Origin of the sequence: Sphingomonas sp. Leaf9 (assembly GCF_001421355.1) — a bacterium.
In the GTDB taxonomy this organism is placed as follows: Bacteria; Pseudomonadota; Alphaproteobacteria; order Sphingomonadales; family Sphingomonadaceae; genus Sphingomonas.
In genome coordinates, this window is record NZ_LMKC01000006.1 from 57672 (window position 1) to 115342 (window position 57671).

Below are 57671 nucleotides of genomic sequence, written 5' to 3' on the forward strand. Positions count from 1 at the left end.
GAAGCACAGCAGATAGGTCCCGACCGGCAGCGCGACGAGGTGCAGCCAGCCAAGCACCAGCGCGACGCCGATCAAGTGCGGCCCCCATTCGCGCGCGACCCCGGCGGGATCGCTGCGCAGCCGCCGCGCCTCACCCGCCAGGAACAGCGCGATGGCGGCGACGGGCCCGACCAGCAACTGCCCGACCAGCGTCGCGCGCCACCGCGCGACGACCGCGACGATCCCGCCACCGTCCGCGACATAGCGCGATTCGGGATCGTGGCCGGGATGGGTCGGGTGCGGCGATCGGTGATGCGCCTCGTGCGTCCGGCGATACGCGCCGTAGGGCAGCCACAACGACAGCGGCACGCCGCCGATCAGGTCGTTGACCCTGCGCCAGCGCGTCGGATGGCCGTGGATCGTCTCATGCTGCAACGACCCGTGCCACGCGACGAACCACCCGCCTAGCAACGCCAGCACCGGCCAGGGCAGCACGGCATGGGCGGCTGTCACCGCCAGCCACCCGCCATGGATCGCCACCGCCAGCACCACGGTCGGCCATTCGATCGATCGGACCTGCTTCGTCATATTCCCATCGTATCAGTATGATTATCGCGATGGCAAGGGCCGGGGCGATGGGCATGATGGACACGACCCGCGTTTCCCTCTTGTGGGCGTATCGATAAACGGCAATGATGATGCCCTTGATGGGGGGATCATCGATGCAGCATGCCCTGCGCCTCGACGGCGTGGTGAAACGGTTCGGCGCCATGACGGCGGTCGACCATCTGAGCTTTGCCGTCGCGCCGGGCGAGGTGTTCGGCTTTCTCGGCGGCAATGGCGCGGGCAAGACGACGTCGCTGCGCATGGTGCTCGACATCATCCGCCCCGATGCCGGGCACATCGAGGTGCTGGGCAAGCCACCGGGCCGCGAATCAAGCGGGCTGCTGGGCTTTCTGCCCGAGGAACGCGGGCTGTACCGGTCGATGACCGCGCTGGAGACGGTCGTCTATTTCGGGCGGCTGAAGGGGATGACCGCCGCCGATGCCCGTGCACGCGGCCGCGCGCTGCTCGACCGGTTCGGGCTTGGCGCAAACCTGAAGACCGGGGTCGACAAATTGTCAAAGGGCATGGCGCAGAAGGTGCAGCTGGCCACCGCCGTCATCAATGCGCCCCGCCTGCTGATCCTCGACGAACCCTTTTCCGGGCTCGATCCGGTCAACCAGGGGCTGCTGGAGGACGAGATCCGCAACGCGGCAAAGGGCGGGGCGGCGGTCGTGTTTTCGACCCATGTGATGCAACATGCCGAACGGCTGTGCGACCGGCTGCTGCTGCTGGCGAAGGGTGCCAAGAAGTTCGAAGGCACGCAGGACGAGGCGCGCGCGACGCTGCCCGCGCGGCTCGACGTGGTGGCGCGCCAGTCGCCCGCGACCCTACAGGGCGTGGCGTCGGTGCGGGACAAGGGCGATGCCGGCGATGGCTGGACGCTGTGGGAAGTGGCGCTGGCACCGGGGCACCACCCCGCCGACCTGCTGCAATTCTGCACGACCACCGGCGTGCCGCTGCGCCGGTTCGAACAGCATCGGCCCGGCCTGCACGATGTCTTCCTCCATATCGTCGGACAGGCGGAGCCACGCGCATGATGAACCATATCCTGCTGGTCGCCGCGCGGGAGTTTCGGCAGATCGCCGCCACGCGCAGCTTCTGGGTCACGCTGCTGATCCTGCCGCTGGCGTTTGCGATCGGGCCGGTCGCGTCGCGCTTCCTCGACAATTCGGACACGCAGCGCGTGATGCTGATCGACCGCAGCGGCGGCACGACGGCGCAGGCGATTGCGGCGCGCATCGACCTCGACGAACAACGCCGCGTGCTGACCCAGTTTTCGCGCTATGTCGAAAGCAACCGGTTGGAGGGCGTCGATCCCGCCGCTCCCTGGGCACGGCACGATCGCTGGTACAGCGACGCCGATGTCGCGGCCTTCACCGCCGCCGGCGGGGTGAACGCCGCGCTGGCAAAGGTCCGGGCAAGGGGGGGCGAGGTGCCCGACTTCGACGCGCCCGATCCGCTCTATGCCATCGTGCCCGCGCCCGCCCCGGTTGCCGCCGCCCCGCCCGAACGGATCGGCACCGCGCTCGAAGGGCTGCTGCGCCCGGCCGAGGGCAGCAAGGCGAAACCGCTCGACTATGCGATCTACATCCCCGCCGATTTCGGCCGCTCGCCCGAGGTAAAGTTGTGGGCCAACGGCGCGCCCGCCAGCGGCTTCGTAACCATGGTGCAGGGGCTGCTCGCGCAGGAACTGAAGGTCCGGTATCTGCAGGCGAACGGTGTCGCCGCGCCGGTCGCCGCCGCCTCCACCCGGATCGCGCCTGCCATCGCCATCGTCGTGCCGCCACGCGGCAGCGGGCGCGAACGCGTGCTGATCCGTTCGATCCTGCCGCTCGCCTGCGCCTATATCCTGCTCATGTCGCTGATCCTGTCGGGCAGCTGGATGTTGCAGGGATCGGTCGAGGAACGCGGCAACAAGCTGATCGAAACCGTACTCGCCTGCGTCAGCCCCAACGAACTGATGTACGGCAAGCTGGTCGGCACGGTCGGCATCGGGCTGTCGATGGTCGCGACGTGGGCGGTATGCGGGCTGGTCGCCGCCTTCGCCACGCAGGGCGCGATCGCCGAGATGATCCGCCCCGCGCTGGAACCGGTATCGTCGTTCGGCGCGATCGCGACGATCCTGTATTTCTTCGTCGCGGGCTATATCCTCGTCGCGATGATCTTCCTGACGATCGGGGCGATGTCGGATTCGATGCGCGATGCGCAGGGGTATCTGACCCCGGTGCTGATGGTCATCATGATCCCGGTCACGATCCTGGTACAGGCGGTGCTGCGCGGCGCGACCGGCCCGGCGGTGGAGGTGCTGACCTGGGTCCCGATCTGGACGCCGTTTGCGGTGCTGGCGCGGCTCGGCACCGGCATGCCGCTGTGGCAGGTATGGGCGGCAGGCGCGCTGACCGCGGCGTTCATCGTGGTCGAGGTGATCCTGCTCGGCCGCATCTTCCGCGCCAGCCTGCTGGCGGGCGGTGGCCGGCCGCAGCTCGGCGCGCTGATCGGGCTGATGCGGCGGCCGGGCTGAGGGTCAGGCGCTGATCGCCGCGCGGTCGCGCCACGGGTCGAAATAGGGGTGCGCCAGCACGCGGCGTGCATTGCGTTCGCCGATCGCGGTGTCGTTGACCAACCGGCTGCCCGCGACGGTGCGGTAACAGGCGACGCACGTCTCCAACCGGACGAAGCGCGCGCCGGCCGCCGCTGCGCGGGTGTAGAAGTCCCAGTCGTTGCAATTGTGGAAGCTGGGATCGAACCCCTGCACCCGTTCGACCATCTGGCGGCGGACCACCGACCAGCTCGGCCCGATCACCCCGCCGCTCATCAGCCCGGCACCGATGCAGCCGCCATCCCATCCACATTCGGGCGCACCCGGGGCAGCGTCCCCCTCGATCCGCGCGAAATGGCCGACGACGATATCGTGGCCGGCGGTGGCACTCGGCGCCAGCAATGCCCGCGCCGCACCTGGCAGCCACACGTCATCGCTGTCGAGGAAGGCGACCCATTCGGCGGTCGCCAGCGCCACGCCGCTGTTGCGCGCCTGCGATGCGCCAACGTTGCGCGGCAGGATCACCGCCTCCACCCGGTCGTGCGCCGCGGCTAGGGCGCGGATCACCGTCGCGCTCGCGTCGCTCGACCCGTCATCGACCACGATCACCCGGCACGGCGCATGGTCCTGCGCCAGCACGCTGTCGATCGCATCGGCGACGACATGCGCGCGGTTGTGACAGGGGATCACGACGTCATACGACGCGAGGCGGGGCGGAACATGCTGCATGTCCGCCCCTTGGCCCCAAGCGCGCCGTCGATCAAGGGTCAGCGCGCACCGATCCCGACGCGTGCCCCGGCATAGAAATACCGCCCGACCGGCGAGATCGGCAGGTTGGTTTCGAACCCGATATCGGGCCGCTGGTCGATCAGGTTGTTGACCCCGCCGTAGAAGGCGAAGCGGTCGTTGACACGCACCTGTGCCTGCACGTCGTGGCTCCACAATTCCTTGTACCGGAAATAGCGCGGATCGACGAGGGTCGGATTGCTGTCGGTGTCGATCCGGGCAAAGCGGCGGACCCCGTTCTGCCAGCGCAGGTTGTAGCTGAGCGTCAGCGCGCCGCTTTCCCAGCTGGGCGAGAAGGCAAGCGTGTAGCGCGGGCGGAACGGTTGATCGACGTTGTTTTCCGCCACCGCGCCCGGTGTCGCGACCTGTTCCAACCGGTCGAGATACCCGCCGACGAGGCGCAGGTCGAACCGGCCGATCCGCGCGGTCGTGAAGCGATAGGCGATGTTCAGTTCGGCGCCGGCGGTGCGATAGGCCGCGACATTCTGCGGCTGCACGACGAAGCCGGCGATGAATCCGCTGCCGCGCGCCCGGCTGATCGCGGCGCAATAGGCGTTGTCGAGGGTGGGCTGATCGACGCACAGCTCGGCGATCTTGTTCGCATCGGGCGTGGCGATCGCGTCGGTCAGGTCGATGTCGTACCAGTCGAACGCGATCGACAGGCCGGGCACGACCTCGGGGCGCAGCACGACCCCGGCGGTCCAGGTCCGCGCGACTTCGGGGCGCAGGCTGCGATTGCCCGATTGCGTGCCGGGAATGAAGATCGTGGCGTTGGGATTGTTGGCGGCGGTGAAGGTCGCCGGATTACCGCCCGCCGCGGTGATGAGCGACTGGCAATTGGCGGCGCGGAATGGGGTGCCGAGGGTGCGGTTGGCTAGGTAACATGGGTCGGAGAAGAAGTTGCTGGTGCCGGTTGCGGCGCGGAACAGTTCCCCGATGTTGGGCGCGCGCACCGAGCGGCCGTACGACCCGCGCACGCTGATCGAGGGGACAGGGGCGTAGATGCCGTTCACCTGCCATGTCCGCGTCGTGCCGATCGTCGAATAATCCGACAGCCGCCCGGCGACGCCGACCGACAGCAGGTGCGCGAACCGCACGTCCTTCAGCAGCGGCGCGTTCAGTTCGCCGAACGCCTCCCACACGTCGAAGCTGCCGCGCGAGGGGGTGGGGATGATATATTCGTCATATTGGTAGAAGGCGTTGTCGAGCAGCGCCTGTGCCGGATCGAACCGGCTCGATTCCCTGCGATATTCGCCACCGGCGGCAAAGGCGACCGGGCCGCCGGGCAGCGTGAAGAGCTGTCCGAAATCGCCGGTCAGCGCGGCGTTGACGACATGCTGTTCGAGCCGCGCATTGCTGACCGGATTGTTAAGATAATAGTCGAACGAGCGGCCATCGACGGTGCGCCCGCCAAAGGTGTTGACCGGCACGCAGCCCGCCGCGCGCGCGGTGGCCGAGCGGCACACGATCTGCCCGCTGGCATCGCGAACGGCGTCGAGCGCTTCAAGAAAACGCGTGTTCAGCCGGTCGTTCAGCTTGGTCGCGCGCACGTCGGTGCGGCCATAGGTGTAGGACACGTCGTAGGACGCATGGTCCGACACCCGTCCGCTGGCGTCGAGCACGCCGCGCCAGGTCCGGCGGCGGTCGGTTTCCCCCCGCCTGGGAATGTCGAAATTGTTGCGGCTGATATCAACCGAGGTCAGGCCGGCGGCGCGCGCGGCGGTCAGGATCGATTGCGGGATGTAGGGATTGTCGAGCGCGATGGTCGCGGGATAATTGCCGCCATAGCCGCTGAAGCTCGTCACCTCGCTCTGGACGAACTTGCCCTCGGCCGACAGCTTGAACGCGTCGGAGAAGTCGAACCGGGCAAGCGCGTTGACGGCGTGGCGTTCGGATCGTGGCAGGATATCGCCGACATAGCCCGCCACCGGCGTATCGTCGCCGCCGACCGAATAGCCGTCGTTCAGCAGGAACCGGCCGGGGGTATAGGCGGCACCGTCGCCGCGAAACACCTGGTCGCCGATCACGACATAGCCCTGGTTCGATCCGTAGGGGTAGCGCAGGTCGCGCACCGGCGCGACCTTGTAACTGCCCGAACGGGTCGGATCGTAATCGTCGGTGTTCACGAAATATTGCCGCTGGGCGAGCGCCAGATAGTCGCGGTCGTCGTTCGTTAGCGGATCGTCGGCGTTATATTCGTATGCGAGCGTCAGGTTGCCGCGCCCATCGGCGAAATTGCGCCCGGCGATGACCGAGGCGAAGCGGTTGCCGGCATCGCCGCGTTCCGAAATCCCCGCCTGCACCCGCGCCGCCACGCCATCGAAATCGCGGCGCAGCACGAAGTTGACGACGCCCGATACCCCGTCCGCGCCATAGATCGCCGATGCCGCGCCGGTCAGCACGTCGACCCGTTCGATCAGGTCGGTCGGGATGGCGTTGATATCGACCGCCGCGGTATCCGGCTGTCCCGCAACATGCCGCCGCCCGTTGACCAGCACCAGCGTGCGATTGGGGCCAAGGCCACGCAGGTCGAGCAGGTTCAGCCCGACCTGTCCCAGCGCGCCATCGGCCTGGCTGCGCCCGGCGGTGCGCGTGCTGTCGAGCGAATTGGTCAGCGCCGGCACGCGTTGCAGGAAGGTGGTGACGTTGGTCGTCCCCGATTGCCGCAGGTCGGCGGCACCGAACGACACCACCGGGTTGGGCGCGGCATAATCGGGCCGGGTGATGCGCGATCCGGTGACGACGATCTCCTCGCCGCTTGCGCCGGCGGTGTCCTGTCCGTCGCTGGCCGCTTCGGTCGGGGCGGCGGGCGGGGTCGTCTGGGCCTGTGCATGGGCAGCGGCAAAGAGCGCCACCCCGGACAGGAGGTGGCGGCGCGTGGTGGTCGGCATGGTCGGAATATTCCCCCTGGGCCGTTCGATCTTCGTCGAACGATCTTCATGCATCCAACGCACCGACAGGCCGATCGATACCGTACGGCAGCGGACCATGTTTTGCGAAGTTTCCCGATGTTTCCGCGACATCGCGACTGGCGTGGACGCCGGCGATCCGGCACGGTCGCGCGGTGACGGGTTCCCGGACATGCAGCGGGCCGACCCGCCGGACCATGTTGTCGCTGTTGCCGGCGCTGGCGGTCGGCGGTTGCGGTGCGGCGGCAGGCGTGCCCCCGCTGCGCGTGTGGGCGATGAGCTATGAGGGCGATTATTCGCCGTTCCTGATGCCCGACTTCACCGCCGCGACCGGTATCCCGGTCGATGTGCAGTCGCTGCCGACGACCGCTTCCCATGAAAAGCTGCTGACCGCGCATGCGGGCAACGCGCTGCCCGACGTGCTGATGCTGTTCAACGGGTGGGTGCGCGAATTCGCGATGATCGGGGCGGTGGCACCGGTGCCGTCGCCCGCGCTTACCGCCGGGCTGATTCCGGGCATGCGCGAGGCGCTGCGCATCGACGGGATCGACTATGCCGTCCCTTGGTCGGTTGCGCCGCAGGTCCAGTATTTCCGCCGCGATATCGTGGCCGCCGCCGGCTATGCCACGCCGCCGCTCGACTGGGCGGGGTGGCTGCAGATGGCGCGCGCGATCAAGCGGCGACGGCCCGACGACTATGTGTTCCTGATGCTGCTCAACTGGCCGACCGCGCTGCTGACGATGATGACGCAGGCCGGCGCCACGATGCTGCGTGACCATGCGACGCGCGGCAATTTCCGGTCCGACCCGGTGCGCCATGCCTTTGCCTTCTACGCGCAGCTGTTTGCCGAGGGGCTGGCCCCGCGCGCGCTGTCGACCGAGGTGCAGGACCCGCTGGCGGCGTTCGCGCAGGGGTATTTCGCGATCTGGCCCAGCAGTCCCACGACGCTGCTCGACCTCAGCCGTCGCGCCGGGGAGATCCCGGCGACCCGCTGGGGCACCGCGCGGCTTGCCGGGCCGAACGGTCCCGGCCCGGTATCGGGCGACAGCGCCAGCCTGTGCGTCGCGGCCGGCACGACCCGGCCGGCCGCCGCCTGGGCGCTGGTCCGGCACATGACGTCGCGGGCGAGCGAGCTTACGTTCCAGCGGATGATCGGCAACCTGCCTGCGCGGATCGATGCATGGGATTCGCCGCAACTGGCGCAACCGGTGCTGGCGGCGTTTCGCGAACAGATGACGCAGCCCGCGCCGATCCCGCCCGCGGTCGAATGGGAACGCATCCAGGTCGAGGTGCAATTGGCCGCCGAGCGCGTGGTGCGCGGCATCCAGACGATCGACGAAGCGCTGGGCGCGCTCGACGCGCGGGTCGACCGGTTGCTGGCGCAGCGCCGCGCACTGGTCGATGCGGGAAAGATCGCATGACCCGCGAAGCCCGCGCCGGTTGGCTGTTCACCCTGCCGGTGCTGACGATCATCGTCGCGGTGTTCGTGCTGCCGGCGTTGCTGGCGATGGCAACCGCCTTCACCGATTATTCGATCTACGCGCTGGCCGATCCGGGCAACCTGCACGTCGTCGGGTTCGCCAATTTCGCGACGCTGTTCGCGACGCCGCTGTTCTGGCGCGCGATCGGCAATACGCTGCTGTTCGCGCTCTTGGGCGTACCGATGGCGATCGGCGCGTCGCTGTTCGCGGCGTTGCTGCTGAACGATGCAACCGTCCGGTGGAAACCATTGTGGCGGATCGTGCTGTTCGCGCCCTATGTCACCAGCATCGTCGCGACCGCCGTCGTGTGGCGGTTCCTGTTCAATACCCGGTTCGGGCTGGTCAACCAGGCGCTGGGCGTCGTCGGCGTGCCCGCCATCGACTGGCTGGGCGATCCGGCCACGTCGATCCCGGCGATCCTGATCTTCGTGACGTGGAAGATATTCGGCTACAACATGATCGTGTTCACCGCCGCGCTGGCCGCCGTGCCGACCGACCTGATGGAAGCGGCGCGCCTCGACGGGGCGGGGCGCTGGACGCGGTTCCGCCATGTCACGCTGCCCGCGATCGGGCCGACATTGGTGCTGGCCGGGGTGATGAGCGTCGCCGGGTTCCTGCAGATCTTTGCCGAACCCTATGTCATGACGCTGGGCGGGCCGGCGCAGAGTACGACGACGATCCTGTATTTCATGTTCGACGAAGGGTTCAAATGGTGGAACCTGGGACAGGCGAGCGCGGTCGCGTTCGTCCTGTTCCTGATGATCCTGGCGGTGACATGGGTCCAGACGCGCTATGCCCGGCGGCGCGAATGGCTGTGAGCAAGAAACGCGCGATCGTCGCCAATGCGCTGGTCGTGGCCCTCGGCGTGCTGACGATCGCGCCGCTGGCGTACATGGTGATCGTGTCGTTCATGCCGCGCGGTGAATCGACCATGTTGCCGATCCCGCTCTGGCCGTCGCGCTGGAGCCTGGAGAATTATCACGAGCTGCTGGTGCGGCGGCAGATCGACGGGGCGTGGTTCGATTACCGCATCCTGCCCGCGCTGAGGAACAGTATCGGCGTCGCTGCGCTGTCGACGCTCTTCGGCCTCCTGCTGACCGTCCCGGCGGGCTATGCGATGGCGAAGCTCAAGTTTCGCGGGCGCGAACGGGTGCTGAAGCTGCTGATCGCCGCGCTGGTCGTGCCGGGGCAGGTGGCGATGCTGCCGCTGTTCCTGATCTTTCGGCAACTGGGGCTGGTCAACAGCTATGCCGGGGTGATCCTGCCGGGGCTGGCGGGTATTTTCGGCGTGCTGTTCGTGCGGCAGGCGATGCTGGCGATCCCCGACGAGCTGATCGATGCCGCGCGGATGGACGGGGCGGGGGAGGGGCGCATCTTTGTCGGCATCGTGCTGCCGCTGCTGACCCCGATCGTCATCACGCTGGCGCTGTTCCTGTTCCTGGGCAGCTGGAACGATTTCCTGTGGCCGCTGATCGTGCTGGCCGACCAGCATCGCTATACGCTGCCGGTCGCGGTCGCCGCGATCGCGCGCGAACATGCCGCCGACGGCGAATTGATGATGGCGGCATCGGTGGTGACGACGATGCCGGTGCTGCTGCTGTTCCTGGCGCTCCAGCGCTTCTACCTGACCGGATTGCTGGGCGGCGGGGTCAAGGGATAGGCACTGCCGTCGGGGGCGAAGAGGTGGGTGTCGGCGGGCGGCACCGTGAAGCGCAGCACCTCGCCCAGATGCACCGCGCGGTCGCCGGGCAGCTGCGCGACGATCGCCCCGGCATCGCCCCGTCGCCCGAGATGCGCGAACGACAGCGGGCCGAGGCGTTCGAACAGCTCGACCGCGCCGACGAACGCGCCGTCCGGATCGGGCAGCAGGTGTTCGGGCCGCACGCCCAGCGTCACCGCGCTGCCGATCGCGCCATCGGGCACCTGCGCGCTGGTCCGCACCACCGCGCCGTCGTCGATCCGGACGCTGGCGCCCGCCGCGTCGACATCGACGATGGTGGCGGGCAGCAGGTTCATGCCGGGCGATCCGATCGCGGCGGCGACGCTCAGGCTGGCCGGGCGGCGATAGACGTCGAGCGGCGCGCCGACCTGTTCGATCCGCCCGGCGTGCATCACGACGATGCGGTTGGCGAGGGTCATCGCCTCCAGCTGGTCGTGGGTGACATAGATCATCGTCATGCCGAGCTGCTGGTGCAGCCGTGCGAATTCGTGCCGCATCCGTGCGCGCAGCGCCGTGTCGAGGTTGGAGAGCGGTTCGTCGAGCAGCAGCACCTGCGGCCGGCGCACGATGGCGCGGGCGATCGATACCCGCTGGCGCTGTCCCCCCGACAGCGCGCGGGGCTTGCGCGCCAGCAGCGCGGTCAGGTCCAGCATCGCCGCCGCTTCGCGCACCCGCTCCGCGATCTCGGGCTTGGGCAGGCGGGCGACCTTCAAGGGGAAGGCGATGTTGTCGGCGACGGAGAGGTGCGGATAGAGCGCATAGGACTGGAACACCATCGCCACGCCGCGCGTCGCGGGCGGGGCATGGGTCACGTCGCGGCCGCCGATCGCGACGGTGCCGGCGCTGGGGCTCTCCAGCCCGGCGATCATCCGCAGCAACGTCGACTTCCCGCAGCCCGACGGCCCGACCAGCACCACGAATTCGCCCGCCGCGATGCTAAGCGTTGCGGGCTGTACCACGGTGGTATCGCCGAACCGCTTGGTCAGATCCGTCAGTTCGACATCGGCCATCACGCCCCTCCGTCCGTCGCCACGACCGGACAGCGCGTCGCCAGCCTATCCTGTTGCAACCGGTAGCGGATTTGCGCGCGGGGTCCAGCATCGGTACGATCGGGCATCCCTGCATCCGCCTGGAGTTCGTGCCCGATGAAGCGCCTGATCCTCACCACCCTGCTGCTGTCGACCGCCGCCGTTGCCGCGCCTGCGCCAAAGGCGCCGACCTTCGACACGCGGCGCATCTCGCGCGATATCGAAACGCTGGCGAGCGATGCGTATGAGGGGCGCGGGCCGGCGACGCCGGGTGAAGCGAAGAGCATCGCCTATATCGCGCAGCAGATGAAGGCCGCCGGGCTGCAACCCGCCGGGGACAAGGGCAGCTGGTATCAGGACGTGCCGCTGCTGAAGTCCGATATCGTCGGCACGCCGCAGCTGTCGATCACGGCGGCCGGCACGAAACGCCCGCTGACCCAGGGCAGCGAGATCGCGGTGCGCGCGGCGATGACCGGGCAGACATCGGTCGGAATCGCCAACGCGCCGCTGGTGTTCGTCGGATACGGCGTAAAGGCGCCCGAGCGGAACTGGGATGACTTCAAGGGCGTCGACCTCAAGGGCAAGATCATGGTCGTGCTCATCAACGACCCCGATTTCGACGGGGGCGAGGGCGATTTCGGCGGCAAGGCGATGACCTATTACGGTCGCTGGACGTATAAATATGAGGAAGCGGCGCGGCAGGGCGCGGCGGGCGTTCTGATCGTCCACGAAAGCGCGCCGGCCTCCTATGGCTGGGCCACGGTCAAGAATTCGAACACCAACACGATGTTCGATATCGTGCGCAAGGACCCCGCCGCGTCGCATGTGCCGATGGAGGGCTGGATCCAGCGCGACCTGGCGGCCGATCTGTTCAAGCAGGCGGGACTGGATTTCGAGGCGGCGAAGGCCGCCGCGCGCAAGGCCGATTTCCGCGCCATCCCGCTCAAGGCGACGCTGGACGCGGCCTATACGGTCAAGCCCGCGGTCATCACCTCGCACAATGTCGCGGGCATCTTGCCGGGCACGAAGCATCCGGACGAAACCGTGATCTATTCGGCGCACTGGGATCACCTGGGCGTCGGACAGCCCGATGCGAAGGGCGACCGCATCTATAACGGCGCGCTCGACAATGCGTCGGGCGTGGCGGCGTTGCTCGAACTGGCACGGGCGTATGGCAGCGCGCCGAAGCCCGACCGCTCGGTCCTGTTCTTGGCGGTGACGGCGGAGGAAAAGGGGCTGCTGGGGTCCGAATATTACGCCGCCAATCCGCTGCGCCCGCTGGCGACGACGGCGGGGGTCGTCAACATGGACGGCCCGTTCGGCAGCGAAAAGACCCGCGATTTCAGCATGTACGGCATCGCCAAACTCGACCTGCTGACGATGCTGACCGAAACGGCGGGCGCCGAGGGGCGGCGCTACACCCCCGATGCGCGGCCCGAGGCCGGGCTGTTCTACCGCTCCGACCATTTCTCGTTCGCCAAGCGCGGCGTGCCGGCCCTGTCCTACAGCCCCGGCCGCGACCTGGTGGTCGGCGGCGCGGCGCGCGGCAAGGCGCTGGAAGACGCCTATACCCGCGACCGCTATCACCAGCCCGCCGACCAATATGATCCGAAGTGGAATACGGGCAGCGTGCAGAGCGACATGACGATCCTCTACACGCTCGGCCGTCGCCTGGCCGATGGCCGGGTCTGGCCGAACTGGTCGACCGACAGCGAGTTTCGCGCGACGCGTGACCGGACGGTAAGCGCGCGGGGGGAATAGGGGGGACGCTACCGCACCGGTGCCTGCCACGGCACCGGTGCGGTGGCCGGTTTCCAGCAGCCCTCCAGACTTTTTGCAAAGGCATCGGCCCACGCGCCGGCCGTGCCGGGCTTCAGCCAGCCTTCATAGCTGTGGCTGAGCAGGTAATCGCCTATCTCCAATCGGATACTGTCGGCGTGCAATATGATTTCCGGCAAGCGCCGGTCGAAATCGATTCCCGCGGCGAAGCGTAACGTGCCCATCGTCGCGAGATGCGCCATCGCCTTCGGGCATCGCCGCACGTCCGCCTCGACCCATTCCAGTCCCGCACCGTCCAGTCCCCGGCGCAGTTCGTCGTCGCTGGCAACGCGGCGCTGTTCCAGCGTCCCGATCAGGCGATAACCGCGCAGGCGCGGGCGGTCGGGTTGGCCGGGAAAAGGCGCGCGGAGCATCCGGGCGATCAGCCGCTGGCCGCAGTCGAGGTCGGCGTCGACCGACCCCGGATCGGTTCGGCAGCCACGCCGCACCGCAATAGCATAGATCGGGACCCGGCGATCGTCGCCGACATAGCGGATGGCGATCGCCGGTTTCGGCGTATCGGCAAAGAACCGTGCCGGATCGAACGCCAGCACCCGCGTCCGTTCCGCGACGTCGTAGCGCGGCGCGTCCTGTGCCGGGGCGGGCGCAGCGATGGCGAGGGCGGCAAGCGGTGCGAGGCGGAGCATGACGCATCCTGCCACGGCGCGGGTTGGTACGACAGGCTGTATTGCGACCAAGGAACCTCGCCCCCGCCCGCCGGTTCGACACGCCAGTATACTGAACGTGCGCGCGGCGCTGGTTCCGTGACGCTTTCTCGCTATAGGCTGCCCCGATGAACGAACTGTGGAACCATATCGTCGCCGATTTCGCCAATATCGGCAGCCCGTCGGCGCTGGCCGCCTTTGGGCAGGTCGTGTTGATCGACATCATGCTGGCCGCCGACAACGCGATCGTCGTCGGTGCGCTTGCCGCCGGGCTGCCCGCCGAGATGCGGCGCAAGGTCATCCTGATCGGCGTCGGCGCGGCGCTGGTGCTGCGCGTCGCCTTTGCGCTGGTCGTCACGCAGCTGTTGCAGGTCACCGGCCTCGTCTTTGCCGGCGGGTTGCTGCTGGTGTGGGTCGCGTGGAAGATGTGGCGCGAGCTGAAGGAAGGCGGCGATGCCGGCGACGAGGCCGCCGAGCTGAAGGCCCGCGCGCCGCGCACCTTTGCCAGCGCCGCCTGGGCGGTCGCGGTCGCCGACGTGTCGATGAGCCTCGACAATGTGCTGGCCGTTGCCGGTGCGGCTCGCGAGCATCCCGGCATCCTTGCCATCGGCCTGATCCTGTCGGTCGCGCTGATGGGTGTTGCCGCCAACGTGCTGGCCCGCGTGATCGAGCGGTATCGTTGGGTCGCCTATGTCGGCCTTGCGGTCATCGTCTATGTCGCGTGCAAGATGATCTACGAAGGGCTGGTCGACCCTTCGCGCGGCGTGCTTACGCTGTTTGGGTAATGCCTCAGCCGACGCGAACATGGTCGTCACCCCGGGCTTGAACCGGGGTGACGCTTGCTTTCCGTCGCAGAAGAAGAAGCGGGACCCCGGATCAAGTCCGGGGTGACGTTGCGGTGGCAGGCGTGATGCGTGCCTACCCCAGCGTATTCAGCAGCGATTCCCACCATGCGACGCCCGGATCGAACGTCGCCACCGGCACGCGTTCGTTCAGCCCGTGGGCGAAGCTGTCGCTGGGCTTCATGAACACCCCGCCGACCCCGAAGCTGGGGATGCCATAGGCGCGGAAGTGCATCGAATCGGTCGCGCCCGCTTCCTGCGCCGGTACGACCAGCAGGCCCGGCGCGCGCTTTGCCACCGCCGCCTTCACCGCGCCCAGCACCTTCGGGTCGAGCGGGGAGGCGCCGGCCTCGATCGTGCCATTGTCGTTGAAGCGTACCGTGACCTTCGGATCGGCGGCCAGTTCGACCAGCTTTGCCTCGACCGCGGCGCGCGGGGTGCCGGGAAAGATGCGGCAGTTGATATTGGCGACCGCGCGCTGCGGCAGGGCGTTGGGCGCATGCCCGCCGTTGAACATGGTGGGCACGCAGGTGGTGCGGACCTGTCCGATATAGCGTTTGTCGGCGGACAGGATGTCGGCGGCGGCGGTGTCGGCGGGATTGGCGGCAAACGCCCGCATCGCCGCGCCCAGCGGCCCCGGCGTCATCGTCGCGGTGCCCGCCAGCGACGCCTTCGTGATCTCGTTCTGTTGTGGGGGGAAGCGATAGGCGGCGATGCGGGTCACCGCCGTCGCCAGGTGGACGATCGCATTGTCCGGCCCCGGACGGCTGCTGTGCCCGCCGGGATCGGTGACGCTCAGGTGCCAGTCGCCATAGACCTTTTCCGCCGCCTGCAACGCATAGACCACCGGCTTGCCATCGTCGCCCAGCTGCCCGCCGCCGGCATCGGCGTTGAGCACCAGCGCGGCATCCTTGAACGCCGCCGCCGCCGCCTTCGTCGTCTGCATCGTGGTTTCCTCGTCGCCGGTCAGCACCAGCACGACGTCGCGCTGCGGCACCCATTTGGCGCGGCGCAGCTGCATCAGCGTGGCGACCGCCATCGACAGCCCGGCCTTGTTATCGAGGCTGCCGCGCCCGAAGACATAGCCGTTCTCGACGACCGGCGTGAACGGGTCGCGGGTCCAGTCCTTCGGATCGGCGGCCACCACGTCCATATGCGCCAGCACGACGACCGGTTTCGCCTTGCGGTCGCGTCCCGGCGTGCGCGCGGTCAGATAGCCGGTTTCGCCAAGCGCCACGAACTGCACATCGGCGGGCGCGAAGCCGGCGGACAGCAGCTTCGCCTTCAGATATGCGGCATAGGCCGGCACCTGTCCGTTGCCGGCGACCGTCTGGAACTTCACCCCGTCGACCAGCAGGGTCAGCGCTTCCTTGCCCCCTGGCGTGGTGGCGCCGTCCTGTGCCTGTGCGGCGCCCGCGCACAACATGGTGGCCCCGATCGTCGCAAACAGTACGCGCATGATAGTCTCCATCCCCGGTTCGCCCAAGGGTGCGCGGTCCCGCCCGATCCCGCAAGGGGCACATTGGCGGCGGAAGGCAGATCGTCCTTCCGGCCGTACCCCCGCGCAGGCGGGGGGCCAGAGTAACGGCAGGGCGACGTTCGTGGCTCTGGACCCCCGCCTGCGCGGGGGTACGGCCATGCTTGGCAGCCCCGGGGCCCTACCGCCCGCCCTTGCAGCGATGCGCGAGGGCGGTCTGTTCCAGTTCCTCCAGCTCGGCGACGGTCTGTTCCAGCGCCTGGCGTTGCAGGTTCAGCGCGTCGATCCGGCTGCGGCAGCGTTCGGCCAGCGTGCGCATCTGTTCGTCCTGGCCCGGGTCGCTGCTGTAGAGATCGAGGAATTCCTGAATTTCGCGTAAGGTGAACCCCAGGCGCTTGCCGCGCAGGATCAGGCGCATCCGCACGATGTCGCGGTGGCTGTAGGCGCGGTTGTTGCCGACGCGCACCGGGTGGATCAGCCCCTTGTCCTCGTACAGCCGCAGCGTGCGCGGGGTGATGCCCAGCGTGTCGGCGACGGCGTGGATGCCGCTCAGTTCCTGATCCATCACCTTGTCCCCGTCGGCCATTGCGTCCCGTCCATATACCCTATAGGTAACATAGCTATCGTATAGGGCATATAGCCATGACACGCATGGCAGACCGTGGAAAGGATCGCTTCGATGAAGGCCGTAATCGCAGGCTATGTTCGCTCCCCCTTTCACCTGGCGGGCAAGGGCGCGCTGGCGCGGGTCCGGCCGGAGGATCTGGCGGCGCAGGTCGTGCGCGGCCTGATCGAGCGCACCGGGGTCGATGCCGCGCTGATCGAGGACGTGGTGATGGGCTGCGCCTTTCCCGAAGGGGAACAGGGCTTCAACGTCGCGCGGATGGTGGCGCTGCTGGGGGATTTGCCGCTGTCGGTCGGCGGCATGACCGTCAACCGGTTCTGCGGATCGTCGATGAGCGCGATCCATATCGCCGCCGGGCAGATCGAGGTCGGCGCGGGTGAGGCGTTCATCTGCGCAGGCCTCGAATCGATGAGCCGGGTGCCGATGGGCGGCTACAACCCGCTGCCCAACCCCGCGCTCGCCGCCAAGAGCGCCGGGGCGTATATGGGCATGGGCGACACCGCCGAGAATGTCGCGACCCAGTATCAGATCACCCGTGACGAACAGGACGCGTTCGCCGTCGCCAGCCAGCGCAAGGCCGGTGCCGCGCGCAGCGAAGGGCGGCTGAGCGACGAGATTATCCCGATCCAGACCAAGGGCGGCGTGGTCAGCGAGGACGGCACGATCCGTCCCGACACCACCAGCGAAGCGTTGTCGGGCTTGAAGCCTGCCTTCCGCCAGGACGGGTCGGTCACCGCCGGCACCTCGTCGCCGCTGACCGATGGGGCGAGTGCGGTGCTGGTCACGTCGGAGGAATTCGCGACGAAGCATGGCCTGACCATCCTTGCCCGGATCAAGTCGATCGGCATTTCGGGCTGTGCGCCGGAGACGATGGGCCTTGGCCCGATCGGCGCGTCGAAGAAGGCGCTGGAGCGTGCCGGGCTGACCATCGACGATATCGACGTGGTCGAGATCAACGAGGCGTTCGCGGCGCAGGCGATCGCGTGCATCCGCGACCTTGGCATCAAGGAGGATGCGATCAACCTCGACGGTGGGGCGATCGCGATCGGGCATCCCTTGGGTGCTACGGGCGCGCGGATCGTCGGCAAGGCGGCGGCGCTGCTGGCGCGCGAGGGCGGTCGCTATGCGCTGGCGACGCAGTGCATCGGCGGCGGGCAGGGCATCGCCACCGTGCTGGAGCGCGCATGATGGACGCGGCGATCCGCAAGGTCTGCGTCATCGGCGCAGGGGTGATGGGCGCCGGCATCGCCGCGCATGTCGCCAATGCCGGGGTGCCGGTGCTGCTGCTCGACATTGCCAAGGATGGGGCCAAGGACGGTCCCGACCGTGATGCCGTCGCCAAGGGCGCGGTCGCGCGGATGCTTAAGACGGACCCTGCGCCGTTCATGTCGAAATCGGCGGCCAAGCTGGTCGAGACCGGCAATATCGACGACCATCTGGAGCGCATCGCCGAATGCGACTGGATCGTCGAGGCAATCGTCGAACGGCTCGACATCAAGCAGGCGCTTTATGCCCGGATCGAGGCGCTGAAGCGTCCCGGTACGGCGGTGTCGTCCAACACCTCGACCATTCCGCTCGACCATCTGGTGGCCGGGCGGAGCGAGGCGTTTCGTGCCGATTTCCTCATCACCCATTTCTTCAACCCGCCGCGCTATATGCGGTTGATCGAGATCGTGCGGGGCACCGACACCGATCCGGCGGTGGCGGGGAAGGTCGAGGATTTCGTCGACCGGCATCTGGGCAAGCGGATCGTGCGGGCGAAGGATACGCCGGGCTTCATCGCCAACCGTATCGGTACCTATTGGCTGGCGGTCGCGATCAATGCGGCGATGGATCTGGGGCTGACGGTCGAGCAGGCCGACCAGATCGGCGGGCGGCCGATGGGCGTGCCCAAGACCGGGATTTTCGGGCTGGTCGATCTGGTCGGCATCGACCTGATGCCGCTCCTGTCCAAGAGCCTGACCGCCACGCTGCCCAAGGGTGATCCCTATTTCGACACGGTGCGGCCGATGCCGCTGGTCGACCGGATGATCGCGGAAGGGTTCACCGGCCGCAAGGGCAAGGGCGGTTTCTATCGCTTCGACAAGGCGACGCGGACCAAGTTCGCGCTCGACCTGACCACCGGTGACTATCGCGAACAGCAGACCCCGGCCGACCTGCCCGCCGATGCGGCGAAGGACCTGGGCAAGCTGATCGAGCTTGACGGGCCGACGGGCGATTATGCCTGGGCGATCCTCGGGCGCGTGCTGCCCTATGCCGCGATGCTGGTGGGTGAGGCGGCGGACGATATCGTCGCGATCGATGACGCGATGAAGCTCGGCTATAACTGGAAATACGGGCCGTTCGAGCTGATCGACCGGATCGGCGCGGCGAAGCTGGCCGCGCGGTTGCGGGCCGAAGGGCGGGAGGTTCCCGCGATCCTCGACACCGTGGGCGACCGGACCTTCTACCGGGTCGAGGGCGGCCAGCGGCAATATCTGACGCTCGATGGCGCTTACGCCGATGTGGTGCGCGGCGAGGGCGTGCTGCTGCTCGCCGACGTCAAGCTGCGGTCGGAACCGGTGCTGCGCAATGAGTCGGCGGCGCTGTGGGACGTGGGCGATGGCGTCGTCTGCTTCGAATTCACCGGCAAGAGCAACGCGCTCGACGACAAGGTGGTCGCGCTGCTGAACGAGACGATCGCGGTGGTGCGCGAGCGGTTCAAGGCGCTGGTGATCTACACCGATGCCAGCAACTTCTCGGTCGGCGCGAACCTGTTCCTGGCACTCTGGGCGGTGAAGTCGGGCGCGTGGGAGCAGATCGAACAGATGATCGCCGGCGGGCAGGCGACGTTCAAGGCGCTGAAATACGCCCCCTTCCCGGTGGTCGCGGCACCCGCGGGCATGGCGCTGGGCGGCGGATGCGAGATTTCGCTCCACGCCGATGCGATCCAGGCGCATGCCGAAACCTATATGGGGCTGGTCGAGGCCGGCGCGGGCCTCGTCCCCGGATGGGGCGGGCATGGCGAATTGCTCGACCGGATCGCCAGGGCCAAGGGCACGCCGCGCGGGCCGATGCCGGCGGTGGGCGTCGCGTTCGAGACGATCTCGACCGCCAAGGTGTCCAAGTCGGCGGCGGAGGCGCGCGAGCTGCACTTCCTGCGCCCGAGCGACGGCATCACCATGAACCGCGACCGGTTGCTGGCCGATGCGAAGGCCAGGGCACTGGCGCTGGTCGAGGGCTATGCCCCGCCCGAACCGCCGGTCTATCGCCTGCCGGGGACAAGCGGTCGCATCGCCATTGCCGACGTCGTGCGCGGCTTCCGCGCGAAGGGGCTGGCGACGCCCTATGATGAAGTGGTGTCGGGCCGCGTGGCCGAGGTGCTGACCGGCGGCGATACCGACATCATCGACGTCTTGACCGAAGACGCGCTGCTGACGCTGGAGCGCCGCGTGTTTCTCGACGCAATGCGCGACACCCGCACGCAGGACCGCGTGACCCATGTGCTGCAGACGGGCAAGCCGCTCAGAAACTGACGCTCCTCGTCACCCCGGGCTTGATCCGGGGTCCCGCTTCTCTCCCACGCCGGAAGAAGAAGCGGGACCCCGGATCAAGTCCGGGGTGACGTTGTGTTGGGGGCAAGAGGCGCGACGGCTGCGCGCAAACAGGTGCCGAACAACCATGCCGACAGGTAGTTCTGCACGATAGCGGGCACGGTACCGTACCGATACTATCGCACCATGTCCCTGACCGCCCGTCCCGCCGCCCCGCTTCTCTCCGCGACGGAAGAGCGCACCTATCTGATCGGCCGGTCGGAAGTACATCGGCAACTCGCTGAAAATACCACCGAAATAGAAATACGCGCGATTCATTTGCGCATGTCGCGACTGTACGCCGAGCAGGCGGCACTGATCGTGATGGTACTTTCGGACTAGGCAATCCCGCAAAGATACCAGGAACGCTAGTCGTTCCGGTCGGTTGATGCGCCCTGACCGGTCGCGCCCTTGCGGCCGTGTCGTGGGAGACCGGTCCATGAAGGCAGTTGCGATTACCCTGCTCGGCACGCTTGCGCTCAGCGCCTGCGCCGCGCCTGCCACCCGTATCTCGACCGGACTCCAGCGCTATGGGCTGGACGCGCAGCGCGCCGATTGCGTCGGCACGCGCCTGCAAAGCGACCTGTCGCTCGGCCAGCTGCAGCAGCTCGGCCGTGCCGCCGCCGCGTACAAGAAGGACGATCCCAATCCGGCCGCGCTGACGGTCGGCGACCTCGTGCGCGTGGCGGGCGAGATCAAGGACCCGGCGATCGCGCTGGCGGTCGGCAAGGCCGCTGCGGGCTGCAACGTCCTCCCCTGATCCTCCATTCGGAAAGGAAAGCATCATGAACAAGGATGAATTCGAAGGCGGCGTCCGCTACGCCACCGGCAAGGTCGAAAAGACCGTCGGCGATGTCGTCGACCATCGCGGCCTGCAGGTCGACGGCGTGGTCGATCAGATCGCGGGCGGCGCGCAGCATACCTATGGCCGTGTCCGCGAGATCATCGAGGATGCGATCGACAGCGCGCCCGCAATGGCCGACGAAGCCCGCGCGAAGCTGAAGACCGCCGGCCGTCAGGTCGCCGACCGCGCCCAGCACGGCGGCAAGGTCGCGCAGCACACCGTCGAGGAAAACCCGCTGCTGTGGGCCGCCGGTGCCGCCATCATCGGCTATGGCCTCGCCTGGCTGCTGCACGGGCGTCGCGGCTGATCGCACGATGGACGAGGCTGCGTTCAAATCCCTGCGCGAGACCGCCGATCTGCGCCACCTGCGCCAGATCGTCGCGGGCCTCGACGAAGGGGTGATCCTGATCGATCCCGACCAGAGCCTGCTCTGGGCGAACGATGCCGCGCTGTCGATGCACGGGGTCGGCGACCTCGCCGAGCTGGGCGAGACGGTCGAGGAATATCGGTCGCGGTTCCAGCTGCGGTATCGCAACAACCACCGGCTCGAAGCGGATGACTATCCGCTCGAGCGGGTGGTGGCGGGCGACCGTTTTTCCGAAGTGGTGGTCGAAGTGACCGTCGCGGGCGAAGACGAACCGCGCTGGGTCCATCAGGTGCGCAGCCTTGTCCTGAACGACAGCGACGATGGCGAACCGGCCTGTCTGGTGCTCATCCTCCAGGACGTGTCGGCGCGGTACGAGGCGGAGGACCGGTTCGAACAATCGTTCAACGCCAACCCCGCGCCCGCCGTCATCTGCCGCCTGAGCGACCTGCGCTACGTAAAGGTCAATCAGGGGTTCCTCGACATGACCGGGTTCGACCGGGACCAGGTGCTGTCGAAGACGGTGTACGACATCGACGTCTTGCGCTTGGGCGACCGGCGCGATCTGGCCAAGGAACGCCTGGGCGAAGGGCGTACCATTCCGCAGATGGAGGCCGAGTTGGAACTGCCCGACGGCGGGACCAGGCTGGTCATCGTCGCCGGACAGCCGATCGACATGGGCGAACAGCCGTGCATGTTGTTCACCTTCGCCGACCTCGAACCGCGTCGCACGGCGCAAGCCGCGCTGCACCACAGCGAGGACCGCTTCACCCGGATGTTCCAACTGGCGCCGGTGCCGATGGCGATCGGCGCGCGCGACGGGCATCTGCTGTGCGAGGTGAATGCCAGCTTCACCGCGATGACCGGCTATGCCGCCGACGAGATCATCGGCCGCCCGCTGGGCGAGGTCGAACTGTGGGAAAGCAGCGAGATTCGCCACGGCATCGAACGGGCGATCGATACCGGCCACGACCTGCGCGGGCACGAGGCGCGGATCTTTGCCCGTGACGGCGCGATGATCGACTGCCTGATTTCGACCGAGGCGATCCGTCTGGGCCAGGATGCGTGCGTGCTGTGGGCGTTCCAGGACATCACCCAGCGCAAGGCGACCGAGCTCGAACTGGTCGAGGCGATCGAGGCGGTGATGAAGGACACCAGCTGGTTCAGCCGGTCGATCATGGAAAAGCTCGCCCGGCTGCGCACGCCGCAGGCGGCGAACGACGGCCCCGGCCTCGACGACCTGACCCCGCGCGAACGCGAGGTGCTGGCGCTGATCTGTCGGGGATATGACGACAAGACGATCGCGCGGACGCTGGACGTCGCGAGCAACACCGTGCGCAACCATGTCGCGCGCATCTATGCCAAGATCGGGGTCAATCGCCGCATCGCCGCCGTCGCCTGGGCACGGGCCCGGGGCTTCGACGGCGACACGCTCGACCGGCCAACGGAACAGGAGGCCGCACCATGACACAGGACAAGAAGCGCTCTTCCGAAGAGCAGGCAAAGGCCGCCGCGAAGGCGAAGGCGTCGGTGCTGGAGGCGATCGGTACGCTGATCGGCGACGACACCGCCCGCCGCGACGGGGCCAAACAGAAACAAGCGCCGGACGCCACGAAGCCGGACGCAGCAGGGGATGATGGGAAGGGAGAGCGCTGATCCAGCGCCCCGACCCTCAGGAGTTCAACAGGAGACATCATGGTTACCAATGTTACCAACGGCCTTGGGCCGATCGACGAGACGCATATCGGCAAGACCGCGACCCGGCTGTCGTGGGGCGCGATCTTTGCCGGCGTCGTGCTGGCCGTCGCGATCCAGCTGGTGCTGGGCATCCTCGGCGCCGGCATCGGGCTGACGATGGTCGATCCGGTCGAAGGTACCACGCCGGGGGCGGCCGGGTTCGGCATCGGTGCGGGCATCTACTGGCTCATCACCACCGTCATCGCGCTGGGTGCGGGTGGCTATGCCGCCGCGCGGGTCGCGGGCGTGCATGAACGCTTCGACGCGTTGGTCCACGGGCTGGTCGTGTGGGGCGTCACGCTGATCCTGACGCTGTACCTGCTGACCTCGGCGGTCGGTGGCATCATCGGCGGTGCGTTCCGCACGGTCGGTGCGGTTGCCGGTACGGCGGGCAGCGCAGTCGGTGCCGCAGCCTCGGTCGCGCCTGCCGCTGCCTCGGCCGCGGGTGTCGATGCCGGCGACGTGAAGGAAGCCGCGCGCGACGTGCGCAGCGAAGCCGCACAGTATCTGTCGGACGCACCGAATGATCCGGCGCAGATGACCCCGGAACAGGCGCAGGCCGAAATCGCCAAGCAGCTCCCCGCGCTCGCCCGTGGCGGTGCCGAGGGCCAGCAGGCCGAAAGCCGCATCGTCGATGTGGTCGCCGCCCAGCGCAAGATCAGCCGTCCGGAGGCGCAGGCCCAGGTGACGCGCGCCAAGGCACAGTTCGTCCAGACCAAGAATGACGCCGTCGCGACCGCCAAGTCGGCGACCGACAAGGCCGCAGGCGCTGCCGCCGGCACGTCGTTCATCCTCGTCTTCGCACTGCTGATCGGTGCGGCGGCCGCAGGTTTCGGTGCAACCACGGCAACCCGTCGTCGGTTACGCTGAGCGTAACGCGGCGGGCCGGCGTATCTGGCCCGCCGCACCCGGTTCCTACTGCAAGGGAGAAATGACATGACCAAGAAGATCGCCCTCGGGCTGGTGCTCGCCGCTTCGGTATCGCTCGGCGCGTGCAACACCGTGAACGGTGCCGGCAAGGACCTGAAGTCGGCCGGTTCAGCCGTCTCGGGCGCCTCGGGCCAAGCCAAGAAGTAAGGCGAACTTCCTGCGCCGTCCGGCATCGGGCGGGGCGGAATCGTCGAACGACCGACGGCGCGGTGGGTAACCACCGCGCCGTTTTGGTGTGCGTGGGGCTTCCTGATTAGGGGATAGTCAAAACGGACGACAGGCCCGCCCACCCTCATGATCGGGATCGAACAGCGAGGCGCTCTCAGCCATACATGCCGGCTATCCGTCTCTTCGGTATCTATGCGCCGGAGATGCCAAGCTACTGCCGGCGCGGCCGGCGGGGCGTTGCGGGTGACCCGGTTACATCCGGGGTGGCGGTAATCGTGCGGGGGCTGGCGACGATCGAGCGGCGCGGCTGCGATCATTATGGTCGGACATTGGCACGAGTGCGGCTGAACGGCGTTGACGTGTCAGATCACATTCTGAACTCGGGAACGGCACAGCCATACCGATGGGAGACGGAGATGGGTTTGCGACCACAACCGGAGCGTCGTGCGGCCGATCCGATCAATCGTGCGGCATTGGTAAGGGTGGTCGACAGTGTGCCCGAAACGCGCGGGATGGGCGTGCTGCTGCGCCACCGCGGTCGGATCGAAAAGCTGCGTGCCGCCGGCGGTTCGGGCGGGTCCATCCTGTTCGAATTGCGCGAGCGCCAGATCAACCCGGCATATTTCCAGCGATTGCGACCGGGTCGGGTGCCGTCGCTGACCGCCGGGCAGCGTCAGGCTGGGTGGAGCGTGATGCGGCAGGGATCTCAGCCGTTGGCAGGCGTCTGGCCGGGCGGGCTTCCGTCGCGTCCGACGATGCCAGCACCGGTTTCGCGAATACCTAACCGGAACGCGAGCAGCGTGCCGCCGAGCGAATGGCGTTCGCTCGGTCTGAATTGCGCCGGGGCGGTGGTCGGTTGGATCGGCGTGGTTGGCACGGGCGCGCTCGCACCGTTCACAGGCGGCTTGACGTTTGGTGCCACCATCGTGCTGTATGCCGGCGCGTTGGCGGGCAGCGGGCAGTGCATGGCGTCGGTCTACCGCGTCAACAATGCGCGCCGTGGCCGGAGCGACATCAACGAAACCCTCGACAAAAGCCCGGTCTATATCTGGTCGATGCGAGGGGCCGACGCGATCGGTTTGGTCGGGGCAGCAGGGGGGCTTGTCGGCGTCGCGAAGACAGGCGCGGCGCTGAGCAAGACCGGCGTCAAGGCTGGAGACCTTGCGGCTAGATCTTTGACCCGCGCCGCTCGCGCCGAGTTGAGCGCAGCGATGGGCATTAACGGCGTGAAGCTGGGCACCCGAATGATCAACAAGGTGGTACGCCAGCGCCTGCTGGACGGTGCGGGGGGCGTGCTGGGGGTGGTAAGCAGCGCAGACGGCGGTCTCATCCGTGAGCTGATCGTGTGGGTGATCGCGGACAAAGAGAAAGGGAACGCATGATAGACAATTATGCGCAGCGTCTGAAGAGAGACCGCTGGACCGGATGGGCCGTCGCGATCGCGGTGTTCGCCATCGTGCCGTCCATGGTGGGTATCACCACCATCCTGCTGCCTGGGTCGCATACCGACGTGAAGGTCAATCCGCTCTACTGGCTCATCCTGGCGGTACCATTGCCCTGGACATCGGCGCTTTTGAGCTACCGGCCCGGCCCGCTGCGCTGGTTGCGCGCGGCGCTGCTGTCGACACCGGCGCTGGCGCTTGCTGTTGCCGGGATCGCCTGGGCTTCGGGGCTCGGCATCACGCCGTATCTCTACATGATCGCGGTAACTGTCGCCCTTTGTCTTGCAGGCCTGTGGGCCTATCCTCGCAGCATACTGGCGCGCGAAGGCGTACCAGACGCGAACGGAAACCGATCGGTCTGACCGGCTCCCCGCACTACTGCTATGCACCGCAGCAATCCCGACCTACGCTGACACGATCACCACGCACTCGAATTCGATTGCGAGCGCTACTTTTATATCGTATACGATCAGCGCTACTTATGGAGGTTGATGTGGTTTCTGGTTCGAGCATGTGGACGGGCGTCTATCCTGCGGCGACGACGCAGTTCGCGGCGGACGGGTCGGTCGATATCGATGCCACGCAGCGCGGGCTGGTCGCGCTGGTCGAGGACGGCGTCGACGGGCTGATCCTGCTCGGCACCTGTGGTGAGAACAACTCGCTCGACGTCGCGGAAAAGCATGCCGTGCTGCGCGCGGGTGTCGAGGCGGTCGGCGGGCGCGTGCCGCTGGTGTGCGGCGTGTCGGAATTCACCACCCACCGCGCGGCGGCCTTTGCAAAGGAGGTCGAGGACATCGGCGTCGACGCGCTGATGTTGCTGCCCGCGATGGTCTATGTGCCGACGCCCAACGAGCTGGCGACGCATTTCCGCACCGTGGCGGAGGCGACCGGCCTGCCGATCATGCTCTACAACAACCCGCCGGCGTACCGCGTGTCGGTCGACTTCGCGACGCTCGAACTGCTGGAGCCGGTGACAAACATCGTCGCGGTCAAGGAAAGCGCGCCTGATCCGCGCCGCTTCACCGACGTCATCAACCGCTTCGGCGACCGCTATGTCGTGATGGCCGGACTCGACGACGTGGCGCTGGAGGGCATGTTGCTGGGTGCCAGCGGTTGGGTGTCGGGCCTGACCAGCGCGTTCCCGCAGGAATCGGTCGCGCTGATCGCGGCGGTCTATCGCGGCGACTGGGAAGAGGCGCGGCGCATCTATCGCTGGTTCATGCCGCTGCTCCACCTCGATGCCGAACATGACCTGGTGCAGTCGATCAAGCTGGCCGAGGAGATCATGGGTCGCGGGTCGGAACGGGTCCGCCTGCCGCGCCTGCCGCTGGAAGGCGCACGCCGGGCCGAGGTGATCGCGATGGTCGAGAAGTGCGCGGCGACGCGGCCGGTGCTGAAGGCAGCACCCCTGGAGACGGCGGCGGCCTGATGCGCCACACCTTCTTCTGCATCGACGGCCACACGGCGGGCAATCCCGTCCGCCTGGTGGCCGGGGGCGCACCGTTGTTGCGGGGCGCCACCATGGCGGAGCGGCGGCAGGATTTCCTGGCCCGCTTCGACTGGATCCGCACCGGCCTGTGCTTCGAACCGCGCGGGCACGACATGATGTCGGGCGGGTTCCTGTACCCGCCGTGCGGCGATGCGGATGCGGCGATCCTGTTCATCGAAACGTCCGGCTGCCTGCCGATGTGCGGGCACGGGACGATCGGGATGATTACGTTCGGGCTGGAACACGGCCTGATTACCCCGCGCGAACCCGGCCACCTGCGTGTCGAGGTGCCCGCCGGGGTGATCGATATCGATTACGTGGCCGACGGCAACCGCGTCCGCTCGGTTAGAATCCGCAACGTCCCCGCCTATCTGGCGCGGCAGGGGCTGGAGATCGACGTGCCGGGGTTCGGTCCGCTGTCGATCGACGTCGCCTATGGCGGCAATTATTACGCGATCGTCGAACCGCAGGGTGCCTATACCGGCCTCGATGATCTGGGCGCGGCGCGGATCGTCGAGCTGAGCCGGACGATCCGCGCGCTGGTGCGCGACGTCTACGAACCGGTCCATCCGCTGGAGCCGACCATCCGCGGGGTCAGCCATGTGCTGTGGGCGGACAAGCCCAGGGGCGACGGCGCGGACGGGCGCAACGCGGTCTTCTACGGCGAACGCGCGATCGACCGCAGCCCGTGCGGCACCGGCACCTCGGCCCGCCTCGCCCATCTGGCGGCGACCGGGCGGCTGAGCGTCGGCGATACCTTCGTCCACGAAAGCTATATCGGCAGCCGCTTCATCGGCCGGGTCGAGGGCGAGACGATGATCGGCGAGCAGGCGGCGATCGTGCCGTCGATCGAAGGGTCGGCGATCGCGACCGGCTTCAACACGATCTGGATCGACCGCGAAGACCCGTTCTTCGCCGGCTTCACGGTGGTATGACGACGCCATAACGACAAACAGGAGGGGCGCATGGCACGAGGATTACTGGGGCCGCTCAAGCCCCTCGACGCGAACGATGCCGAACCGGATCGCAAACTGCGCAAGACGCTGAGCTGGCCGCACCTGATTGCGCTGGGCATCGGTGCGATCGTCGGCACCGGCATCTACACGCTGACCGGCGTCGGTGCGGATCGTGCCGGGCCGGCCGTCATCCTGTCGTTCGCGATCGCCGGCGCGGTGTGCGCCTGCGCCGCGCTCGCCTATGCCGAAATGGCGACGCTGATCCCCACGGCGGGCAGCGCGTACACCTACAGCTATTCGGTGATCGGCGAGAGTGTCGCGTGGATCGTCGGGTGGAGCCTGATCCTCGAATATTCGCTCGCCTGTTCGACGGTTGCGGTCGGGTGGTCGGCCTATCTGGTCGGATGGTTGCAGAGTGCCGGCGTCCACCTGCCCGCGATGCTGTTGTCGGGGCCGCATGGCGGGGGCATCGTGAACCTGCCTGCCGTGCTGGTCGCGCTCGGCATTGCGGGGATGCTGGTGGCGGGCACGCGGGAGAGTGCGACGCTCAACATCGTGCTGGTCGCGATCAAGATGGTGGCGCTGGCGGTGTTCGTCGTCGTCGCATTGCCCGCGTTCAACGGCGGCAATTTCGAACCGTTCATGCCCTACGGCTTTGGCAGCCAGGTGCAGGGCGGGGCGACGCGCGGGGTGATGGCCGCCGCCGCGATCGTGTTCTTCGCCTTTTACGGGTTCGATGCGGTCGCGACCTCGGCAGAGGAGGCGCGCAATCCGGGGCGCGACCTGACCATCGGCATCATCGGGTCGATGGCGGCGTGCACCGCGATCTACATGGGCGTCGCGGTCGCCGCGATCGGCGCGGTCAGCTATATCGACCTGGGCCGCTCGGCCGAGCCGCTGGCCTATGTGCTGCGCACGCTCCAGCATCCCTTTGCCGCATGGGCGATCGGGCTGGCGGCCCTGATCGCGCTCCCCTCGGTCATCCTGGTGATGATGTACGGGCAGAGCCGCATCTTCTTCGTCATGTCGCGCGACGGGCTGTTGCCGCGTTCGCTCAGCCGGGTGTCGGCGCGCACCGGGTCGCCCGCGCTGGTGACGATGGTGACCGGGGTGTTCGTCGCCGCCGTCGCCGGCTTCTTCCGCCTCGACGAGATCGCCGAGCTGGCCAATGCCGGCACGCTGCTGGCGTTCATCGCGGTCGCGGCGTGCATGATGATCCTGCGCCGCCGCGCGCCCGACCTGCAACGCGTATTCCGCTGTCCCGCGCCGTTCGTCGTCGGCACGCTGGCGATTCTCGGCTGCCTCTATCTGCTGGTCAGCCTGCCGGTGCATACGCTGGAGCGGTTCGCGCTGTGGAACGTCGCGGGAATCGCCTTCTATCTGCTCTATGGCCGGACGCGCAGCATGGTGCGGGCGCGCGCGTGACGGCGACGGCGATCGTCATCGGCGACGGCGTGGTCGCGCTGAACGTCGCGCTGGCGCTGCAACGACGCGGCACGCAGGTGACGATCGTCGCCCCCGATGCGCCGTGGCGCGGCGCGTCATGGGGCAATGCCGGGCATATCGCGGTCGAACAGGTCGAACCGCTCGCGTCGCTGGCCACGGTGACGAGTGTGCCGAAGCGGCTGTTCTCGCGCGGCGGCGCGCTCGCCTTGCCGCCACGGGCGATCCGGACGTGGCTGCCCTTCACGCTGCGGCTGCTCCGCGCCGCCGCCCCGGCACGGTTCGCGCGGGGGAAGGTGGCGCTGTCCGCGATGCTGGCGACCGCGATTCCGGCGTGGCAGCGGGTGCTGGCGGCGGCCGGGCGGGGCGACCTGTTGCGCATCGCGGGGCATTTCGTGGTGTGGGAAACGCCCGAGAGCGCCGCGCGGGGGCAGGCGGCGTGGGCCGCGGCCGATACCGGCACCGCGACCGTTCGCCCCGTAACGCCCGACGAGCTGGCCCGGCTCCAGACGCTGACCACGGTGCCGATCGCCGGCGCGATCCGGTTCGAAGGGAGCGGACAGATCGTCGATCCCGCCGCGCTGGGTGCCGCGCTGCTCGGGCAGTTCGTGGCGAACGGCGGCACGATGATCCGCACCCGCGCCCGCGCCCGCGCGATCGTGGAGGCGGACGGCGGCGCGCGCGTCGTGCTGGAACAGGGCGCACCGATCGAGGCGGCGGTGGCGGTGGTCGCCGCCGGGGCGGCATCGGCCGCGCTGGTCAAGGCCGTAGGCCTCACCGCCCCGCTGATCGCCGAGCGTGGCTATCATGTCGAGGGCGATCCCGGCGAATGGCCCGCCGACCTGCCGCCGGTGGTGTTCGAGGACCGCTCGATGATCGTCACCCGCTTCGCCGACCGGCTGCGCGCGGCGAGCATCGTCGAATTCGCCCGCGCCGACATGGCCCCCGATCCGCGCAAATGGGCGCGCATCCGGGGCCATGTCGCTGCGCTGGGCCTGTCGCTCGCCCCGCCGCTCGAACCGTGGATGGGCGCGCGGCCGACGCTGCCCGATTACCTGCCCGCGATCGGACGGCGCGGCGCGGTCGCCTATGCATTCGGGCACCAGCATCTGGGGCTGACGCTGGCGGCGACCAGCGGCGAGGCACTGGCCGCGCTGCTGCACGACGCGCCGCCGCCGTTCGACCTGTCGCCCTTCACCCTCGATCGATTTCGGTAGAGTGGGGCGACATGCGCCCCACCCGTTTGTGCTGAGTAGGGGCTGAGCTTGTCGAAGACCCGTATCGAAGCATCTGGTCGCGGTCCTTCGATACGCCCCTTCGACTTCGCTCAGTGGCTACTCAGGACGAACGGGTAGGCATCCGGTCATCATGCGCTGGGTTGTTTGGAAGTGTGCCGGCACCGCACGAAATGGCCGCTCTCGCCAATTTCCAAACGAAGAACAAGCGATGGTTGCGCTGGCGGACAGGGGGAGTAGGTGTTCGGACACGGTATACCACCGTGCACCGGGACTTTCCGCATGACCGCTATCGTCGTCCGCAACCTTTCCGAACAGCTGGTCGACCTGCTGCGCGACCGCATCCTTGCCGGACAGCTGGATGCCGACCGTGCGATCCGGCAGGATGCGCTGGCCGCCGAACTGGGCGTCAGCAAGATCCCGCTGCGCGAGGCGCTGACGAGGCTGGAGCAGGAAGGGCTGGTGCGGTCGCGCGCCAATCGCGGCTATTTCGTCCGCGACCTGACCATCGACGAGGCGGAGGAGGTCTATGCCCTGCGCCTGAAGCTGGAGCCGGAGGTCGCCGGCGTCGCGGCGATGCGCGCGACCGAGGGTGAGCGGACGCTGGCGATCGCCACGCTGGCGCAGCTCGACGAGGTGACCAACGCGCATGGCGACGGCGTGGGCGCGTTCAACCGCGCGTTTCACCTCGCGCTGCTGCGGCCGTCGCGCCAGACGATCACGACGACGATGCTGGAGCGGTTGCACGTGCTGGGCGAACGCTATGTCCGCCGCCATCTCGAACCGCTGGGCCGCGACCAGCGCGCGAACGACGAACATGCCCGGCTGCTCGAATGCTGGCTGGCGCGCGACGCGGCGGCGGTCAGCGCGCGGATGTACGCGCATATCGAACAGACCGTGCTCGACCTGCGCCGCGAATTCGCCAACGACGGCGGCGACGCGGCGTAACGTCGCCGCCCCATGACGTTGACGTCCCTCCCATCCGTTCGTGCTGAGTAGGGGCTGAGCTTGTCGAAGACCCATATCGAAGCACCGTTCGCGGTCCTTCGATACGCCCTTTCGACAAGCTCGGTGGCACCTCAGGACGGACGGGTATGTATTCTCCACCATCAGCCCCGACGACCGATTCCGCCTCTTTTGCCGCGACTTAGCGCAATGAAGCCACACGCCACGACCCTCTATTGCACTTTTTATGCACGGATATCGTATAATATATTTGAGCATAGCGTCTGGTTATGGCATTCTTTCCCCGACAATCATGGGGGTGACGATGCGACGTACGACGAGATTGCTGGCATCCGCTGCGGTGACCGCGCTGGTTTTGGGGAATGCGCTGCCCGCGCTGGCGCAGGCGACGACCGGGGGGCAGGTCGCGGGGGACGCATCGGCGCCCGGTGACGATACCATCACCGTGACCGGTTCGCGCATCGCGCAGCCCGGTGCCAAGAGCAACAGCCCGATCACGACCGTCGACGCCGCCGAAATCAAGCTGCAGGGCGCGACGAACATCGAAAGCGTCCTGAACCGCCTGCCGCAGATCACCGCCGATTCGAACGAGAATGTGTCGAACGGGTCGGACGGCACGGCCAGGGTCAATCTGCGCAACCTTGGCAGCAACCGCAACCTCGTGCTGGTCAACGGCCAGCGGCTGTTGCCGATCCAGGCGACCGACCTGAACTTCATCCCGTCGTTCATGATCCAGCGGGTCGACGTGATGAGCGGCGGCGCATCGGCCGTCTACGGGTCGGACGCGGTGTCGGGCGTCATCAACTTCGTGCTGCGCGACAATCTGAACGGCGTGAAGACCGACGTGCAATACGGGTTTTCGGCGCACCACAACGACAATGCCGGGTACCGCGACCGCGTGCGCGCCGCCGGGTTCACCCCGGCGCTCAGCAGCCCGGTCGACGGACAGCGGTTCGACGCGAATATCGCGATGGGCGCGAACTTCGCCGAGGATCGCGGCAATGTGACCGCCTATTTCGGCTATCGCGACGTGCGGCCGATCCTGCAGTATAACCGCGACGTGTCGGCCTGCGCGCTCGACCCGGTGTTCAGCGGCAATCCGTCGGCGGCAACCGCGCTGACGTGCGGCGGGTCGTCGAACAACCAGTTCGGCCGGTTCGTGCCGCTGCGCGACGGCATCGCGGCCGGCGGGTACAACAACACTACCGATGGCAACAAGACCTGGGTCCAGTACAACCCCAGCTTCCGCTACAATTACGCGCCGCTGAACTATTTCCAGCGTAACGACACCCGCTTCACCGCCGGTGCCTTTGCGAAATATCAGGTGAACCCGGCGGCCGAAATCTATGGCAGCTTCATGTTCATGGACGATCGCACCAATTCGCAGATCGCTCCCTCGGCGCTGTTCCAGGGCTATCCCTATTCGATCAACTGCAACAACCCGCTGATGAGCGCGCAGCAGGCGACGTTGCTGTGCGGCGCGGCGGCGGCGGGGACGAACGTCACGCAGGACGTCTATATCGGCTATCGCCCGGTGGCGGCACCGGCACAGCCGCGCCGCGACGACCTGCGCCATACCGATTACCGCGTGACCGGCGGGGTGAAGGGGCAGATCGCGCCCGGCGTGCGCTATGACGCGAACGCGCTGTTCTCGACCGTGATCTTCAACGAAACCTACCAGAACGACATCGACCCGGCCCGCGCCAACCGCGCGCTGAAGGTCGATCTGGTCAACGGTGTGCCGACCTGCCGTTCGGTGATCGACGGCAGCGACCCGAGCTGCGTGCCGCTGAACGTGTTCCAGTTCCGTGGGCCGAGCGCCGAGGCGCTGAACTACGTCTATGCGCCGACCAGCACCGAGGGGCTGGATCGCGAGACCGTGCTGGCGGGCACGATCAGCCTCGATGGTGGCGAATTCGGCATGAAGCTGCCCTGGGCCGAAAACGGCATCGGCGCGGTATTCGGCGTCGAGCATCGCCGCGAGAGCCTGGAATTCCGCGCCGACGCGCTGGCGATCGCCAAGGGGACGAAGGAAATCTCCGGCGCGTTCAACGTGACCGAAGGGTTCACTGAAATCCGCGTGCCGATCGTCGAGGATCGCCCGTTCTTCGACGAATTGTCGCTGACCGGCGGCTATCGCTTCTCGAAGTACAGCACCACCGGCAAGGGGATTTCGACCTACAAGGGTGAGATCGCATGGGCACCGTCGGCCGACCTGCGGCTGCGCGGCGGCTATAACCGCGCCATCCGTGCGCCCAACATCTCCGAACTGTTCGGTGCGCAAAGCCCCGGCAACGTGACGACGCAGGACCCGTGTTCGGGCACCAATCCGGCCGCGACCTTCCAGCAGTGCCAGCGCACCGGCGTCACCGCCGCGCAGTACGGCAAGATCATCGAATGCCCCAGCGAACAGTGCACCGGGTTCTTCGGCGGCAACCAGGCGCTGCGCCCCGAAGAGGCCGATACCTATACCGCCGGCATCGTGCTGACCCCGCGCTTCGCCAAGCGGCTGATGCTGTCGGTCGATTATTTCAACATCAAGGTGAAGGACTATATCGGCGTCATCCCGGTGTCGCTGACGATCAGCCAGTGCATCGCGACCGGCGATCCGTTCTTCTGTTCGCTGTTCAACCGCAATCCGCGCAACGGCGTGCTGTTCGGCGGCGATGCGGCGACCGCGGGCTATGTCACCTCGACCACGCAGAATACCGGCTCGCTCGGCACCAGCGGCCTCGACGTTGCGGCCAGCTATGCGTTCGATACCGCGATCGGCCGGTTCGGCGCGAACATGGTGGGTACGTGGCTGCGCGACCTGACCACCGAACCGCTGACGGGCCTTGGCAAATATGACTGCAAGGGGCTGTATGGCGGCACCTGCGGCCAGCCCAGCCCCGAATGGCGGCACCAGGCGCGCTTCACCTGGACCTCGCTCGACGACAAGGGGTCGATCTCGCTCAACTGGCGCTACATCGGCGCGACCGACCTGTCGTTCAACACGACCGATCCGTTCCTTCAGGGGTCGACCTACAAGGTCAATGCGCGCCTGCCGGTTGCCAATTATTTCGACCTGGCGGCCAGTGCCAGCGTACTGGACGACGTGACGCTGCGCATCGGCGTCAACAACCTGCTCGACCGCGATCCGCCGGCGATCGCGCAGGGCGTGCTGGCATCGTTCGGCAACGGCAACACCTATCCGGGCGTGTATGACGTCGCGGGCCGGACCTTCTTCGTCGGGCTGTCGGCGGAGTTCTGACGAACGGGCGGCCGGGGCACACGCTCCGGCCGCCACATGCACGGAAAGAAGTACATATGATCGGTCGCGTCGCGCTTGCCCTGCTGGTGTCCCCCTGGGCGATGGCGGTCGCGACCGCGCAGACCGCGGCGCCTACTCCCCCGGCGGAATGGGAACGGCCCGAGGTGATCCGCATCGGTGCCGAACCGATGCACGCGACCTTCGACGGGTATGAAACGGTGGCGCTGGCGAAGCGTGGCGACGCGCACGCCTCGCGCTATCACCTCTCGCTCGACGGGCCGTGGCGGTTCCACCATTCCCCCACCCCGGAGGCACGGCCGGTGGGGTTCGAACGGCCCGACTATGACGTCAGCCGCTGGGGCACCGTCGCGGTGCCGGGCATTTTGCAGGCGCAGGGGCAGGGAACCCCGGTCTTCGTCGGCAGCGGCTATCCCTTTCCGATGGACCAGCCCCGCATCGACCACCGGCTGAACGAGGTTGGATCGTACCGGCGCACGGTGATGGTGCCTGCACACTTTGCCGGGCGGCGGCTGCTGCTGACGATCGGTGCGGCGGGCGCGGCCTATTATCTGTGGGTCAATGGCCAGCGGATCGGCTATTCGGAAGACTCCAAGCTGCCCGCCGAATTCGACGTCACGTCCGCGATGCGCACCGGGGCCAATACGGTCGCGATCGAACTCTATCGCTATGCCGATGGCAGCTATCTGGAGGATCAGGATTTCTGGCGGGTCAACGGGATCGAGCGCAGCGTGACGCTGTACGCCGCGCCCGCCACCCATGTCCGCGACATCGATGTGCGCGCGGGACTGGCCAACGGCTATCGCGACGGGACGCTGAACCTGACCGTGGCGCTGGGCGGCAAGGCGGCGGCCGGAATGCGGGTGCGCGCACGGCTGCTGGACGGCGACCGCACGCTGCTGGTGCGCGAGGGCACCCCCGATACGGCGCGCGCGGTGCGCTTCGACGCCACCCTGCCCGCGATACGGCCGTGGAGCGCGGAGACGCCCGACCTCTACACGCTCCTCCTCGAACTGATCGATGCGCATGGACGGGTGGTCGAGGCGACGCAGCGGCGCATCGGTTTCCGCACCGTCGCGGTCGTCGATGGCGAGGTGCGGGTGAACGGCCGCCGGATCACGATCCGCGGCGTCAACCGCCACGAACACGACCCGCGCACCTTTCGCATCGTGTCCGACGCGACGCTGCTGCGCGACCTCGAACTGATGAAGGCGGCGAACGTCAACGCGCTGCGCCTGTCGCATTATCCCAACGATCCGCGCATCTACGACCTTGCCGACCGGGTCGGGCTGTACCTGATGGACGAGGCCAATATCGAGAGCCACGGCTATCTGAGCCAGGCGCAGCAGAGCGGCGATGTCGAAGGCACGCTGCTCGGCTACAAGCCCGAATGGAAGGCCGCGCATCTCGACCGGGTGGAGCGCATGGTCGAACGCGACAAGAACCATCCCTCCATCATCTTCTGGTCGCTGGGCAACGAAACCGGCATCGGCTCCAGCTTCGAAGCGGCGGCGCGCTGGGTAAAGGCGCGCGACACGACCCGGCTCGTCAGCTTTCTGGGGCACAGCATGAGCGGGTGGCGCCACCCGACCAACCCCTATGTCGATATCTTTGCGCCGATGTACGACGATATCGAAAAGCTGGTCGATTATGCCCAGCGGCCCGAATATACGCAGCCGCTGATCCTGTGCGAATATGCCCATGCGATGGGCAACAGCCTGGGCAATTTCCAGGACTATTGGGACGTCATCCACGCCCACCGCAAATTGCAGGGCGGGTTCGTCTGGGACTGGGTGGACCAGACGATCCTGCGCAAGGACGCGCAAGGCCGCGACTATTGGGCGCAGGGCCGCGATTTCGTGAAGGATGGCGACGACAGCCCGGTCGGCGACGGCGTGATCGGTGCCGACCGTGTCCCCGACCCCGAATATCACGAACTGGCCAAGGTCTATGCCCCGATCGCGTTCGAACGCGCCGGCGATGGCTACCGCGTCATCAACCGCCACGACCATATCGACCTGTCGCGCTTCACCCTTGACTATGCGCTGCTGGAGGATGGGCGCGAGGTCGCGACCGGCACACTGACGACACCGGCGGTCGCGGCAGGCGCACGCGCGCCGCTGTCGATCGCGCTGCCGGCCCCGCGCGATCCGGCGGCGGAGCGGATGCTGGTGCTGCGCGCGCGGGCGGGCAGGGGGGCGATCCCGCTGGTCCCCGCCGGCCATGTCGTGGCGTGGGAGCAGTTCGCGCTGTCGCCACCGCGCGCACAGCCGGCGTTCACCGCCGCCGCCACCCCGGTCGATGCCGGTGATACACTGGCGCTCCACGCGGGCGATGCGGTGCTGGAGGTCGACAAGGCGACCGGGCTGGTGCGGCGCTATGCACAGGGGGCCACGACGCTGCTGAGTGGCGGCGCGCCCGATTTCTGGCGCGCGCCGACCGACAACGACATCGGCACCGGCATGACCAAGAGCCACAAGATGTGGCAGGTCTTCAGCCAGCAACGCCGTGTCGACGCGATCGCCATCGATGGCGATGCGATCGTCGTGACGCACGACATGGGCGTCGGATCGGTCAAGGTCACGACGCGGTGGACGATGGATGCGGCCGGGGTGGCGCGCGCCGCGCTGCGGTTCGTGCCGCTTCGCGACGACCTGCCCGATCCGCCGCGCATCGGCGTGCAGTTCGCGATGCCCGCCACGCTCGACCGCATCCGCTGGTACGGGCGGGGCCCGTGGGAAAGCTATGCCGATCGCAAGACGTCGGCGCTGATCGGGCGCTATGCCGGGCTGCTGGCCGACCAGTATCACGGCTATGCCCGACCGCAGGAATCGGGGACCAAGCAGGACGTGCGCTGGATCGAGGTTACGGGCGCGACCGGCACCGGGCTGCGCGTGGCCGGCGACCGGCCGCTGGCGGTCAACGCGCTGCCTTTTCCCTATGCCGACCTGATGGAAAAGCCGCCGGCTGCGGTGCACAGCAGCGACGTTCGCCCGCATGGCGACGGCACGCTGCTGGTCGATGTGGCGCAGGGCGGGGTGGGCGGTGATACCGGGTGGAGCACGGACGGGCGGCCGCACCTGCGCTACCGCGTGCCGCTGACCCCGGTCGACTGGACGATCACGCTGGGGGCGGTGCGATGAAGCGGACACTGTGCGCGCTGCTGGCCGGGGCGACGCTGCTCGCGCTGGCCCCGCCGGTCGCGGCGCAGGGCGACCCGCGCATCGCCCGGTCGATTGCGCTGCGCGACCAATGGCAATGGCTGACCCGCGACATCGCCTTTCCGGCGGAATGGGACGCCGACGGGCGACATTTCCATTATCGCAAGACGGTGGCGGGCGGCTTCGCCTTCGTCGATGTCGACGCCGCGACGCAGGCGAAGGCGGCGGCGTTCGATGCGGCGGCGGTGGCGCGGGGGCTGGGCACGGCGCTGGGGCGCACGGTCGATCCGCTGCGGCTGCCGTTCGACGGCTTTGCGTTCGAGGACGGGCGCGCCGCGATCCGCTTTGCGATCGACTATGCGCCGTGGCGCTGCACGCTGGGCACGGTACGCTGTGCCCCGGTCACCGAGCCGCAGCGCCGCCCGCGCGGGTTCGACGTGGTGCGCGACCTGACCGTGCCTGCGCTGAACGTGCCGCACCGCGCACCCGATGGCATGCGCGAGGCGCTGGTGATCGACGACAATCTGGTGGTGCGCGCCGCCGGCAGCGGTGCGCAGGCGTGGCGCAGCCAGGATGGCAGCCCCGGCGATTTCTACGATCCCGAAACCATCGCGTGGTCGCCCGACGGCAAATGGATCGCGTTGTACCGCGTCCGGCCGGGCTATCGCCGGATCGTGACGCGCGTCGTGTCGTCGCCCGCCGGACAGGTGCAGCCGGTGCTGGCGCAGCAGCTCTACCCCAAGCCCGGCGACGCGATCGATCACGAACGCCCGGTCGTGTTCGATGCGGCGACCGGCCGGCGGATCGAGGTGGACGACGCGCTGTTCCCCAATCCGTGGCAGCTCGGCCCGATTGCGTGGCGCAAGGACGGCGGCAGCTTCGCGTTCGATTACATGCAGCGCGGGTTCCAGCATGCAAAGGTGATCGCGGTCACCGCCGCGACCGGTGCGGCACAGGCGGCGGTGACCGAGGATGCGGCGACCTTTATCCACAACGAACGCCGCTTCGCGCATGACGTGGGGGGCGTGGGGGCCGAGCTGATCTGGGCGTCGGAGCGCGATGGCTGGCGGCACCTCTACATGATCGACGCAACGACCGGGCGGGTCAGGCGACAGATCACGCGCGGGCAGTGGGTGGTACGCGATATCGCGCGGGTGGACGACGACCGCCGCCGCATCTGGTTTTCGGCCAGCGGCATGGTGCCGGGCGAGGACCCGTATCACAAACACTGGTTCCGGGTGGATTTCGACGGGCGCAACCTGACCCGGCTGACCGATGGCGACCAGACGCACGAGGCGCGGTTCTCGCCCGACGGCACCCGCTTCGTCGACGTCCATTCGCGCACCGACGTGCCCGAGGTGGCCGATCTGCGCGATGCGGACAGCGGCGCGGTGATCGCGACATTGGAGCGCGGCGACGTCCGTGCGCTCACCGCGGCGGGCTATCGCCCGCCCGAACGCTTCGTGGCGAATGGGCGCGACGGCACGACCGATATCCACGGGCTGGTCGTGCGCCCGCGCAACTATGACCCGGCGAAACATTATGCGGTGATCGAGAATATCTATGCCGGCCCGCACGACAGTTTCGTGCCCAAGGGCTATTGGCCGTTCGGCGCCTTTTCGGGCGGGGACAAGGCGATGGGAATGCAGCAGATCGCCGATCTGGGCTTCGTCGTCGTGATGATCGACGGCATGGGCACCGCCAACCGGTCAAAGGCATTTCACGACGTCGCGTGGCACAATCTGGCCGACAGCGGCTTTCCCGACCGCATCGCATGGATTCGCGCGCTGGCGGCCAGGGACCGTGCGATCGACCTGTCGCGGGTCGGCATTTATGGCGGGTCGGCGGGCGGGCAGAGCACGCTGAACGCGCTGTTGTTCCACCCCGATTTCTACAAGGCGGGGGTGGCGTTCGCCGGGTGCTTCGACAACCGCATGGACAAGATCGACTGGAACGAACAATGGCTGGGCTGGCCGGTGAACCCCAGCTATCTGGCGGCGTCGGGCGTGGTCCATGCCGACCGGCTGCAGGGCAAATTGCTGCTGGTGGTCGGCGAACAGGATTCGAACGTCGACCCCGCCTCGACGATGCAGGTCGTCGACGCGCTGATCCGCGCGGACAAGGATTTCGAGCTGCTGGTGATCCCCAACGGCGAACACGCCGCCGGCCGCTCGACCGGGCCGGTGGCGTACGGCCAGCGGCGCGAATACGACTTCTTCCTGCGGACGCTGGGGGGCACGCGGTAGGGGCGCGAAGGGCCTGTCCTACAGCGACCTGACCTGTCACAGTCCTTGGCGCTCTTTGACTGGCGGGCCGCTATTGCGCAGCACTCGCAACGCCATGCGAAAGCGTGGCGAGTGTGAACTTTGTGAACTTTGCCCGAAAAATCCTTTGTTTTCAGGGGGGGCAGGGATCGGTGGCGCTACCGCGCGCGCAGTACCACCGTCGTCGGTGCGCCCGACAGCGCGATCGTCGTGAAGCCGCGTTCGGCCGTGCCGCGATCGATCGTATAGGGCGCGCCGCCCGCCGGGGCCTCGACCAGCAGGTGCGCGGCGGGGGTCGTGGCGGTGGCGGGGTCGAGGGTCAGTTCGATGCGGCGCGCGGCGGGCAGCCAGCGGGCGCGGGCGATCGTGCCGGCGGCCAGCGTGATCCACTGCCCGGCGGGGGCGACGAACAACCGGGTGCGCGCGCCGTCGTGCGGCACGATCTCCACGCCCGCGCCCGCTTCACCGACGGTGCCGCCGAACCCCAGCCAGCCAAAGGTCGCATCGCGCACCAGATAGGTCGCGGCGGCATAGGCATGGCCGAAATAGCCCATGCCGTAATCGCCGCTATACGCGTCCCAGCGCATCATGTCGGGTTCGGAATGGAACGCGGCGGAGGCGAAGCCGTCGCGGTCGATATTGGTGATCCCGCCCATGAACCCGCCATAGGCGACGCGCAGCAGGTGCAGGTCGGCGGGATCGCGGCGGAACGCATCGAACAGCGGCACGGCGTTCAGCGCCGACCCGTAATGGTGCAGCTGCCGTTCGATCCGCGGCACCTTTCCACCGTACAGGAAATCCCAATAGCGCCGGGCATTGCCGTTATAGCCCCAGTGCGGCACGGTCGGGTCATAGCCCAGGATCACCTCGCGCGTGACCGCCGCCTCACGGGCGTGGCCGAAATGTTGCATCCACGCATACACCTCCGGCTGCCCGGTCGAATCCCACGCCATCTCGCTGCCGAATGGATAGGCGAGGGTGCGCCAATGGTCGGCGCGCGCGCGCATCAGCGCCTCGATCTCCGCCGCCTGCGCGGTCATCCCCTCACGCTGCAGGTCGGTCAGGATTTCGAGGAACACCTCCCCCTCCATCTGCCCGAACTGCGCATAATGCGGGGCGTCGCGCATCATCGCGACGGTCGTGCGCGCGGCTTGGGTAAGGTAGAAGCGCCAGTCGTGGCGCGTGACCAGCCCGGCATGGTGCCGCGCCAGGCGATAGAGCACCCAATGCCCGACCGCGACATGGGGGTAGTTGTACGAGCGGCCAAGGTCGTCGGCCTGCTTGCGGTCCCACGATGCCCAGGTCGACCAGTCGGTGCCCCGGTCGTAATAGCCGGCGAACGCCTTCGGGTCGTAATAGAACAGGCTCTTCTTCACGCCGCCGCTCGCCGTCTGCAACTTGCCGAGCACGGTTGCGTCAACCATGTGCTCCAGCTTCGCGACTTCCTGCGGCTCTGGGTGGTCGAGTTGCTTCATGATCGCGGCGACCCACGACCCGCCGCCGCCCTCGTCGCTCATCCCGGCGATCCACACGCGCTTGTCCTGCGTGACGATGCGGTTCGCGTCGTGGTCATAGGTCAGGATCGCCGGCGCGCGGCGGAACGGGTCGGCGGGGTCGTCGAACCACTGCCGCGTCGTCGCGAAACGGCCAAGATCGGCCGACACCTGCGCCAGCGGCTTCGTCACGTAGTAATGCACGCTCTGCACGCTGCCATCGGCATAGGTGATCGTGACGCGCGCACGGCCCCACCCGGTGCCCGTCACCCGCCAGCGCCGCCATCCCGTGGGGGCCGCGACCGGGGTCAGCGTCAGCGCATCGGCCGGGGTGATCGCGACGCCGCGCACGGCTTGGCCCGCTCGCACGAACAGGTCGGCGGGGCTGTCGGTCGGGACGACATAGCCTGGCAGGCCGATGGCGAGCGGCCGGCGCTCCGCCTGCAACGTAGCCTCGATCGCGCGGATCGACGGCGCGGTGACGAGGCGGACGCCGATGCTGCGCCGCTCGCCGGGCGCAAGGGTGAAGCCGGTCGCCGGGTTCCACGGCTGTCCCGCATCGGCCATGGCGCGACTGGCGACCATCCAGTCGTAAAAGCCCTCGAACGTCTGCTGCCGCTTCGTCGCGTCGGTAAAGATATCGCCCGCCGCCGCGGCCTTCGCATCGCGCAGGATGCGATATTGCTCCAGCGGCGTGCGCCCGTCGGGCAGGACCAGCAGCGCCGGCCCCTTGCCGCTCAGCCGCGTGACCTGCAGATAGCCGGCATCATTGCCGATATAGGGGTCGACGAAGCTGGCGTGCGCATGCGCCTGTTCCAGCGTGCGGTCGGTGATGATGTTGTCGAACACCATCGGCATGCCCAGCGCCCCGATCTCCACCGGGGTCGCGCCGCGATTGTGCAGGGTGAAGCGCAACACCGGCGCGCCGCGATCGCGCAGCCACGCCCGCTCGATCGACAGCGGCAGCCCGGCGCCCATCGTCGCGGTCAGGTCGGCGCGCGCCAGCACATTCCCCCCGCCGGGCAGCGCACGGACGGGCACGCGGTGGCGGTAGGAGGAAAAGTCGCGCCACGTGCCGCCGGCGCTGCGCAGCCGCAGATGCAGGTCGCCGATCTGGGCATAGCCATCGCCGAGCCGCGCCGCTGCCCGGTCGCCCGGCGCGAAATCGAAACCGGGTTCGCTGCGGGGTGACAGATGCAGCAGCGTCTGGTGCAGCGGGTCGAGCGTCACCGTCAGCGCGCCGGCGACCTGGAGCACAGGGCCGGGCGCGGGCGTGGCGGCCCCCAGCATCGCGCCCCCGGCCATCACCGCCGCCACCCCGCCGCACGCTGTCAAAACCCGCCGCATCGCGTCATCATCCCTGTCGTCCGATCGGTTGACTCCGACCCAGTTCCGCGTATCGTATACTATATCTTTGGGAGATGGAAATGCTGGTTGGTCGTCGTGCGTTCCTGTTGTCGTCGGCGACGCTGCCGATGCTGACGCTGCCCGCCGCGGCCAAGCGTGGGGCGGGGCTGCCGGCGAAGGCCACGCCGTTCCCGCTGTCGGCAGTGCGGCTGCGCCCGTCCGATTATGCCCGCGCGGTGGAGGTGAACAAGGCCTATCTGATGCGGCTGTCGCCCGACCGGCTGCTCCACAATTTCCATGCCTTTGCCGGGTTGCCGACCAAGGCACCGGTCTATGGCGGATGGGAAAGCGACACGATCGCGGGCCATACCCTCGGCCACTACCTTTCCGCGCTGGCGCTGATGCATGCGCAGACCGGTTGCGCGGAGTGCGCGACCCGCGCGGCGTACATCATCGACGAACTGGCGCGGTGCCAGGCGGCGCATGGCGACGGCTATGTCGCGGGCTTCTCGCGCAAGCGCAAGGACGGCACCATCGCCAACGGGAAGGAGATTTTCCCCGAGATCATGGCCGGCGACATCCGCTCGGCCGGGTTCGACCTCAATGGCTGCTGGGTGCCCTATTACAACTGGCACAAGCTCTATACCGGGCTGTTCGACGTCATCGACCATATCGGCCCGAACGACCGCGCGATGGCGATCGCGACCGCGCTGGGCGGCTATATCGAACGCGTCTTCGCCGCCCTCTCCGACGATCAGGTGCAGGTGATGCTGGCCTGCGAATATGGCGGGCTGAACGAAAGCTTCGCTGAACTGCACGCGCGCACCGGCGATGCGCGCTGGCTGCGCCTGGCCGAGCGAATCTACGACAAGCGCAACCTCGACCCGCTGACGCAGAAGCGCGACCAGCTGGCGAACTTCCACGCCAATACGCAGGTGCCCAAGCTGATCGGCCTCGCCCGGCTGCACGAGATCACCGGCAAGCCCGAACAGGCGACTGCCGCGCGCTTTTTCTGGGAACAGGTCGTGCGCCATCACAGCTATGTCATCGGCGGCAATGCCGACCGCGAATATTTCAGCGGCCCCGACACGATCGCGCAGCACATCACCGAACAGACGTGCGAGTCCTGCAACACCTACAACATGCTCAAGCTGACCCGGCATTTGTTCGCGTGGGAGCCGGACGGCGCGCTGTTCGATTATTACGAACGCGCCCATCTGAACCACATCCTTGCGCATCAGGAGCCGGTGAACGGCGGCTTCACCTATATGATGCCGCTGATGTCGGGGACGAAGCGCGAATATTCTGCGCGCGATGGCGAGGAATTCTGGTGCTGCGTCGGGACCGGCATGGAAAGCCATTCGAAGCACGGCGAAAGCATCTTCTGGTCCGGCGACGACACGCTGCTCGTCAATCTCTACATCCCCGCCGATGCAACATGGGCGGCGCGCGGCGCGACGATCGGGCTGGCGACCGGCTATCCGTTCACGGGCGAGGCGACGCTGACCTTTACCACGCTCGACCGGCCGGGCAGCTTTCCGGTCGCGCTGCGCGTGCCGGGCTGGGCGAAGCAGCACGACGTGCTGGTGAACGGCAAGCCGGTCGATAGCGCGGCGGCGGGCGGTTATGCGATCGTGACGCGGCGGTGGAAGGCGGGCGATGCGGTGACGATCCGCCTGCCGCTCGACCTGCGGATCGAGGCGACGCCGGGCGATGCGCAGACGATCGCGTTCCTGCGCGGGCCGCTGGTGCTGGCAGGTGACCTTGGCCGGGCCGACGGGACGTGGGACCAGCCCGACCCGTCGATGGTCGGCGACGACCTGATCGCCGCCTTTGCCGCCGTCGCGCCAGAAGCGGCGCAATATGCGACGAAGGGGATCGTGCGGCCCGGCGACCTGAGCTTCGTGCCCTTCTATCGCCAATATGACCGGCGATCGGCGGTCTATTTCAAACGCTTCAGCGATGCGCAGTGGAAGACCGAGGAAGCCGCGTTCCTGGCCGAACAGACGCGGCAGAAGGAACTGGCCGCGCGGCAGGTCGACGTGATGCACCTGGGCGAGATGCAGCCCGAGCGCGATCACCAGCTGACGTCGGACATTTCCTATCCGGTCGCCTATCGCGGGCGCAACGGCCGCGACGCGCGCACCGGCGGCTTCTTCGAATTCACGATGGCGGCAAAGCCCGGCCCGCTGGTGTTGCAGGCGAGCTATTGGGGCGACGAGCGCAAGCGCAGCTTCGACATCCTGGTCAACAACCAGCGGATTGCGACGCAGACGCTGGACGGCGACCGGCCCGGCGCGTTCTTCGACGTCGACTATCCGATCCCGGAGGCACTGACGAAGGGCAAGGCGCAGCTCAAGGTCCGTTTCGTGCCGCATGACAAGAATACCGCCGGGCCGGTCTTCGGCGTCCGGCTGTTCGCGGCGAAGCGGGGCGTGACGGCGTGAACGACGGGCGGGTGCACATGACGCTGGACGCGGTGCGCGCCTATGCCCGCGCCACGCTGACGCGGGTCGGGCTGGCCCCGGCGCATGTCGCGGCGGTGGCGGAGACGATCGTCGCGGGCGAGCGCGACGGGTGCGGCGCGCACGGGCTGTACCGCCTGCTGGTCGCGGCGCATTCGGTGGCGTGCCGGGTGGTGGTGCCCGATGCGGTGCCGGTGCTGGAGCGGCGCGCGGGCGGCGTGGTGCGGGTCGACGGGCGGGGCGGCTTTGCCCAGCTGGCGTTCGACACCGGGCGCGACGCGCTGGTCGATGCGGCCCGCGCCAACGGCATCGCCGCGCTGGCGATAACGAACGTCGTCCATTTCGCGGCGCTGTGGCCGGAGGTGGAGGCGCTGGTCGACCGCGGGCTGGTCGCGCTGGCGGTGACCGCCAATCACGCCTGGGTCGCGCCGGCGGGGGGGACGCAGCCGGTCTTCGGCACGAACCCGATCGCCTTTGGCTGGCCGCGGGCGGGCGGGGTGCCGTTCGTGTTCGATTTCGCGACCAGCGCGGTGGCGCGCGGCGAGATCGAGCTGCACCGCCGCGCAGGCACTGCCGTCCCCGCCGACTGGGGCCACGCCCCCGATGGCAGCGACACGACCGATCCGGCGGCGGTGCTGGCCGGCGCGATGCGGACGTTCGGCGGGCACAAGGGGTCGGCGCTGGCGCTGATGGTCGAACTGCTCGCCGGGCCGCTGATCGGTGACCTGACCAGCGCGGAATCGATCGCGTGGGATGCGGGGCGCAAGGGGTCTCCGCTGGGCGGCGAGCTTGTCATCGCGCTCGACCCCGCCGGGTTCCTGGGGGATGCGGCGGCCGAACAGATGGCGCGCGCGGAACGCGTGTTCGCCGCGATCGAGGGGCAGGGCGCGCGCGTGTCCGGCGCGCGCCGCCACGCCCTGCGCCCCGTCAGCGAACGCGACGGGGTGTGGGTGTCACGGGCGCTGCTTGATGATATCGACCGGACGATGGGGGACGTGGCATGACGATGATGGTGGCGATGGCGCTGATGCTGGCGGGGCCGGGCGCGGTCCCGGCGACGGCGACGATCCCGGCGCGCGACGCCGCGTTCCGGCGTCTGTCGGACGGCGAATATGCGTGGCGGCGCACCCTGACCGGGCCGGGCGAGGATGCGCCGGCCAGCCCCAATGCGACGCTGCCCGACGTGTCGCCGGCCGCGCAGGCGGCGATGACCCGCCGCTGGACCGACACGCTCGCCGCGCTCGACCGGATCGATCCGGCGACGCTCAGCCCGGCGGCGCGCGACGATTATATCGTCTATCGCGCGCAGGTTGCGACCCTGCTCGCGCGCCAGCAGTTTCGCGAATACGAAAAGCCGCTGAACGCCGATACCAGCTTCTGGATGAGCGTCGCCGACATGGCGCGCGCCGACTATCGCGACGAGGCGGCTTTGCGGCTATATCTATCGCAGCTGGCCAGCCTGCCGCGCTATTACGACCAGCAGATCGCCAATATGCGCGCCGGGCTTAAGCGCGGCTTCACCCCGCCGCGCATCACGCTGCAGGGGCGCGATGCCGGCGTGGCCGAGGTGGTGAAGGCCGGCGCGGGCGAGGCATCGCCCTTCTACGCGCCGTTCAAGACGCTGCCCGCGACCATCCCGCCCGCGCGGCAGGCGGCGCTTCGGGCAGAGGCGAAGCGGGTGATCGCGGCGGCGGTGGTACCGGCGCATGCCACGCTGATGGCGTTCCTGCGCGACACCTATATCCCGCAGGCCCGCACCGGGCTCGCCGCCTATGACCTGCCCGACGGGCACGCCTATTACCGGTCGAAGGTCCGCGAGTTCGTGACCCGCGACCTCAGCCCGGAGGATATCCACGCGATCGGGCTGCGCGAGGTCGCCAGGATTCGCGACCGGATGCAGCAGGTGATGACGCAGGTCGGGTGGAAGGGCGACCTGCCGTCGTTCCTGAACCACCTGCGCACCGATCCGCAATTCTATGCGAAGACGCCGCAGGAACTGCTCGACCGCGCGGCATGGATATCCAAGACGTTCGACGGCAAGGTCGCGACCTATTTCGGGCGGCTGCCGCGGATGCGCTTTGCGATCAAATCGGTCGCCCCCGATATCGCGCCGTTCTATACCAGCGGGCGCGGCGGGCCGGGCATCTACCTGGTCAACACCTATGACCTGCCGTCGCGCGGCCTGTATTCGCTGCCTGCGCTCACGCTGCACGAAAGCGCGCCCGGCCATGCGTTCCAGATGCCGTTCGCGATGGAGCTGACCGACCTGCCCGAGTATCGCCGCAACGAATATCTCTCGGCCTATGGCGAGGGCTGGGCGCTGTATTGCGAGGCGCTGGGCGAGGATATGGGGATGTACGCAACCCCCTATGAAATTTTCGGGATGCTCAGCTACCAGATGTGGCGCGCCGCCCGCCTGGTCGTCGACACCGGCATCCATGCGAAAGGGTGGACCCGCGAAGCGGCGCAGGCGTATCTGCGCGACAATACCGCGCTGTCGAACCACGAGATCACGACCGAGGTCGACCGCTATATCGCGTGGCCGGGACAGGCGCTGAGCTATTATATGGGCGAGCTGGCGTTCCTCGACGCGCGGGCGCGGGCGCAGAAGGCGCTGGGCGACAAGTTCGACTATCGCGCATTCCACGACGCGATGCTGAGCCTCGGATCGGTCCCGCTGCCGATGATCGACGCGCGCGCCGACCGCTTCATCGCCGACAAGGGCAAGGGGCCGTACCCGATGCCGTGACGGGGCGCGCGCCCGGTCAGAACCAGGCGCGCACCCCCGCGACGACGCTGATCCCGCCGCTGTCGCCGCCGCGCGCACGGGCGAAGCGGGCGGTCGCGCCGAAGCGGCGTTCCCACGCCACGCCGATATAGGGCGCGACTTCGCGACGTCCTTCATAGCGCAGGCGCAGGCCCGCCGCGATATCGCTCAGCCCTGCGCCGGTGCCGGTCGCGGCCACGTCCTGCGCCGCGACATTCGCCTCGATCCGGGGTTGCAGCACGACATAGTTGGTGATGCGCTGGTCGTAATAACCCTCGATCCGGCCGAGCAGGTCGCCCTTCGTCGACAGGAACAGCGCGCCGCCGACTTCGAAGAAACCGGGGGCCAGCCCCTCGATCCCCAGCGTCGCATAGGTTTGCGACGGGGCGGGGCGGATATCGTGGCGGATGCCGGCCTGCAGGTTCCAATAGGGATCGAGCGCGCGGGCATAGAGCGCCTGCACCTCCGCCGTACCCACCGCGCGGCCGACATCGCCTTCGCCCTCCGACTTCAGCCACAGCCGGTGGATATCGCCGCCGACCCAGCCCTGCCCCTCCCAGCGATAGCCGTCGCGCCCCTCGCGCAAATGCACCTCGGCGATATCGAGCAGCAGCTGGTGAAAGGTCATGCCGCCATGTTCGCGCGTCAGGTGGTTCGCGCGGGCGGTGGCCATCGCCTGCGCGCCCCAGAACCGGTCGGCCAGGTGATCGCGCGCCGGGGCGGGGGCGGGCTTGTCGCCGGGCGGCAGGTCGGTGCCGACCGGATCGCCCATCCCCACCATGGCGTGCCCGGCATGCGGGTCCGGCATTGTCATGCCGGACATGTCATGACCCGCATGCGGGTCCGGTGCCGCCTCGGGCATCGCCATCCCCGGAATCGCCGACATATCGTGACCCGCATGCGGAACGGGCGTTGTCGCCGGCTTGGGCGACCGCTTCGTCGCGCGCTTCACCGGCGCGGCGGGCCGGGGCTTCGCGGCGGGCTTGCGCGCCGGTTTCGCCGCCGGGCGGGCGGGCATCGTCATGCCGGGCATGTGCATGGAATGGTCCATCGTCTGCGCAACCGCCGGCAGCGGCGACAGCAGCGCGACCCCGACCAGCAGCCGGATCATGCCGCCGCCTCCGCCCGGCGGACCTGCACGACGCGCATCATCCCCGCATGCATGTGATAGAGCATGTGGCAGTGGAACGCCCAGTCGCCTTCCTCGCCGGTCACGTCCCAGCTGACCGTGCCGCCGGGCTGGACCAGCACGGTATGCTTGCGCGGGGCATGGTCGCCCTTGCCGGTCACCAGGTCGAAGAAATGGCCGTGCAGATGGATCGGATGGCCCATCATCGTATCGTTGATGAGCGTGACGCGCACCCGTTCGCCATGCAGCAGCGCGATCGGATCGGGGTTCTCCGACAGCTTCTCGCCATCGAAGCCCCACATATAGCGCTCCATATTCCCGGTCAGGTGCAGCCGAACCTCGCGGTCGGGCGCACGGGTGTCGGGGTTGCGCTCCAGTGCCACGAGGTCGCGATAGGTCAGCACGCGGTGGCCGGCATCGGCCAGGCCCTGTCCCGGGTCCCCCGTGCGGTCGACCGGCATGGGGGAAATGGTCTGCACGCCCGGCCCCTTGCGCACCTCCGGCGCATTCGAAAAGTCGCGCATGTTCATCGCACCCATCGCATGCTCGGCCGCCGGGGCGGGGGCATGCCCCATCGCGGCGTGGTCCATCCCCGCCATGTCGCCGCCGCCATGGTCCATGCCCATGTCCTTCATCGTCGCCAGCGGGCGGGGGCGAAGCGGCGGCACGGCGGCGGCCATGCCGACGCGCGGGGCCAGCGTCGCGCGCGCCATGCCCGACCGGTCGATGCTCTCCCCCACCACGGTATAGGCGCGCAGGTCGCCCGGCACGACGATCGCGTCATAGGTCTCGGCCGGGCCGAACTGGAACTCGTCGATCGCGACCGGCTGCACGTTCAGCCCGTCGGCGGCGACGATCGTCATCGCCAGCCCCGGTATCCGCACGTTGAAGGTCGTCATCGCCGACGCGTTGATGAAGCGCAGCCGCACCCGCTCGCCCGGCGTGAACAGCCCGGTCCAGTTGTCCTGCGGCCCATGGCCGTTGACCAGATAGGTATAGGTCGATCCGGTGACGTCCGCCACATCGGCCGGGTCCATCCGCATCGCGCCCCACATCGCGCGGTCCCTGGCCGACTGGTCACGCCCGGCGAGCAGCCCGGCCAGCGTCTGGCGCTGGCGATTGAAATAGCCCGGCTCCTTCTTCAACTGGTCGAAGATCATGTGCGGATGGCGGAAACTGTGGTCGGACAGCACGATCACGTGCTCGCGGTCGAAACCTACCGGATCGGCCCCCTTCGGATCGATCACGATCGGGCCGTACAGCCCCTCCTGCTCCTGCAACCCCGAATGGCTGTGATACCAATAGGACCCGCTCTGGATCACCGGGAAGTCGTAGGTGAAGCTGGACCGGGCCGGAATGCCCGGAAACGACACGCCTGGCACCCCGTCCATCTGGAACGGCAGCAACAGCCCGTGCCAGTGGAGCGAGGTCGCCTCCTCCAGCGTGTTGACGACGGTGATCCGCGCCCGCTGCCCTTCGCGCAGGCGGATCAGCGGGGCGGGGGAGCTGCCGTTGATCCCGATCGCATGCGCCATCCGCCCGTCGACCTGCCGCATGACATGGCCGATCGTCAGCGTGATGGCATCGCCCGATACGGTCGGCAGCGGTGCGGCGATCCCCGCCGAACCGTCCTGCGCCCAGAGCGGCCACGCACTGCCCAGCGCCAGCGCACCCCCGCCGAGCGTAGCACCGCGCAGCATTTGGCGGCGATCGAGAACAGGCGACATGGACACTCCATCGAACGGGGACACTGTGCCCTACGCGCGGGCGTCCCCGTCCCCTTGGGGCGTGCGCAGTTTTTCGGCCAGCGCCGCGCGGGCGCGGTGAATGCGGGTCTCGACCGCCTTCACCGAAATGCCCAGCAGCGCCGCGACCTCGGCCTGCGGCAGCCCTTCGATGCCGTGCAGGATCAGCGGCGTCTTCAGGTTGTCGGGCAGCGTCGCGATCATCCGCGTCACCCGGTCCAGTTCCTGCCGGTCGGCGGCGCGGTCGTCGATCGCGGCGGCGGGGTCGGGGATCGCCTCGGCCTGTCCGTCATGGTCGAGGCCGAACGACAGGAATCGCCGCACCGCCCGCCGCCGGGCCCAGTCGCGGCATTTGTTGAGCGCGATCGTCGACAGCCATGCCGGCATCGCGCGGGCGCCGTCATAGCGCGCCAGCGCCCGGTGCGCGGCGACGAACGTCTCCTGCACGATGTCCAGCGCCTCGTCGGCATCGCCGGTCCACGCCCGCGCGATGCGGAACACCGCCGCGCGGTGGCGGCGCAGGATTTCGGCAAAGGCCGGTTGCCGCCCGGCGATGCTCAACGCCGCCAGATCGCCATCGGACAGGGTGGACCAGTCGACGCTCACCCCCGACCGTCGGTCAGCGCCTTCACCACCGCCGCGTCGAACCGTGCCGCCTGGTCGGGGCGCAGCAGCCGGCGCATGGCGAACAGATGCGCCAGCGTCGCCTTTTGCAGCGCGCCCATCGCGGCGTGGCTCTGGTCGACGGCGGCGGCGACACGCGGGCCGGCGGCATGTTCGGCGGCGATCGCCTCGGCAAGCCGGGCATTGGCGGCGCGCAGCTCCAGTTCCAGCGCGCGGCGGCGGGCGGCGAACTGCGTCTCCAGCGCCGCGATCCGCTGTTCCTGCGCGGCGTCGAGCGACAATTGGTGGTGCAGCACGTCGTGCAGCGCCGTGCCCCCCGCGTCCTGCACCGGAAAGAGTGCGCGCCCGACGAACACCCCGCCGACCGCCGCGACGAACGCCAGCACGATGCCGAGCGCGAGGTGCGGCTTCCTCATTCGCCGACCAGCAACGTCGAGGGGGCAAGCGGCGATCCGCCCGCCAGCGGCGCCAGCGACGCGGACTGCTGCGCGCCGGCGGGCAATTCCCCGCCGACCATGCCCAGCGTCAGCGCGGCGGCGGCGACCGCACCGATGCCGATCACCCCGCGCCGCGCTTCTGCCCGCGCGGCCACCCGTGCGAACACCGCCGCATCGATCGCGTCCAGCGCATCGGGGGCAGGGGCGTCGGCCAGCCTTGCCAGCATCCGGTCGAGATCGTCCATCCTGTCCACTCCGCAAAGCCCTATCACCCGATACGCACCCGCGCCCAGTGCCCCTCACGCGATGCCGGACGGACGGTCGCGGCTAGAGCGGGAATACCAGCAGCGTCGAGGTCGCCGATGCGCACAGCCGGCCCTTCGCATCGGTCAGCCTGGCCTCCGAAAAGCCGACGCGGCGGCCGAGCGAGACCAGCTTGCCCTCCGCCCGCACCGGCCCGCTCGTCTCGCTCAGCGCCCGGTGGTACGCGACCTTGAGTTCGAGCGTCGTATAGCCCTGCCCCGCGGCAAGGCTGGAATGCACCGCACAGCCGCATGCACTGTCGAGCAGGGTCGCGGCATAGCCGCCATGCACCGACCCGATCGGGTTGAAGACGCGCCGCGTCGGCATCCCTTCGAACACCACCCGGCCGCGTTCCAGTTCGACCAGATAGAATTCCAGCGTCTCGCCGATCGGCGGATGCCGGTTCGCCGCCATCAGCGCGGCCAGCTGATCATGGCCGTCGAGCGCCGCCAGTTCCTCGGTGATGTTCATGCCGCCTGTCCCTCCACTGCGCCGAGCCATGCCCGCGTGTCGGTCAGAATCCGGTCGGACAGCGGGTCGTCGCCGACCGCGCGCGCCAAGATCAGCGCGCCGACCATCGCCGACCAGTTGCCGATCGCGGCGCGGCGGCGCTCGGCATCGCTGTCACCCGGCATCAACGCAGTCAGCCGGTCGATCTGTGCCGACAGGCCCGCCGCCATCGCCGTGCGCGCCGCGGGCTGTTGCGTCCGCAGCAGCCCGGCGAGCGCGGCGGTCGGACAGCCCTGCGCCGCCGCATCGCGGTGCTGCGGCACCAGATAGGCGTCGAGAAACCGGGCGAAGTCGGTCGGCTCACCGGCATCCTGCGATGCCATGCTGTGCGCGACGCTCGCCGCGATCAGCGCGTCCTTCGATGCGAAATGGCCATAGAAGCCGCCATGGGTCAGGCCGGCGGCGCTCATCACATCGGCCACGGTGACCGCATCGAAACCGCGTTCGCGAAAGAGGCGTCCGGCCTCGTAAAGGATGCGCGCGCGGTTCGCGGCCATCTGTTCGCGGGAAACTCGCATGAAAACCTCTCGACGCCGATTGACTCTTAAATGATGGCCATCATATATCACAATTCATGACGCTTGTCATCTAAATCCTGTCACGAAAGCCGATCACCATGTCCAAGCCCAAGGTCCTCATTACCGGCGCGTCCTCCGGCATCGGTGCGGTCTATGCCGACCGTTTCGCGAAGCGAGGGCACGATCTGGTCCTCGTCGCGCGCGATCAGGCGCGGCTCGATGCGCTGGCGGAGCGCCTGCGTGACCAAACCGGGGAGTCGGTAGAGGTCGTGCGTGCCGATCTTGCCACGGAAGCCAATATCGCAGCGGTCGAAACCCGGTTGCGGGACGACGCAACCATCGGCGTGCTTATCAACAATGCCGGCCTGTCGATTGCCGGCAGCTTCGATACGCAGCCGTCGGCCGATCTGGCGAGGCTCGTCGCGGTCAACGCGACGGCGGTGATGCGGCTCGCCCATGCCGTCGCCCCGCGCTTCGTCGCGGCGGGCGAGGGGGCGATCGTGAACCTTGGTTCGGTGGTCGGCTTCGTGCCGGAATTCGGGCAGACCGTCTATGGCGCGACCAAGGCGTTCGTGCTGTTCCTGTCGCAGGGCCTTGCGTACGAACTGGGGCCGAAGGGCGTGTATGTGCAGGCGGTGGTGCCCGCCGCGACCGCGACCGATATCTGGAGCCGTGCCGGCGCCGACGCGTCGCAGATCCCGCCGTTGATGGCGGTCGATGCGCTGGTCGATGCCGCGCTGGTCGGGTTCGACCGGCGCGAGGGCGTTACCATTCCGCCGCTGCACGACGGTGCGCTGTGGGACGCGTATCAGGCGGATCGCGCCGCGATGATCCCCGGCTTCGGCGAAACAGCGCCCGCGCCGCGCTATACGGAGACGGTAGCATGAAGGCCTGGGTCCTCGACCGCTATGGCAAGGGGCAGGCGCTGCGCCTGACCGACCTGCCCGATCCCGCGATCGGCGACCGCGACGTGCTGGTCGCGATTCAAGCGACGGGGCTGAACCCGCTCGACAACAAGATCCGCGACGGCGCGTTCAAGCCGTTCCTGCGCTACAAGCCGCCGTTCGTCCTCGGCCATGATTTCGCGGGCAAGGTCGTGGCGGTGGGCACCGGCGTGCGCGGCTTCAAGGTAGGCGATGCGGTCCACGGCCGTCCGCGCGACGGGCGGATCGGCACGTTCGCAACGCGGATCGCGGTCGATGCGGTCGACGTGGCGAAGGTGCCGGCGAACCTGTCGATGGCACAGGCCGCCGCGCTGCCGCTGGTCGCGCTGACGGCGTGGCAGGCGCTGGTCGAGATCGCGAACGTGCGCGCCGGCCAGAAGGTGCTGATCCATGCCGGTTCGGGCGGGGTGGGCACGATCGCGATCCAGCTGGCCAAGCATCTCGGCGCGACCGTCGCCACCACGACCAGCGCGGCCAATGCCGATCTGGTCCGCGGCCTCGGCGCGGATATCGTGATCGATTACCGGACGCAGGATTTCAGCGAACAGCTCTCGGGCTATGATGTCGTCCTCGCCAGCCTCGATGCCAAGACGCTGGAGAAATCGCTGAAGGTGCTGAAGCCCGGCGGCCGGCTGATCTCGCTCGCGGGACCGCCCGATGCCGCCTTTGCGCGCCAGCAGGGGCTGAACCCGGTGATGGGTCTGGTCATGCGCCTGCTGAGCGCCGGCATCCGCCGCAAGGCAAAGCGGGTGGGCGCCACCTATTCCTTCCTGTTCATGCGCGCCGACGGCGACCAGCTGACCAAATTCGACGCGCTGGTCGAACAGGGCGCGATCCGCCCGGTGATCGACCGGACCTTCCCCTTTACCCAGCTGAACGCGGCGCTCGATCATGTCGACAGCGGCCGGGCAAAGGGCAAGGTGGTGGTCGATGTCGCCTGACGTGCCCCCCATCGCGCAGGACTGGCGGACCACGCCGACCCGCACCATCACCGCTGCCGGCACGCAGTTCGCATACCGGCAGCTGGGCGGCGGGAGCGGCGTGCCGGTCGTGCTGCTGAACCACTGGGGCGCCAATCTCGACAATTTCGATCCGGCGATCGTCTCCGCGCTTGCCGCTGATCGGCCGCTCTATGTGCTCGATTATCGCGGGATCGGGCGCTCGGGTGGTCGCGCGCCGCTGACGATCGCCGAGATGGCCTATGACATGGTGGCGGTCATCGCCGCGCTGCGCCTGCCGTCCGTTGACCTGATCGGCTTCTCGCTGGGCGGTTTCGTCGCGCAGCAGATCGCGCTGGATGCCCCGCGCCTCGTCCGGCGGATGATCCTCGCCGGGACCGGCCCGGCGGGAGGCCGCGGGATCGAGCGCGTCGGCGCGGTATCGTGGCCGCTGATCCTGAAGAACATGGCCCGGCTGCGCGACCCGAAGCACGACCTGTTCTTCACCGCCAGCAACGCGGGACAGACCGCGGCCAAGGCGTTCCTTGCCCGGTTGCAGGAGCGCACGACCGACCGCGACAAGCCGGTCGGGCCACGCGCGTTCCTGCGCCAGTTGCGGGCGATCGTGGCATGGGGGCGGCAACCGCCGCAACCGCTCGAAACGCTCCGGCTGCCGGTACTGGTCGTCAACGGCGATCACGACATCATGGTGCCGACGGCCAATTCGGCGACGCTGGCCGACCATATTCCGGGGGCGCGGCTCGTCCTCTACCCCGATGCCGGTCACGGCGGCATCTTCCAGTATCACGACGCCTTTGTCGGCGAGGCGAAAGCCTTTCTCGGCTGAACCAGCCCATGGCGGGGAATTGCCTGCCCACCAGAGGAGACCACCCATGGACTATCGCACGTTCGGCCGCACCGGCCTGCAGCTGTCGCAGCTTGCGCTGGGCACCGGCAATTTCGGCACCCGCTGGGGCGATGGTGCCGAACCGGATACCGCACGCGCAATCCTCGACGCCTATGCCGATGCCGGCGGCAATTTCATCGACGGGGCCGACGCCTATCAATTCGGCGAGTCGGAAGAGATACTGGGAGAGGCGCTGGCCGGGCGGCGCGACGATTTCGTGCTGGCGACCAAGTTCACCAACGGCGCGGTGCCGCAGCCGGGGCCACTGGCCAAGGGAAACAGCCGCCGCACGATGACGACGGCGGTCGAGGCAAGCCTGCAGCGGCTGCGCACCGACCGGATCGACCTGTTGTGGGTCCACTGGCCCGACGACGTGACCCCGGTCGACGAGATCGTGCGCGGGCTGGACGACCTCGCCCGCGCCGGCAAGATCCTGTACGCCGGGCTGTCCAACTTTCCGGCATGGCGTCTTGTCCGGGCCGCGACGATTGCCGAGTTCACGCGCGCGGTGCCGATCGCGGCGGCGCAGTTCGAACACAGCCTTGTCCACCGCGAGGCGGAGGCGGACCTGTTCCCCGCCACCCGCGCGCTGGGGATCGCCGCGACCACCTGGTCGCCGCTCGGCGGTGGTGTGTTGACCGGCAAGTATCGCAACGGCGAGACGGGCCGCGCCGAGGGATTTGGCGGACGCGTGTTCCAGCCCGAAAACAGTGACCGCCGCACCGCGACGATCGATGCGGTCCTCGCCATCGCCGCCGAACTGGACACCAGCCCCGACCGCGTGGCGCTTGCCTGGGCGATGACGCACGGCAGCGTGCCGATCGTCGGCCCGCGCACCATCGAACAGGCGCGCAGCAATCTCGGCGCGCTCGACCTGCGCCTGTCGGCCGATCAGCTCGAACGGCTCGACCACGCCAGCGGCGGCGCGGCGCTGCGTGGGACAGGCCATGCGCCCCGACCTGTCGCCTGAGAACGGCGGCGGGTACGATCGGCCCCTTTCCCGGCGGATCAAAATCGCCGATGGACGACGGATGACCGAACAGATGCAGGATGGTGGCGATCGGCCGCGGCGCGTTATCGCGGATCAGGTGCCGGAAGACCGCGCGCTGCTGGCGGCGGCCGCCACGATCGGCCGCGACCTCGCCCGGCCCGATCCGCGCATCTACTGGCTCGACATGGTGGTGACCGCCGCGATCGCCTATGGCGCGCTGGCCGCGATGCTGTTGT

The 57671-nt window shown here is 68.3% G+C and carries 49 protein-coding genes and 1 pseudogene (2 of these 50 cut by a window edge); 35 read left to right on the forward strand and 15 right to left on the reverse strand.

What is annotated here, in order from left to right; all coding sequences use genetic code 11:
• A protein-coding gene (locus tag ASE58_RS16320; protein WP_055823720.1) for a fatty acid desaturase crosses the window boundary here: on the reverse strand, nucleotides 1-567 show its 5' portion. The gene continues 312 nt to the left of window position 1, outside the view; the window shows 567 of its 879 coding nt (coding positions 1-567); its start codon is at nucleotides 565-567; its stop codon lies beyond the left edge, outside the window.
• A 134-nt stretch (nucleotides 568-701) separates the two neighbouring features.
• Between ASE58_RS16320 and ASE58_RS16325 the strand changes: the two genes are divergently transcribed.
• A complete protein-coding gene (locus ASE58_RS16325) occupies nucleotides 702-1622 on the forward strand; it encodes an ABC transporter ATP-binding protein (protein WP_055823725.1) in 921 nt (306 codons plus the stop codon).
• Nucleotides 1619-3106, forward strand: coding sequence for an ABC transporter permease (locus tag ASE58_RS16330; protein WP_156347796.1), 1488 nt, complete (start codon nucleotides 1619-1621; stop codon nucleotides 3104-3106). Before ASE58_RS16325 ends, ASE58_RS16330 begins: the two co-directional genes overlap by 4 nt.
• Nucleotides 3107-3109: 3 nt before the next feature.
• Here the strand turns inward: ASE58_RS16330 and ASE58_RS16335 are convergent, their stop codons facing one another.
• Together ASE58_RS16335 and ASE58_RS16340 are read right to left on the reverse strand one after the other, a co-directional pair.
• On the reverse strand, nucleotides 3110-3853 hold the full coding sequence (locus ASE58_RS16335) for a glycosyltransferase family 2 protein (protein ID WP_055763921.1): 744 nt from the start codon (nucleotides 3851-3853) through the stop codon (nucleotides 3110-3112).
• 38 nt (nucleotides 3854-3891) lie between these two features.
• A complete protein-coding gene (locus tag ASE58_RS16340) occupies nucleotides 3892-6801 on the reverse strand; it encodes a TonB-dependent receptor plug domain-containing protein (protein WP_082468209.1) in 2910 nt (969 codons plus the stop codon).
• A gap of 215 nt (nucleotides 6802-7016) precedes the next feature.
• Here ASE58_RS16340 and ASE58_RS16345 point away from each other — a divergent pair, with 215 nt between their 5' ends.
• From ASE58_RS16345 to ASE58_RS16355, 3 genes are read left to right on the forward strand one after another with little or no spacing between them, the layout of a single operon-like run.
• Nucleotides 7017-8240 (forward strand): extracellular solute-binding protein, encoded by a 1224-nt coding sequence (locus ASE58_RS16345; protein WP_055823730.1) that lies wholly within the window; start codon nucleotides 7017-7019, stop codon nucleotides 8238-8240.
• Entirely contained in the window at nucleotides 8237-9118 is an 882-nt protein-coding gene (locus ASE58_RS16350) for a carbohydrate ABC transporter permease (protein ID WP_055823732.1), read from the forward strand. Before ASE58_RS16345 ends, ASE58_RS16350 begins: the two co-directional genes overlap by 4 nt.
• Nucleotides 9115-9960 (forward strand): carbohydrate ABC transporter permease, encoded by an 846-nt coding sequence (locus ASE58_RS16355; RefSeq protein WP_235513658.1) that lies wholly within the window; start codon nucleotides 9115-9117, stop codon nucleotides 9958-9960. Before ASE58_RS16350 ends, ASE58_RS16355 begins: the two co-directional genes overlap by 4 nt.
• Here ASE58_RS16355 and ASE58_RS18500 read toward each other — a convergent pair.
• Nucleotides 9921-11030: an ABC transporter ATP-binding protein gene (locus ASE58_RS18500; protein ID WP_055823738.1), complete on the reverse strand. Its 1110-nt coding sequence runs from the start codon at nucleotides 11028-11030 to the stop codon at nucleotides 9921-9923. The two genes, ASE58_RS16355 and ASE58_RS18500, sit on opposite strands and share 40 nt — an antisense overlap.
• A 135-nt stretch (nucleotides 11031-11165) precedes the next feature.
• Between ASE58_RS18500 and ASE58_RS16365 the strand changes: the two genes are divergently transcribed.
• Nucleotides 11166-12809 carry a M28 family metallopeptidase gene (locus ASE58_RS16365; protein ID WP_055823741.1) on the forward strand — a complete coding sequence of 548 codons (1644 nt, stop codon included), beginning with the start codon at nucleotides 11166-11168 and terminating at the stop codon, nucleotides 12807-12809.
• An 8-nt stretch (nucleotides 12810-12817) separates the two neighbouring features.
• Here ASE58_RS16365 and ASE58_RS16370 read toward each other — a convergent pair whose 3' ends face one another.
• Nucleotides 12818-13513, reverse strand: coding sequence for a hypothetical protein (locus tag ASE58_RS16370; protein WP_055763908.1), 696 nt, complete (start codon nucleotides 13511-13513; stop codon nucleotides 12818-12820).
• Between the two features lie 146 nt (nucleotides 13514-13659).
• Between ASE58_RS16370 and ASE58_RS16375 the strand changes: the two genes are divergently transcribed.
• On the forward strand, nucleotides 13660-14316 hold the full coding sequence (locus ASE58_RS16375) for a TerC family protein (protein ID WP_055763906.1): 657 nt from the start codon (nucleotides 13660-13662) through the stop codon (nucleotides 14314-14316).
• A gap of 133 nt (nucleotides 14317-14449) precedes the next feature.
• On the opposite strand, the gene ASE58_RS16380 is transcribed toward ASE58_RS16375, so the two are convergent.
• A complete protein-coding gene (locus ASE58_RS16380; RefSeq protein ID WP_082468181.1) occupies nucleotides 14450-15832 on the reverse strand; it encodes a M20/M25/M40 family metallo-hydrolase in 1383 nt (460 codons plus the stop codon).
• A gap of 199 nt (nucleotides 15833-16031) precedes the next feature.
• Nucleotides 16032-16436 (reverse strand): MerR family transcriptional regulator, encoded by a 405-nt coding sequence (locus ASE58_RS16385; RefSeq protein WP_055823743.1) that lies wholly within the window; start codon nucleotides 16434-16436, stop codon nucleotides 16032-16034.
• Nucleotides 16437-16529: 93 nt separating this feature from the next.
• Here ASE58_RS16385 and ASE58_RS16390 point away from each other — a divergent pair, with 93 nt between their 5' ends.
• From ASE58_RS16390 to ASE58_RS16475, 20 genes and pseudogenes are all read left to right on the forward strand, one after another.
• Nucleotides 16530-17663 (forward strand): thiolase family protein, encoded by a 1134-nt coding sequence (locus tag ASE58_RS16390; protein WP_055823747.1) that lies wholly within the window; start codon nucleotides 16530-16532, stop codon nucleotides 17661-17663.
• Nucleotides 17663-19990, forward strand: a complete 2328-nt coding sequence (locus tag ASE58_RS16395; protein WP_055823750.1) for a 3-hydroxyacyl-CoA dehydrogenase/enoyl-CoA hydratase family protein — start codon at nucleotides 17663-17665, stop codon at nucleotides 19988-19990. Before ASE58_RS16390 ends, ASE58_RS16395 begins: the two co-directional genes overlap by 1 nt.
• A gap of 204 nt (nucleotides 19991-20194) precedes the next feature.
• Nucleotides 20195-20389, forward strand: a complete 195-nt coding sequence (locus ASE58_RS16400; protein ID WP_055763898.1) for a hypothetical protein — start codon at nucleotides 20195-20197, stop codon at nucleotides 20387-20389.
• 97 nt (nucleotides 20390-20486) lie between these two features.
• A complete protein-coding gene (locus ASE58_RS16405; protein WP_055823753.1) occupies nucleotides 20487-20807 on the forward strand; it encodes a hypothetical protein in 321 nt (106 codons plus the stop codon).
• 25 nt (nucleotides 20808-20832) lie between these two features.
• Nucleotides 20833-21198, forward strand: coding sequence for a CsbD family protein (locus ASE58_RS16410; protein WP_055823756.1), 366 nt, complete (start codon nucleotides 20833-20835; stop codon nucleotides 21196-21198).
• 7 nt (nucleotides 21199-21205) lie between these two features.
• Complete coding sequence (locus tag ASE58_RS16415) at nucleotides 21206-22723, forward strand: PAS domain S-box protein (RefSeq protein WP_055824018.1); 1518 nt, start codon at nucleotides 21206-21208, stop codon at nucleotides 22721-22723.
• Nucleotides 22720-22911: a hypothetical protein gene (locus ASE58_RS16420; protein WP_055763891.1), complete on the forward strand. Its 192-nt coding sequence runs from the start codon at nucleotides 22720-22722 to the stop codon at nucleotides 22909-22911. The genes ASE58_RS16415 and ASE58_RS16420 overlap by 4 nt, the downstream gene beginning before the upstream one ends.
• Before the next feature lie 39 nt (nucleotides 22912-22950).
• Nucleotides 22951-23862 (forward strand): hypothetical protein, encoded by a 912-nt coding sequence (locus ASE58_RS16425; RefSeq protein WP_055823759.1) that lies wholly within the window; start codon nucleotides 22951-22953, stop codon nucleotides 23860-23862.
• Nucleotides 23863-23928: 66 nt separating this feature from the next.
• Nucleotides 23929-24069, forward strand: coding sequence for an entericidin A/B family lipoprotein (locus ASE58_RS17645; RefSeq protein ID WP_082457213.1), 141 nt, complete (start codon nucleotides 23929-23931; stop codon nucleotides 24067-24069).
• Nucleotides 24070-24254: 185 nt separating this feature from the next.
• Complete coding sequence (locus ASE58_RS16430) at nucleotides 24255-25472, forward strand: thermonuclease family protein (RefSeq protein WP_156347798.1); 1218 nt, start codon at nucleotides 24255-24257, stop codon at nucleotides 25470-25472.
• A complete protein-coding gene (locus ASE58_RS16435; RefSeq protein ID WP_055823765.1) occupies nucleotides 25469-25894 on the forward strand; it encodes a hypothetical protein in 426 nt (141 codons plus the stop codon). Before ASE58_RS16430 ends, ASE58_RS16435 begins: the two co-directional genes overlap by 4 nt.
• A 119-nt stretch (nucleotides 25895-26013) precedes the next feature.
• Nucleotides 26014-26961: a dihydrodipicolinate synthase family protein gene (locus ASE58_RS16440; protein WP_055823767.1), complete on the forward strand. Its 948-nt coding sequence runs from the start codon at nucleotides 26014-26016 to the stop codon at nucleotides 26959-26961.
• Nucleotides 26961-27956: a 4-hydroxyproline epimerase gene (locus tag ASE58_RS16445; RefSeq protein ID WP_055824021.1), complete on the forward strand. Its 996-nt coding sequence runs from the start codon at nucleotides 26961-26963 to the stop codon at nucleotides 27954-27956. Before ASE58_RS16440 ends, ASE58_RS16445 begins: the two co-directional genes overlap by 1 nt.
• 30 nt (nucleotides 27957-27986) lie before the next feature.
• On the forward strand, nucleotides 27987-29402 hold the full coding sequence (locus ASE58_RS16450) for an amino acid permease (protein WP_055823771.1): 1416 nt from the start codon (nucleotides 27987-27989) through the stop codon (nucleotides 29400-29402).
• Nucleotides 29399-30637 (forward strand): NAD(P)/FAD-dependent oxidoreductase, encoded by a 1239-nt coding sequence (locus ASE58_RS16455; protein WP_055823774.1) that lies wholly within the window; start codon nucleotides 29399-29401, stop codon nucleotides 30635-30637. The genes ASE58_RS16450 and ASE58_RS16455 overlap by 4 nt, the downstream gene beginning before the upstream one ends.
• A gap of 300 nt (nucleotides 30638-30937) precedes the next feature.
• A complete protein-coding gene (locus tag ASE58_RS16460) occupies nucleotides 30938-31603 on the forward strand; it encodes a GntR family transcriptional regulator (protein ID WP_055763879.1) in 666 nt (221 codons plus the stop codon).
• 322 nt (nucleotides 31604-31925) lie between these two features.
• Entirely contained in the window at nucleotides 31926-34874 is a 2949-nt protein-coding gene (locus ASE58_RS16465; protein WP_156347799.1) for a TonB-dependent receptor domain-containing protein, read from the forward strand.
• A 188-nt stretch (nucleotides 34875-35062) separates the two neighbouring features.
• Nucleotides 35063-35632, forward strand: a pseudogene (locus ASE58_RS18600) (sugar-binding domain-containing protein); the annotation flags it as partial.
• Nucleotides 35624-38035 carry a glycoside hydrolase family 2 TIM barrel-domain containing protein gene (locus tag ASE58_RS16470; protein WP_443024680.1) on the forward strand — a complete coding sequence of 804 codons (2412 nt, stop codon included), beginning with the start codon at nucleotides 35624-35626 and terminating at the stop codon, nucleotides 38033-38035. The pseudogene ASE58_RS18600 and the gene ASE58_RS16470, both read left to right, overlap by 9 nt.
• On the forward strand, nucleotides 38032-40299 hold the full coding sequence (locus ASE58_RS16475) for a S9 family peptidase (protein ID WP_055823785.1): 2268 nt from the start codon (nucleotides 38032-38034) through the stop codon (nucleotides 40297-40299). The genes ASE58_RS16470 and ASE58_RS16475 overlap by 4 nt, the downstream gene beginning before the upstream one ends.
• A gap of 176 nt (nucleotides 40300-40475) precedes the next feature.
• On the opposite strand, the gene ASE58_RS16480 is transcribed toward ASE58_RS16475, so the two are convergent.
• Nucleotides 40476-43157, reverse strand: a complete 2682-nt coding sequence (locus ASE58_RS16480; protein ID WP_055823787.1) for a DUF5695 domain-containing protein — start codon at nucleotides 43155-43157, stop codon at nucleotides 40476-40478.
• A gap of 74 nt (nucleotides 43158-43231) precedes the next feature.
• Here ASE58_RS16480 and ASE58_RS16485 point away from each other — a divergent pair, with 74 nt between their 5' ends.
• Genes ASE58_RS16485 through ASE58_RS16495 form a run of 3 tightly spaced genes read left to right on the forward strand, consistent with a single transcriptional unit; the run spans nucleotide 43232 to nucleotide 48371 of the window.
• Nucleotides 43232-45604: a glycoside hydrolase family 127 protein gene (locus ASE58_RS16485; protein WP_156347800.1), complete on the forward strand. Its 2373-nt coding sequence runs from the start codon at nucleotides 43232-43234 to the stop codon at nucleotides 45602-45604.
• A gap of 17 nt (nucleotides 45605-45621) precedes the next feature.
• Nucleotides 45622-46626, forward strand: a complete 1005-nt coding sequence (locus tag ASE58_RS16490; RefSeq protein WP_082468213.1) for an Ldh family oxidoreductase — start codon at nucleotides 45622-45624, stop codon at nucleotides 46624-46626.
• Nucleotides 46623-48371: a DUF885 domain-containing protein gene (locus tag ASE58_RS16495; protein WP_055823793.1), complete on the forward strand. Its 1749-nt coding sequence runs from the start codon at nucleotides 46623-46625 to the stop codon at nucleotides 48369-48371. Before ASE58_RS16490 ends, ASE58_RS16495 begins: the two co-directional genes overlap by 4 nt.
• Before the next feature lie 16 nt (nucleotides 48372-48387).
• Here the strand turns inward: ASE58_RS16495 and ASE58_RS16500 are convergent, their stop codons facing one another.
• The 7 genes from ASE58_RS16500 to ASE58_RS16530 all read right to left on the reverse strand — a co-directional run bounded on the left by ASE58_RS16500 (nucleotide 48388) and on the right by ASE58_RS16530 (nucleotide 53655).
• A complete protein-coding gene (locus ASE58_RS16500; protein ID WP_055823796.1) occupies nucleotides 48388-49500 on the reverse strand; it encodes a copper resistance protein B in 1113 nt (370 codons plus the stop codon).
• Nucleotides 49497-51245, reverse strand: coding sequence for a copper resistance system multicopper oxidase (locus ASE58_RS16505; RefSeq protein ID WP_082468183.1), 1749 nt, complete (start codon nucleotides 51243-51245; stop codon nucleotides 49497-49499). The genes ASE58_RS16500 and ASE58_RS16505 overlap by 4 nt, the downstream gene beginning before the upstream one ends.
• 30 nt (nucleotides 51246-51275) lie before the next feature.
• A complete protein-coding gene (locus tag ASE58_RS16510) occupies nucleotides 51276-51869 on the reverse strand; it encodes an RNA polymerase sigma factor (RefSeq protein ID WP_055823801.1) in 594 nt (197 codons plus the stop codon).
• The gene (locus ASE58_RS16515) at nucleotides 51866-52303 is read right to left on the reverse strand and encodes a periplasmic heavy metal sensor (protein ID WP_055763857.1); all 438 of its coding nucleotides are present in this window, start codon (nucleotides 52301-52303) and stop codon (nucleotides 51866-51868) included. The genes ASE58_RS16510 and ASE58_RS16515 overlap by 4 nt, the downstream gene beginning before the upstream one ends.
• Entirely contained in the window at nucleotides 52300-52569 is a 270-nt protein-coding gene (locus tag ASE58_RS16520; protein ID WP_055763855.1) for a hypothetical protein, read from the reverse strand. The genes ASE58_RS16515 and ASE58_RS16520 overlap by 4 nt, the downstream gene beginning before the upstream one ends.
• Nucleotides 52570-52651: 82 nt before the next feature.
• Complete coding sequence (locus ASE58_RS16525) at nucleotides 52652-53098, reverse strand: PaaI family thioesterase (protein ID WP_055763853.1); 447 nt, start codon at nucleotides 53096-53098, stop codon at nucleotides 52652-52654.
• Entirely contained in the window at nucleotides 53095-53655 is a 561-nt protein-coding gene (locus tag ASE58_RS16530; protein WP_055823804.1) for a TetR/AcrR family transcriptional regulator, read from the reverse strand. Before ASE58_RS16530 ends, ASE58_RS16525 begins: the two co-directional genes overlap by 4 nt.
• Before the next feature lie 98 nt (nucleotides 53656-53753).
• Here ASE58_RS16530 and ASE58_RS16535 point away from each other — a divergent pair, with 98 nt between their 5' ends.
• The 5 genes from ASE58_RS16535 to ASE58_RS16555 form a co-directional block, all read left to right on the forward strand.
• A complete protein-coding gene (locus tag ASE58_RS16535; protein ID WP_055823807.1) occupies nucleotides 53754-54542 on the forward strand; it encodes an SDR family NAD(P)-dependent oxidoreductase in 789 nt (262 codons plus the stop codon).
• On the forward strand, nucleotides 54539-55540 hold the full coding sequence (locus tag ASE58_RS16540; RefSeq protein WP_055823810.1) for an NADP-dependent oxidoreductase: 1002 nt from the start codon (nucleotides 54539-54541) through the stop codon (nucleotides 55538-55540). The genes ASE58_RS16535 and ASE58_RS16540 overlap by 4 nt, the downstream gene beginning before the upstream one ends.
• Nucleotides 55530-56384, forward strand: a complete 855-nt coding sequence (locus ASE58_RS16545; RefSeq protein WP_200909391.1) for an alpha/beta fold hydrolase — start codon at nucleotides 55530-55532, stop codon at nucleotides 56382-56384. The genes ASE58_RS16540 and ASE58_RS16545 overlap by 11 nt, the downstream gene beginning before the upstream one ends.
• 46 nt (nucleotides 56385-56430) lie before the next feature.
• Nucleotides 56431-57414 (forward strand): aldo/keto reductase, encoded by a 984-nt coding sequence (locus ASE58_RS16550; protein WP_055823816.1) that lies wholly within the window; start codon nucleotides 56431-56433, stop codon nucleotides 57412-57414.
• 61 nt (nucleotides 57415-57475) lie between these two features.
• Nucleotides 57476-57671: the beginning of a fatty acid desaturase family protein gene (locus ASE58_RS16555; RefSeq protein WP_055823817.1), read on the forward strand. 884 nt of this gene lie beyond the right edge of the window; only the first 196 of its 1080 coding nucleotides appear in the window; its start codon is at nucleotides 57476-57478; its stop codon lies beyond the right edge, outside the window.

Coding starts and splice junctions, on each gene's coding strand:
- ASE58_RS16325 (WP_055823725.1), top strand. CDS start 702: ATGCAGCATGCCCTGCGCCTCGACGGCGTGGTGAAACGGTTCGGCGCC.
- ASE58_RS16330 (WP_156347796.1), top strand. CDS start 1,619: ATGATGAACCATATCCTGCTGGTCGCCGCGCGGGAGTTTCGGCAGATC.
- ASE58_RS16335 (WP_055763921.1), bottom strand. CDS start 3,853: ATGCAGCATGTTCCGCCCCGCCTCGCGTCGTATGACGTCGTGATCCCC.
- ASE58_RS16340 (WP_082468209.1), bottom strand. CDS start 6,801: ATGCCGACCACCACGCGCCGCCACCTCCTGTCCGGGGTGGCGCTCTTT.
- ASE58_RS16345 (WP_055823730.1), top strand. CDS start 7,017: ATGTTGTCGCTGTTGCCGGCGCTGGCGGTCGGCGGTTGCGGTGCGGCG.
- ASE58_RS16350 (WP_055823732.1), top strand. CDS start 8,237: ATGACCCGCGAAGCCCGCGCCGGTTGGCTGTTCACCCTGCCGGTGCTG.
- ASE58_RS18500 (WP_055823738.1), bottom strand. CDS start 11,030: ATGGCCGATGTCGAACTGACGGATCTGACCAAGCGGTTCGGCGATACC.
- ASE58_RS16365 (WP_055823741.1), top strand. CDS start 11,166: ATGAAGCGCCTGATCCTCACCACCCTGCTGCTGTCGACCGCCGCCGTT.
- ASE58_RS16370 (WP_055763908.1), bottom strand. CDS start 13,513: ATGCTCCGCCTCGCACCGCTTGCCGCCCTCGCCATCGCTGCGCCCGCC.
- ASE58_RS16375 (WP_055763906.1), top strand. CDS start 13,660: ATGAACGAACTGTGGAACCATATCGTCGCCGATTTCGCCAATATCGGC.
- ASE58_RS16380 (WP_082468181.1), bottom strand. CDS start 15,832: ATGCGCGTACTGTTTGCGACGATCGGGGCCACCATGTTGTGCGCGGGC.
- ASE58_RS16385 (WP_055823743.1), bottom strand. CDS start 16,436: ATGGCCGACGGGGACAAGGTGATGGATCAGGAACTGAGCGGCATCCAC.
- ASE58_RS16390 (WP_055823747.1), top strand. CDS start 16,530: ATGAAGGCCGTAATCGCAGGCTATGTTCGCTCCCCCTTTCACCTGGCG.
- ASE58_RS16395 (WP_055823750.1), top strand. CDS start 17,663: ATGGACGCGGCGATCCGCAAGGTCTGCGTCATCGGCGCAGGGGTGATG.
- ASE58_RS16400 (WP_055763898.1), top strand. CDS start 20,195: ATGTCCCTGACCGCCCGTCCCGCCGCCCCGCTTCTCTCCGCGACGGAA.
- ASE58_RS16405 (WP_055823753.1), top strand. CDS start 20,487: ATGAAGGCAGTTGCGATTACCCTGCTCGGCACGCTTGCGCTCAGCGCC.
- ASE58_RS16410 (WP_055823756.1), top strand. CDS start 20,833: ATGAACAAGGATGAATTCGAAGGCGGCGTCCGCTACGCCACCGGCAAG.
- ASE58_RS16415 (WP_055824018.1), top strand. CDS start 21,206: ATGGACGAGGCTGCGTTCAAATCCCTGCGCGAGACCGCCGATCTGCGC.
- ASE58_RS16420 (WP_055763891.1), top strand. CDS start 22,720: ATGACACAGGACAAGAAGCGCTCTTCCGAAGAGCAGGCAAAGGCCGCC.
- ASE58_RS16425 (WP_055823759.1), top strand. CDS start 22,951: ATGGTTACCAATGTTACCAACGGCCTTGGGCCGATCGACGAGACGCAT.
- ASE58_RS17645 (WP_082457213.1), top strand. CDS start 23,929: ATGACCAAGAAGATCGCCCTCGGGCTGGTGCTCGCCGCTTCGGTATCG.
- ASE58_RS16430 (WP_156347798.1), top strand. CDS start 24,255: ATGCCGGCTATCCGTCTCTTCGGTATCTATGCGCCGGAGATGCCAAGC.
- ASE58_RS16435 (WP_055823765.1), top strand. CDS start 25,469: ATGATAGACAATTATGCGCAGCGTCTGAAGAGAGACCGCTGGACCGGA.
- ASE58_RS16440 (WP_055823767.1), top strand. CDS start 26,014: ATGGAGGTTGATGTGGTTTCTGGTTCGAGCATGTGGACGGGCGTCTAT.
- ASE58_RS16445 (WP_055824021.1), top strand. CDS start 26,961: ATGCGCCACACCTTCTTCTGCATCGACGGCCACACGGCGGGCAATCCC.
- ASE58_RS16450 (WP_055823771.1), top strand. CDS start 27,987: ATGGCACGAGGATTACTGGGGCCGCTCAAGCCCCTCGACGCGAACGAT.
- ASE58_RS16460 (WP_055763879.1), top strand. CDS start 30,938: ATGACCGCTATCGTCGTCCGCAACCTTTCCGAACAGCTGGTCGACCTG.
- ASE58_RS16465 (WP_156347799.1), top strand. CDS start 31,926: ATGCGACGTACGACGAGATTGCTGGCATCCGCTGCGGTGACCGCGCTG.
- ASE58_RS16475 (WP_055823785.1), top strand. CDS start 38,032: ATGAAGCGGACACTGTGCGCGCTGCTGGCCGGGGCGACGCTGCTCGCG.
- ASE58_RS16480 (WP_055823787.1), bottom strand. CDS start 43,157: ATGCGGCGGGTTTTGACAGCGTGCGGCGGGGTGGCGGCGGTGATGGCC.
- ASE58_RS16485 (WP_156347800.1), top strand. CDS start 43,232: ATGGAAATGCTGGTTGGTCGTCGTGCGTTCCTGTTGTCGTCGGCGACG.
- ASE58_RS16490 (WP_082468213.1), top strand. CDS start 45,622: ATGACGCTGGACGCGGTGCGCGCCTATGCCCGCGCCACGCTGACGCGG.
- ASE58_RS16495 (WP_055823793.1), top strand. CDS start 46,623: ATGACGATGATGGTGGCGATGGCGCTGATGCTGGCGGGGCCGGGCGCG.
- ASE58_RS16500 (WP_055823796.1), bottom strand. CDS start 49,500: ATGATCCGGCTGCTGGTCGGGGTCGCGCTGCTGTCGCCGCTGCCGGCG.
- ASE58_RS16505 (WP_082468183.1), bottom strand. CDS start 51,245: ATGTCGCCTGTTCTCGATCGCCGCCAAATGCTGCGCGGTGCTACGCTC.
- ASE58_RS16515 (WP_055763857.1), bottom strand. CDS start 52,303: ATGAGGAAGCCGCACCTCGCGCTCGGCATCGTGCTGGCGTTCGTCGCG.
- ASE58_RS16520 (WP_055763855.1), bottom strand. CDS start 52,569: ATGGACGATCTCGACCGGATGCTGGCAAGGCTGGCCGACGCCCCTGCC.
- ASE58_RS16525 (WP_055763853.1), bottom strand. CDS start 53,098: ATGAACATCACCGAGGAACTGGCGGCGCTCGACGGCCATGATCAGCTG.
- ASE58_RS16530 (WP_055823804.1), bottom strand. CDS start 53,655: ATGCGAGTTTCCCGCGAACAGATGGCCGCGAACCGCGCGCGCATCCTT.
- ASE58_RS16535 (WP_055823807.1), top strand. CDS start 53,754: ATGTCCAAGCCCAAGGTCCTCATTACCGGCGCGTCCTCCGGCATCGGT.
- ASE58_RS16540 (WP_055823810.1), top strand. CDS start 54,539: ATGAAGGCCTGGGTCCTCGACCGCTATGGCAAGGGGCAGGCGCTGCGC.
- ASE58_RS16545 (WP_200909391.1), top strand. CDS start 55,530: ATGTCGCCTGACGTGCCCCCCATCGCGCAGGACTGGCGGACCACGCCG.
- ASE58_RS16550 (WP_055823816.1), top strand. CDS start 56,431: ATGGACTATCGCACGTTCGGCCGCACCGGCCTGCAGCTGTCGCAGCTT.